The following is a 57,671-nucleotide window of genomic DNA, read 5'->3' on the forward strand; positions in this document are numbered from 1 at the left end:
CTGGCTTGCCGGACGAGATTATGTGCTACCGGAAGATATCCAGCTGCAAGCCTATCCGGTGCTGCGCCACCGCCTTATTCCCAGCTATCAGGCACTGGCCGACAATCTGGATAACGATATCCTGATCGCTCAACTGCTGGATCAGGTGCCATGCCCCTAGAACCCGGTCTGCATCCCGATATCGCCCTGTCGCTGCCACGGCTGCTCAATATCCGGCTATGGGCCAAGGCCAGGAAGCCACCTCACGCAGGCAGAAGCAGCAGCGAACGCGGCAAACCGGGCCGCTCTCCCGGACTCACGTTTCGGGAGCTGCGCGCCTATCAGGCTGGTGACGAGGTACGCCATATCGACTGGCGAGTGACCGCACGCCTCGGTCGTCCCTATACCCGCCTCTATAGCGAGGAGCTGGATCAGGCGCACTGGCTGCTGCTCGATCTCTCTCCCGCCATGTATTTCGGCTCCACACTGCAGCTCAAGGCGCGACTGGGGTGCGAGCTGGCTGCAGCCCTGATCTGGCAAGGGGAGAAGCTGCACAACACCCTGATTTGCCACGGGCTTATCCCAAATCACCAGAGCCAGCGCGGCAGCGTGCTGCCCCTGCTCGAATCCCTCTGCCATCACTATCAGCAAGGGCTGGCCCGCCGGGCGCTTTCTCACTCGCTGGGCGACACCTTGTCCGGCGTGAAGCTGCCTCACGGTGCCAAGCTGACGATCATCACCGATCACAGATCCTGCGAGTCGGCGCTCTGTCAGCAATTGCAACTGCTCTCCCGCCGCCACGATATTCACTATTGGCAGATCCGTGACCCCCTCGAGGCAGCCCTTCCCCCTGACGGCCAGCTGCCAGTGGCTATCGATCGGCCAGGGCAGCACTATCAGGGCTGGCTGGATGGGAGCCATGCCGGTTTCTCCCAGCGCTACCGGCATGCCGCCGAGCAGCAGCTGGCCCACGGCAAGCAGTTGCTGTTGCCATTGGTGCAGCGCCTCTATCTGCTCGATAACAGCCAGACGCTGCAACAGCAGTGGCAGGAGGGGCTATGTCATCAGGGATGATCTCGCCCGCCGAACTCGACAGCGCCAGTCCAGCCTCCGACGCCATCACTCCGCCGCTGGCCGCCCTGATGCGCGACATCCACCCGGGACCTGATCTGATTGAACAGAGTCTTGATCCCAGAGTGCAGGCGCTACTGTGGCTATTGATCACAGCGTTATTGCTGCTGCTGATCGTCTTGATTGCCCGGAGAGTGATACGTTACCGCCGCTGGTGTCATCAGCTGGAGGGAGATCCGGCGCTGCTGGTGGCACGCATACAGGAGGCCCTGCGTCATGAAGCACTGCAACGCTGGCCCGAGGCGCGCCAATTGCAGGGAGAGGCGTGGCTCGCCTTCGTCGATCGTCACGGCGGCAGCAATTTTAGCCAGTTTTCGTCTCACTGGAGCAGTTGGCTCTATGGCAGCCAGAACCCGACTCGCGAGCAGAGCGAACAACTGCGGCAACATTATCGCCGCTGGGGTCAGACCCTCTTCTTGCAACGCTCTCCCCGCTCGGGGCGTAAAACCGCACGGAGGCATTCATGATCCTGGCCTGGCCCTGGTTTGCGCTGGCGCTGGTACTGCCCTTGCTGGTGCGCTTCGGCTTGCCGCCCCTGCGCCGCGGCTATCTGGCTCACCCCGGGTTTGCGCTGCTGCGTCCTCAGGCCGGATTACCGCTCTGGCGCGCCATGCTGCTCTGGTGCGCCCTTATCCTCGCCCTCTGCCGCCCCCAGTGGTGGGGAGAACCGGTTATTCAATATGAAGGGAGTCGGGATCTGCTGCTGGCGGTGGATCTGTCAGACAGCATGCGCACCCCTGATATGCTCGATAACGGCGAGCAACAAGCACGGCTAACGGCGGTGCGCCAGCAGATCAAGACGCTGATCGCCAAACGGGCCGGAGACAGGGTGGGCCTCATTGTCTTTGCCGATCACGCCTACCTGCTCTCTCCCCTCACTCAGGAGATCCCGGCGCTGTTGACCTTGAGCGACGAGCTCGATTTTGATCTTGTCGGCCGAACCACCGCCCTTGGCGAAGCCATCCAGCTGGCACGTCAGCATGGAGATCCGGGTCGCCCCACCGCCCTGCTGCTGGTCACTGATGGCCGCAATACCGCAGGCAATGCCGACCCGCTGCAGGAGGCAAAACTCGCCGCAGCGCAGGGAATACGGATCTACACGCTGGGGGTCGGGGCCGATCCCGATACCTTTATTCAACCCTACGATGAGGCGGGCAGTGGTCAGGCCGATCCCAGCAGCGAACTGGACGAGCCGCTCCTGAAAGAGCTGGCACAGACAGGCCAAGGGCGTTACTTTCGGGCACGCACCCAGAGCGATCTCGATGCCATCAACGTGACCATCAATGCCCTTGAACCTGCCCCCATGCCGATTGCCCAGTACCAGCCGGTGATCGAGCTCTACCCCTGGCCGTTGGCACTGCTTTGTGGCTTGTTGCTTCTGCCGTCAGGGCACGGCAGGCTGGAGTTTCGCATGGTGCGTAGCTGGCTGACACGAGGCGCACGCAGATGGAGTTGATCTTGCTCCGCCCCCTGTGGCTGATCGCACTCATCCCCTGGCTCTGGCAAGGGTGGCGCCGTCGTCGCAAGCCCACGCTGCTCGCACCTGCGATGCAGGCTTATCTGCTGCCAGCATCCCACCCTCAACGCCCCTGGCTTTGGTTGGCGACACTGCCCGTCATTTTGGCTCTGAGCGGACCGGCACTGCGCGGCGAGCTGCAACAGCAGCCTGCAGCGCCGCTCGATATCTGGCTGCTGGACTTGTCACGCTCGATGACCGCCACCGACCTCAAACCGGATCGGGCGACCCGGGTCAGGTGGCAGTTGCAGCAACTGCTGAGCCGTGCTCAGGGCGAGCGCATCGCGCTGATCCTCTACGCAGGCGATGCCTACCTCGCCATGCCGCCCACCCGGGATCATCAAGCCCTTTCGCTGCTGCTGCCCGACTTGCGCCCCGATATCATGCCGCTGCAGGGCAGCAACCCGGCACGGGCGGTGGAACTTGCCATGAAGCAGCTGGCCCCTGGAGAACAAGCGCGTCTGCTGCTGATCACCGACGACCTCACCCGGAATCAGATGACCCAAATCGCCGCCCTGTGGCCCTGCCAGCAACGCCTTCTTTGCCGCGACACCCAGTCGGCACGCCTCGATATTCTGCTTGCCAGCAGTGGTCAACCGGCCCCCATGCCCGCCATTCCGGCCAATGAGTTGGGGTTTGCCGCCCGCATGCCCGCGCAGTTGCCCGCCCCCGATAGTCAGGCCATTGCCGCACTGGCCAATCGCCTCGGCGGTGAGCTGCAGTGGCTTGGCAGCAACACACCCCGCTTTGCTTCCCTCCCCACCACGACCTCGGCCCTCACCCCGGCACCACTGGATCTTGGCCCCTGGCTGCTGATCCCCTTGTTACCACTGGCCTTGCTGGCCAGAGTCGGCGCCCGGTTGATGATGGCGCTGATGGTGGGTGCTCAGCTGCTTGCGCCACAAGACCTGCAAGCGGCAGAGAGGGGAGACCTGCAAGCGATGCAGGCTTATCAAGAGGGGGATTTTCAGCGGGCAGCCCGCACCTTCAACGATCCAGTCTGGCGCGGCAACGCCTGGTATCGAGCTGGTGCCTACCGGCAAGCCATCTCAGCCTATCAGGAAGCGGCGAGTGCCACCGCCCACTACAACCGCGGCAATGCCCTGCTGCAGCTGGGGGAGTTTGCCGCGGCCAAGGAGGCCTATCTGGCGGCCCTGGCACTGGAACCCGGCCATGAAGATGCGCTCTATAACCTCTCTCTGTTACAGGGCACAGCGGCGGCCGCTCCCGATACCAGTAACAGCAAGCAGCCCGAACCATCGGCAGCTCAGCAGGCGACGGCAATGCCCTTGCCCTCCTCTCCCCCGGTGTTGCTACTGGAGCAGCGACTGCGTAAAGAGGCGCTGCGCCGGGATCTTATCAAGGTGGAGGAGCCCTGGTGACGCGGGCAGGATGGGGGTTGTTGCTCGCACTGGCGAGTCCACTTTGCTGGGCCTTACCCCCCCGGGCAGAGCTGCTGCCGGGGGCTGACCCCAGCGATTGGCTGCTGATCATCGAAGCGGATGGCGAGCGCCAGAGCAACGAGCTGGAGATCTCCCCCCTACTGCGCCAATTTGCAGTGGGCAGAGTGACCATGAGCCGGGTCACGACCCCGGTACAACAACTGACTCGCTGGCAGATCCCGCTGCACCAGAGCAATTCAACCGCAAATACCGAGGTGGTGATTGCCCCGCTCAAGCTGGGAAATGAGTTCACCCCCTCGCTCACCCTGCCATTGAGAGAGGTGAAAACAGCGGCACTACCGCAACCCGCAGCCCCCTCGCCCCTCGAGATGCAGGCCAGCCTTGATCATCAGGGCCCGCTCTATCCCGGCCAGCCGGTGATCTACCGGCTGACACTGTGGCTGCCCACCAGTATGCAAAACCCGGCGCTGAGCGAACTCAGCTCTGCTAGCTTCACCATCCGTCGCCTCGGTAGCGACGAGTGGATCGCCCCCGCTCAGGCTGGTCTACCAGGCCGGCTCACCCGCAGCTGGCTCGTTCAGGCAAAAGCGCCTGGGCTATGGCTCCTCGACTCACCCCGCTTGCAGGGGCAGCTCACGCAGCAGGGGAGCAAGCCGCAAAAACTCTCGGCCCGCGCGGCACCGCTCGAGGTGAGGGTTGACAAGGCCCCCGCCACGCCGGTGGCCACCCGGCTGACCCTGAGTCAACGGCTTGAACCGGCCTCCAAGGGGGAAGTGGGTGAACCGCTGATCCGGATCCTCACCCTGACCATGGAAAATGGTGACAGCGGCCAGATCCAGCTTGCCCCCCTGATGGCCCATCAACTGCCAAGCGGCATACAGGCACATCCCGATGGCGAGCAACAGCAGGAGCGTTACCGAGATGGCAAGCTGCTGTTTGAGCGACAGTGGCGCCAGACTCTGGTCGCGGAGCAGAGCGGCGACTACCAGCTGCCCCCCATTGATCTGCCCTGGTTTAATACCCAAAGTGGCCGGATTGAGCAGGCCAGCCTGCCCGCCATCACGCTGACGTTTCAGGCAACGACAAATCGGCAACCTGATCAGCAGACATCGCAGGTGGCACTGCGAGAGAGCCTTTGGTGGGTCGTGCTGGCCATAACGCTGCGTACGCTATGGCGCAACGGGCCCCGCTGGCGCGCCTTCTATCAACTGCAACGAGCCCTTGCCCGACACCAGCCGGATGCCAGTCGCAAGACGCTGATCCGGTGGGCGACCTTGCGCTGGCAGGTCTCCTATTATCAATTAGGCCAGTTGCCTGACGCTGGGCATAATCGGCTCGGCAACGCGCTAGCCGCACTCGAGCGAGCCTGTTTTTCACGACCCTCTTCTGGCCCCCCCATCGAGTGGCGCGCTCTGGCGCGTACCCTCAGGGCAGATGAAGCTGCCGGTATTGCGCACCTGATTTACCTGCTGGCGCACGGGAGTTACCGCTTCCGCCGCCACGCCCCCTGACAAGGATTGCTCTATGGCACTGCTGTTTTTTAGAAAAAAACGTGCTCAGCAGCATATTGGTGGAAATGATCCGGCCATTTCGCCGGTCTCTGATCCCATGGCTGACAAACAAACCAAATTTGAAGCACTGGTTCATGCGCTGCACGGCGATCTATACCGGTATGCCTACTGGCTGACCCGGGATCCCAACGTAGCGGAAGATCTGGTGCAAGAGACCTTTCTGCGAGCATGGAAGGCTATCGACACCCTGCAGGATGACAAGGCAGCCAAAGGGTGGCTGATCACCATCCTCAGACGGGAAAACGCCCGCCGCTTTGAACGCAAACAGCTGGAACTGATTGATCTCGACGATCACCCTCAACCCCAGCACGATGCGCTGCACAGCGAACAGGAGATGGAGAACGAGTGGTTGCACCGTCACATCGCCCGGTTGCCCGAGGAGTATCAGGAGCCACTGCTGCTGCAAGTCGTGGGAGGATTCAGTGGTGAGGAGATTGCCGAGATGCTCGGCCTCAACAAGAACACCGTTATGACCCGACTGTTTCGCGCCCGCAACCAGATCAAGGAGGCGATGGAGCAGAAGAACCAAGCAAGAGGACACGGACATGGATGAACTCGAATTTCGCCGCAACGCCATGATCCAGCCCAACGATCAACAACCGGACTTTCTCAAAACTGCTGAAGCAAGCCAGGCCAATCGGAACTACCTCGACGAGATGAAGCAGTTCGACAGAAGCCTCAAGCGCACCATGCAGGTAGAGGTTCCCGCCGGACTGGCCGAGCGGATCCTGCTCAGGCAAGCCATGCTGCAAGACAGTGACGCGCCAGATGATATGCCGCCATCCCGCCCCCTTGGCACGGCACCGGTCAAGATCCGGACATCGACATCCTGGCGCCAGATCGCCCTGGCTGCATCGGTCGCCTTCCTGCTGGGAATGAGCACCCGCTGGATCACGCTGCCAGAAACGGCTCCTGCGGCCCTCTCCCTCGCACAGGTGGCGATGGCTCATGTCTATGGTGAAGAACCCTTTATTGAAGGTGTCGATGAGCAGGTCAATCTGCATAGCATCAATGCCAAGATGGAGAAGTATGGCGCCACCTTAAGCGGGATGGATGGGCTTAAGGTGACCTATGTCAATCACTGCTCGTTTTATCAGGGACCGGCCTTGCACATGGTGATCCAGGGAAAGATGGGGCCAGTCACTCTCTTTTTAGTGCCCAAACATGTGCCATTAACCCTGCAACAGGACACCTTTGATGATGGCACCCTCAAAGGGGAGATAGTCCAGCTCAAAGGCGCCAATATGGTACTGATTGGCGAGATGAAAGAGCCACTTGCCCCTGTTGCCAACGCCCTGCAGTCACGTCTGCAGTGGGACATTTAACATCGCTGGTTAACAACCTCAGAGCCATCCTCAATAGCAGGCGGCGGTCACGAGACGCTGCCTGTTCCCTCCCTGTTTACTCCCCTTTGTCACTCATTTGCCTCAAGATTTCGAAAAATTGACAAAATTATTTTTGTGACGGAGATCGGCAATCCAGGTCAATATTCCGCCTTTAGACCCTGAAAATGATGAATTAAACAGCAAGTTAAAACAAATGATTAACACATCGATCACTTTTATGTATTCTGCTGTCACTGGTCTGATTTCTTACCTCCTACCAGATCCATAGAATCACGCCAGAATTGATTGGGAAGAAGCTGAAATAAAAACGGATTTTGTCGAGGTTTGCATTGAACGTGCAGCCAATATCGGCAAAAAAATCTGCCTACAAGAGAGAACACCATGACGACAACTATTTTCAAGAAGAGCCTGATTGCCGCCACCATCGCGCTGGCCACCGGTCAAGTCCATGCCGCGGCATTCCAGTTGAACGAGCACTCGGCCTCCGGTCTGGGTCGCGCCTATGCCGGTGAAGCGGCTATCGCCGACAACGCCTCCGTGCTGGCCCGTAACCCGGCTGCCATGACCACCTTCGACAAGATGGCGGTTTCTGTCTCCGGCACCTACATCAAGCCGGATGTCGATGTGAATGGCAGCGTTGCTACGCCTCTGGGTACAGTTCCTGCCAGCGAATCAGGTATTGCTCCGTCAGCATTCGTTCCTGCCGCTTATTTTATTCAGCCGCTGAATGACCAGTGGGCTTGGGGTATCGGCCTCTTCTCAAATTACGGGCTATCTACCGAGTACTCCAAAACCTTCCCGGCTGGTGCCGGTGCCGGTGATACTGAACTGATGACTCTCAATATCAACCCGAACATCGCCTATCGCATCAATGAGCACTTCAGTGTGGGTGCCGGTATCAACGCCGTTTACGGTGCTGCCGAACTCAACCGCTATGCTGGTCTGCTGGGTCCGCTGAACCCACCGAGCCAGGGTGGCCCGCTGGCAACAGATACTCGCTTGGCTCACCTGAAAGGCGATACCTGGGGCTTTGGCTGGAACGTTGGCACTCTGTACGAAGTCAATGAGAACCATCGCTTTGCTCTGACCTACCGTTCACAGGTCGATATGAGCTTTGATGGTGACTTCCAGGGGCTCACTTCAGGGAACCGCACTGTTGATGGCAATCTGAAACTGGATCTCCCTGCTCAGGCCGAGTTTGCCGGTTATCACCGTTTGAATCAGCAATTCGCCGTTCACTACTCTGTCAACTGGACTGACTGGAGTGCCTTCCAGGAGCTGAAAGCAACCAGCGGCCAATGCGCTGGCGGCGTATGTCTGCAAAAGGATGAGAAGTTTAAAGACTCTACTCGTTACTCAATCGGCGGTACCTGGTATATCAACCCGGCTTGGGAAGCGCGTATTGGCTTTGCTTATGACAACAGCCCAATCGAGCCCGAATACCGCAGCCTGAGCATCCCGGATTCTGACCGTGTCTGGTATAGCGCTGGCGCGACCTACCATATCAATACTGATATGAGCATTGACTTTGGTATGGCCTATCTGGACGGTAAAGAGGTTGATGTCAACGAAGGTCTGCGTAACCACTCAGACCCTCTGCGTTGGAAAGGCTCCTCCCACGGCAATGCCTTCCTGGCCTCTGCCCAGTTCAATATGAAGTTCTGATTAGAACGCCACCGAAAAGAGCGCCGACAGGCGCTCTTTTTTTATCCGAAAAAACAGTTTCAGCGCACAGCTGTAGCACACACGTGTTTATTTTTCTTTTTCAATCAAGCTATTAGACTACATCATCCCAGCATTAAATCTTGTTTTCTCCGGATAACCACCATGAGCGTTGCCTTACTGGTCATACCATATAAAATCCTGCCTCCATCCATATGACCTATTGAAACCTCGGGTAACAGCAAGGATTTTCCCATGCATTCCATCATCAAACCGTCCGCCATCGCCCTGCTGGTGATCGCGGGTCAAACCCATGCCGCCGGGTTCCAGCTGGCTGAACAATCCGCCACGGGCCTGGGACGCGCTTTTGCCGGTGAAGCCGCCATTGCGGATAACGCCAGCGTACTCTCCCGCAATGCCGCAGCCATGACCCGTTTCGATCAGATGGCGCTGTCTGGCGGAGCTATCTATGTCAGCCCTGACGTCAATATCGAAGGCCACACACGTTTGCCGACGCAAGCCGGCATCGTCACCTCCGATGCGAGTGCACACGATATCGCGGCCTCGGCCTGGGTGCCCAACGCCTATCTCATCATCCCGCTGAATGAGCAGTGGCGCCTCGGCTTCTCGGCCACCTCTTACTATGGTCTTGGCATCAAGATGCCGGATAACTACAGTGCCGGCCACTTTGGCAATGTTTCCGATATCAAGACCATGGATTTGGGAACCTCTCTTGCCTATCGCATCAATGAGATGTGGTCAATTGGCGCAGGGATCTCTGCTATTCAGGGCGAGGGCGAAGTCGGTGGCACCTTCCCCTCTCGCAATCTGATAGCAAAACATCTGCAAGGGGATGGCTGGGCATGGGGCTGGAATGTCGGCACCTTGCTGGAGTTGTCGGAGCAAACCCGGATTGGGCTCTCATACCGCCACGATGTCAATTTGACACTCTCGGGTGATGCCATTCTTGGCCTGCCCAACGGCAAGGAGCTAAAAGACACAGGTTCTCTGGATCTTCCGCTACCCGCAACGGCAGAGCTTGCTGCATTTCACCAGCTGACCGAAAAACTGGCGATCCATGGCAGCCTGAACTGGACCAACTGGAGCAAATTTGTCCAGCTGGAAGCCGATCTGGATACACTGCCCAACATGCATATCAAGGATGAACACTGGGAAGATAGCTGGCGCTATGCGATCGGGATGACCTATCAACTGACTCCCCAGTGGCAGCTGCGCTCGGGAGTTGCTTACGATGCGAGCCCGGTACCAGCGGATCGCCGTACTATCTCCATTCCTGATGCCGACCGGATCTGGTACAGCCTGGGGATGGGTTATCAGTTCACCCCCAACCTGACCATGGATCTGGGGTTAACCCTGATCGATGGCAAGAAGGTTGATGTTACTGAAAAAATGGAGTTGCAACCGGGCAACCCGCAGAGCACCTCCACCTTCCAGGGCACCTCCGAGGGAGATGCCTGGCTGGCTGGCGCCCAAATGAGTTATCTCTTCTAAGTTCCCTCCCTGCAGAAAAACACTATGCCAATTATTGCCTTACCGAACAGGGTCAAAACTGGCATAGTGTTCTGCAACACCATAAAATCAACCCAGTACCCATACTGGAGCAAGGCATGTATTCCTACGTAGCCAGACAGCCGATCCTCGACAGAGACCTCAATACCCATGCCTATGAGCTGCTCTTTCGCGATAGCCTGAATAATGTCTTCCCGAGCATCTCCTCACAACAAGCCACCTCCCGGTTGGTGGTCGAGCAGTTTCTGCAACAGAATATCGATCAGCTGTTGGGTGGCCGCCCCTGCTTTATCAATTTTCCCCACTCACTGTTACTGGAAGGACTGGCCGAGTGCCTGCCACCCGAAAAGGTGGTGATCGAAATTCTGGAGGATGCCCCTCCGGATGATGCCCTGCTGGAAAAGGTGAAGCAGTTGCACAAACTGGGCTATCAGCTGGCACTCGATGACTTCACCATGTCGCCGGATTGGGAGCGCTTCCTCCCGTTTATCCACATCATCAAGTTTGATCTGCGTGACACGCCCCTGTTGCAGATCAGGGTGTTCATCAAGCGCCATCAGGCGCTGGGACTCACCTATCTGGCAGAAAAAGTTGAGGACAAGGCTGAGTTCGAACGAGCCAAAAAGCTGGGGATCCAGCTGTTTCAGGGCTTTTTCTTCAGCCGCCCCGAGATGGTCAAACAAGCCACTATGGAGCCCGCCCAGGTCGTGGTCATGCAGTTGCTCAATGTGGTCAACGAGACAGAACCCGATATCAACAAGATCGAGCAACTGCTCAGCCAGGATATCTCTCTGTCACTCAAGTTGCTGCGCTATGTCAATCATCTCAAAGGCCATGCCAACCCCATCTCCTCGTTTCGCCAGGCTGCGATATACTTGGGCAATACCCAGCTAAAGCGTTTTGTTTCACTGGTGGCTGCGACCAGTGCAGGCAAGGGGAAAAGTGCCGAGCTCTACCAGATGTCGATGATCCGTGCCCGTTTCTGCGAGTTGCTGGCGCATACCCATGCGCCGACCCTGCAGGCTCAGCAAGCGTTTATCACCGGTCTCTTTTCGCTACTGGATGTGCTTATGGAGCAGCCGATGGACAAGCTGCTGGGGACTATCCCCCTGATCGAGGATATCCGGCTGGCGCTGCTCGAGCGCAAAGGCACTCTCGGTTTCTATCTCGCATTTTGTGAAGACTACGAGAATGCCAACTGGCCCAAAGTCACGGCCCGAACAGCCCGCCTGGGGTTGAATGAAGATAAGGTAAGCCACCTTTATCTCGCGGCAACGACCTGGGTGAACGAGCAACTGCAAGCGATGGATACCGGCGATTAAGGGATCTCTACCGCAATAGCGGTCGCCTCTCCGCCACCGATACAAAGAGACGCAATGCCTCGTCTCCCTCTCCGCAACCTCAATGCCGAGATCAGCGTCACCAGAATACGTGCTCCACTCGCGCCAAGCGGGTGACCCAATGCGCAGGCGCCACCATGAACATTCACCTTGTGATGGGGGATCCCGCACCCGCTCATGGCCAGCATGGTGACCATGGCAAAGGCTTCGTTGACTTCGAACAGGTCAACCTCATCCACTGACCAGTCGAGACGAGCCAGCAGTCTGGATATTGCGCCAACGGGAGCGGAAGTGAACTCGGCCGGCAATGCCGCATGGCTCTGATAACCGACGATCCGCGCCAGTACAGGTACCTGCCAAGCTTGCGCAGTGGCACCATCCATCAATATCAGCGCCGCCGCGCCGTCCGAGATGGAGCTCGAATTGGCCGCCGTAATGGTGCCATCTTTACCAAATGCAGGCTTCAGGGTCGGGATCTTCTCCGGCCTCCCTTTGCCCGGTTGTTCGTCTTCGGCCAGCAACAAGCGATCACCGCGATAGACACTTGCCAGCTCGGATGCAAACGCGCCGGCTTGCTGCGCAGCGCGGGCACGCTGCAACGACGCAAGGGCAAACTCATCCATGGCAATGCGGGTCAAACTGGCATGATCGGCGCTGCGCTGGGCGTGTATTCCCATCAACTGGCCATCATAGGCATCCTGCAATCCGTCGAGGAAAAGGTGATCAAACAGCTGTTGATGGCCCATCCGAAAACCATTGCGGGCATTATCCAGCAGATAGGGGGCCCTGCTCATGCTCTCCATCCCCCCAGCCACCACAACCTTGTTATCGCCCAGACGAAGGGAATCTGCCGCCAGCATCACCGCCTTCATGCCGGAGCCACACACCTTGTTGACCGTGGTAGCAGGCACACTCTCTGGCAATCCCGCTTTTAACATCGCCTGCCTTGCCGGCGCTTGTCCCACACCTGCCGAGAGCACATTGCCCATAAACACTTCATCGATCTGCTCGGGAACAAGCCCGCCCTGTACCAACGCAGCGGCAATGGCACAGGCCCCCAGCTCCGGGGCCGCCACCTCTGCCAGTGCCCCTTGAAACGCCCCCATTGGCGTACGTTTTGCCGCCACAATTGCAATATCCATTTGCCCGCCTCTTTTAGTTACCTGGTCATAACATAGGTTTTCTATGCCATGGGAACAAGAGTTGCAGTGCAGTTTACGTTTAGGTAAGGTGCCAGCAGGATTTAGCTCGCCAAGAAGTTTATATGAACAAAAACAAGGATGAAGCCCGGAGCTACAGCATCAGTGAACTGGCTCGGGAATTTGATATTACGACGCGTAGCATCCGTTTCTATGAGGATCAAGGGTTACTCAATCCCGCCAGAGAAGGGCAGACCCGCATCTACAGCAAGCAGGATCGGGTTCGTCTCAAGTTGACCCTGCGTGGTAAGCGGCTCGGTTTCAGTCTGGCCGAGATCCGGGAGTTGTTTGATCTTTATGATGCCGACAAGAGCAGCCGCACCCAGCTGCAAACCATGCTCGGGCTGGTTACCGAAAAGCGGGAGACGCTGCAGCAGCAGATGGAAGATATCAGGATGGTGCTGCTGGAGCTGGATGCCGCGGAGCGGCGCTGTCAACAGGCATTGCAGCAACTGGGTCGTTAAAGAAGGGGGCCGTGAGATCCCCTTCTCATGCTTCAGATAACAAAAAGCCACTCCTGAGAGTGGCTTTTCTGCTACCTGACGGTTCGTGATTAAACGCGAACGAAGTCCAGGTGAACCAGCTTGTAACGTACCGGGTGACGCTGGATAGCTTTCACTTTCACGTTAACTTCTTCGCCGTTGATAACCAGAGTCAGTACGGACTCATAGAATTCCGGCTTTTCTTGGGCCAGGATGAATTTCTTGTGGTCAACAGTGATGGACTGGGCTTCTTTGCCTGCACCGTAAACGATGGCAGGAACTTGGTCAGCTTGACGCAGGCGGCGGCTCGCACCTTTCCCCAGGTCAGAACGGACTTCAGCTTGGAATACGAAAGACATAGTATGTATCTCTTTTAAAGGAATGTATGGTGCAAACTGCGACCGGTCAGCACCTCGCAAAACGAGCGCGAATACTACCATGGGCCAATAGCGGATACAAGGCTCATCCCGCGCTTTAACGCCCCTGCTCAAGACGAGCAAATTGCTGTTGCCGCTGGGCCGGACTCAACGCATCAAACTGCGCAAGCGTCTCGGCGCGAGGACAGTAGAGCCCCTCCCCGGTTTTGACCCGGATACTGTTACCGAGGCCCGCCCTGTTTTCTGCGGCCAAGGCCAGCAGATAGCTGTAAGTATCTGCCCCCACCCTGCTGGATAGCTGATTGGCGATGCGCCACAGCGTCTCACCCGCCGCGACCCGATGGCACACTGAGCGCCCCTCGCCAACCGCCGGCGCAGAGAGTGTCAGTGTGGTGCTATCAGATGACACGCTGGCCGCCAGCAGACCATCACTGCGACTCCCCCTCTCGCCAACTGCGGCACCAAGCAACGCCAGCAATGGCTCTGCTTCGTAGCGGGGGGCGACCGCCAACTGAACCGGCATGGCACGAGGAACGTTGAACTCGGCGATAAAGGGCGCTATGAGTTGCGATGGCTCAAAAGGTGAAACACTGCCATGCTGCACGGTTGCAGCGACCTGGCCGGGGGCGACCCCGTAAGCCATCTCGTCGATGCGCCGCAATCTTGCCAGATAGGTTTTGGAGAGCTGCGCCTCCCCCTCGAACAGATCGAAAGGGGGGACCAGCCGAGCGGGAAAGAGGATCTGCCAGCGACCATGCTTCTGCTTTTGGGCCAGCGGCGGAAACTGATTGCCACGCCAGGCCACAAACATCGCTGGTGGCGTGCGCGCCAGCGGGTAATATTCCGGGTTCAACTGCACCCAGGTTTGTTCCGCAATGGGTTGATAACCGCTGATCACCACCTGCGCCACACTCAACCAGACCCCCAGCATCCTTGCCTCCCTGACTTGCGGTTTGAAGGGGCTACCTGACCGGCAACCCCTTCTTATCACGCGCTATCATGCTGTTAAAACAGTTAGATAGCAGCTTAGCACTGAGCGATGGCGTTAAGCACCCGTTTATCGGAGACCGGATAAGGGGTGCCCAGATTCTGGGCGAAGAACGACACCCGCAGCTCCTCGATCATCCAGCGGATATTGGCCACCTCGGTGGGCACCAGCTGGGATTTGGGGATCTTGGCCAGCAGCGCCTTGTACTCCGACTCCACACTGTGCACCTTGAGCATGTAGACCCGATCCCGGTTGGAATCGATGGCCAGCTTCTCCAGACGTCGCTCGATGGCCCGCAGGTAACGCAGCAAGTCAGGCAGCCGCTGCCAGCCGGTCTCGGTGACAAAGCCCTTGTGAATAAGGTTGCCGAGCTGCTGCTGGATATCTGACATGGCAAAGGCGGTGTCGAGCTGCATCTTGCCCTTGAGCCGCTTCTTGATCTCATGGGAGAGCGTCAGCACGGCTTCCACCTGCTTGGCCACCTCCACCACCGCATCGTTGAGCTCGGCGCGAACATACTCCTTGAGCGCCTCGAAACCGGCCTCATCCCAGGCCAACCCGCCATGTTGCTCGATCAGCTTGTCGCAGCCGCAGGCGATGCAGTCGTCAATCAGTTCCGCCACCTTACCAAAGGGGTTGAAATAGAGCCCCAGCTTGGCCTTGTTGGGCAGTTTCTCCTGCAGGTACTTGATGGGAGATGGCACGTTGAGCAGCACCAGCCGACGCTGACCGGCCCACATCAGCTGCTGCTGCACCACCGGGCTCTCCACCAGCTGGATGGCGACCGAATCCTTCTCGTCTACCAACGCCGGATAGGCCTTCACCTCGAACCCGCCCCGCTTCTGGCTGTACTCTTGCGGCAGCTCGCCAAAGCTCCACAGGGTAAGACCGGACTGCTCGATATCATCGTCCGCCACTTGTGACAGAGTCTCCTGCACCTTGCCGCGCAGCGACTCTTTTAAGGCCTCCAGATCTTTGCCTTCCGCCACCTTCTTGTGTTTATCGTCCACCACCCGGAAGGTGAGTTTCAGGTGATCGGGCACCGCAGCCCAGTCCCAGGATTCACGGGGCACGGTCACACCAGTCATTCGGCGCAGCTGGCGCTCCATCTCGTCCAAGAGCGGCCCCTGCTCGGGGTTGATGCTGGCGAGCAGCGCATCGGCGTAGTTCGGCGCTGGCACGAAGTTCTTGCGCATCGGCTTGGGCATCGACTTGATGAGAGCCACCAACAGCTCGTGACGCAGCCCGGGGATCAACCACTCGAATCCCTTCACCTCCACCTGATTCAGGAGCGGCAGCGGAATATGCAGGGTCACGCCATCCGCCGCCTCCCCCGGCTCGAACTGATAGGTCAACTTGAGCTTGAGGCGCCCCTGCTGCCAGAAGTTGGGGTAGTCGAGATCGCTGATGTGGGCCGCATCCCCCTTCATCAGCATCTCTTTCTCGAAGTTGAGCAGTTCGGGATCCCGCTTTTGCGCCTCTTTCCACCACTTGTCGAAGTGGCGGGAGGAGATCACCTCCTCCGGCAAACGAGCATCGTAGAAGCGGAACAAGTCCTCGTCATCCACCAGGATGTCGCGCCGACGGGATTTGTGCTCCAGCGCCTCCACCTCGGCCAAGAGCTTGCGGTTATCGCTGAAGAAACGGTGACGGGTCTCGAAATCTCCCTCCACCAGCGCGCGGCGGATAAACAGCTCGCGACACAGCGCCGGATCGATGCGGCTGAAGTTGATGGTGCGCTCATTGACCAGAGTCAGACCATAGAGGGTCACCTTCTCCTTGGCCATCACGGCGCCATTTTTCTTCGACCAGTGGGGGTCGCTGTGGTGCAACTTGATGAGATGGCCCGCCAGCGGCTCCACCCACTCGGGCTCAATCTTGGCGTTGATACGGGCGTAGAGGCGCGAGGTTTCCACCAATTCTGCGGCCATCACCCACTTGGGCGGCTTCTTGAACAGACCCGAGGCCGGGAAGAGGTGGAAACGGCCATTGCGAGCACCGAGGAACTCGGGCTTTTCCAAATCCTTGTTGCCGATATGACTCAAAAGGCCGGTCAACAGCGCGCAATGCACCGTCTTGAAATCTGCCGGTTCATGGTTGGCTTTAAAACCAAGCTCTTTCACCGTCTGACGCAGCTGGAAATGGATATCCTGCCATTCGCGCACCCGCAGGTAGGAGAGAAACTCCTTCTGGCACATGCGGCGGAACGGATTGCTGCCAAGGGTATCCTGCTGCTCTTTCAGGTAATTCCACAGATTGACGAAGGCAAGGAAGTCGGAATCCTTGTCCTCAAAGCGTCTGTGCTGCTCGTCGGCGGCCTGCTTCTTCTCCATGGGCCGCTCGCGGGGATCCTGAATGCTGAGGGCCGCGGTGATCACCATCACCTCGCTCAGGCAGCCGGTCTGCGCCGCGCTGATCACCATCTTCGCCAAACGCGGATCAAGGGGGATGCGCGAGAGCTGGCGACCGGTCTCGGTCAGCTGTAACTTGGCTTCGCGCTCGCCGGTGGCGGGCAGCTCGCGCACCGCCTCCAGCTCTTTCAAGAGAGTCAGGCCATCCTTGATATGGCGGGACTCCGGTGGCTCGACGAAGGGGAACGCCTCCATATTGCCAAGGCCGAGCGCCAGCATCTGCAGGATGACCGATGCTAGGTTGGTGCGCAGGATCTCGGGGTCGGTAAAAGCGGGACGGCCGTTGAAATCCTCCTCGGAGTAGAGGCGGATACAGATACCGTCCGCCACCCGGCCGCAACGACCTTTACGCTGGTTGGCACTGGCCTGGGAGACCGGCTCGATGGGCAGGCGCTGCACCTTGGTGCGCCAGGAGTAGCGGCTGATGCGGGCGGTGCCCGGATCGATGACGTAACGAATGCCAGGCACCGTCAGCGAGGTCTCCGCAACGTTGGTGGCGAGCACGATGCGCCGTCCGGCATGTTGCTGGAACACCTTGTTCTGCTCGGCGTTGGAGAGGCGGGCGTAGAGCGGCAGCACCTCGGTATCCCGCAGGTTGAGCTTGCGCAGGGCATCGGCGGTATCGCGGATCTCCCGCTCGCCGTTCATGAAGATAAGGATGTCTCCTAAACCTTCTCTAGCCAGCTCTTCCACCGCATCGAAAATCCCCTGCAGCTCATCGCGCTCTTCCAGCCCTTCACTTTTATCACTGGTGAGCGGGCGGTAGCGCACCTCTACCGGATAGGTGCGGCCAGAGACCTCTATCACCGGCGCCTTGTTGAAATGGCGGGAGAAGCGTTGCGGGTCGATAGTGGCCGAGGTGATGATCACCTTGAGATCCGGGCGCTTGGGCAGCAGTTGCTTGAGATAGCCCAGGATGAAGTCGATATTGAGGCTGCGCTCGTGGGCCTCATCGATGATGATGGTGTCGTACTGGGTGAGCATCCGGTCGTTCTGGATCTCCGCCAGCAGGATACCGTCGGTCATCAGCTTGATATGGGTCTGCTCGCTAACCTGATCGGTAAAGCGCACCTTGTAACCCACGTAGTGACCGAGTTCGGACTCCATCTCCTCGGCAATACGGGCCGCCACAGTGCGGGCCGCCAGACGACGCGGCTGGGTGTGGCCGATGAAGCCCTTCACCCCGCGCCCCAGCGCCAGACAGATCTTGGGGATCTGGGTGGTTTTGCCCGAGCCGGTTTCGCCGGCGATGATCACCACTTGATGCTCTTCAATGGCTTTGGCGATCTCCACCTGCTTCTGACTGACCGGCAAGTTGTCCGGATAGGTGACCTTGGGTACGCCCGCCAAACGGGACTGGTAACGCGCCTGCGCCGCATCCAGATCGGCGGCAATGGTCTCGAGTACCGCAGCCTGTTTGCCCTCGGGCAACTTCTTGGCACCGTGCAGACGGCTGGAGAGACGGCGGGCGTCGAGGTTCATGCAGGCAGAGAGACGGCGGCGCAGCGCCTCGATAGAGAGAGACAAGGTACGAATTCCTTAAAAGAGTGCCCGACAAGGGGGCCATATCGATAGCTGGGGGAGATCCTAAAGAGCACAGACAGCAGGTGCAAGCCTTAACATGAGACACTGGAGAGGCAAATTAGCCTCCATACCAGGCTACGGATGGGTGAACGCACCATCTCCCAAAACAATGAAGCAGGCCATTGGCCTGCTTCTGTTGCATGTTGCATCCGGTCAGCCCTTAGCCGTGATTGTGTACAAAACAGGTGGTCAACTGGGCATGGATAGCCTGCATCACATTATGGCGATTGATTACCCCGAGCAGCCTGCCCTCCTCCACCACCGGATAGATCTTGGGTTTCTGTCCCATCATCATCTCCGCCAGGGTGAGGATGCTGGTATCTGGCTCAACAGTCAGTACCTCCTTGCGCATCACATCCTTGACCTGAGCGACCTGCTCACAGTGATAAGCTTCCTTGAGCATCACTGCAATGCAATCCTGCTCGGAGATCCAGCCGATCAAGTGTCCCTGCCCATCCACCACTGGCCCTCCCAACTGATGACTGTTCAAAAATTTCTCGACCGCAGCCTGCACCATCATGTCTGCAGTGAAGGTTATAGGTCTGCTCTGCATATAATCCCTGGCTTTTAGCGATTCCATATCAATTCCCCTATCCATAGTCCAATCAGGCTGGCGTCTTGCGCGTCAGTACCGGCACCACGCACGGCTTGCTCCAAGCATAGCTGGCTCACTGCCGGATGGGTCAGCCTCTCCTCCCCCATCAACCGATTGCATATCTGTTTTCATTGGCCGGCATGGCCGCAGCCATCATCTGTGGCAGATAATCCGCCAACGTCGCCACCACGACAGGATCTACCCGACCCTGAGCCGCCAGTTGATGCATAAAAGCCAGAGCATCACGAGCAGGCAGCCCACGTCGATAAGGTCTGTCCTGCACCATGGCCTGGAAAATATCGGCCACCCGCAGGATGCGCGCTTCGAGCGCCATGGCGGATGCCGGCAGATGGAACGGATAGCCCTCCCCGTCAGGCTCCTCATGGTGATAGGCCGCCCAGCAGGCTATCTCCTCAAACCCTTCGATATGACGCAGGATCTGGTAGGTTTCGAAACTGTGGGTATTGATGATTGCCCGCTCCTCCGGCGTCAAGCCGGCAGGTTTGTCCAATATTTCATCAGGAACCCTCAACTTGCCGAGATCATGCAACAGCCCTGCAATTTCGAGCATGTCACAATGGACACTACTAACCCCCAGCCGCTCGGCCAGGGCACGCGAAAGACGGCTCACTCCGAGGGAGTGCGTCATAGTGAATGGACTTTTGGCATCAACGATACCCGAGAAGATCCTGGCCAACGCTTTTAGCTCACCATTATCGGTGATGCAGGACTCCCGCTGCCTCAGCATCTCGTGCATGTAATCATTGATGGCTCGCGCCTCCAGTTGCAACCAGAACGCCTCCGAGCGGGAGGCTTGGAGAAAACCATCCAACAGATCGGTGGCAAAGAATTCGTCACGGCAATCCTGCAGGCGAGCACGGATCTCGTGTGTATGCATTAACAATGAGCCATCGCCATAGAATGGGGCAGCCAGCGCATCGCAACGATCCACCAGAAAGATAAGGTTGGCCTGACGAGCAACCTGGGGGTCCACATCGGCCATCTCGCGCAAGAGATGCCAGTGGGTATGATGATAACGGATAGGCAGTGCCAACGGGGCCAGCAAGCGGAAATCCTTGAGCAGCTGATATCCTACCTCGCAGTGACGCTGGGAGGACTCCCAATCGAACTCACTAACCAGATGGTGATGGGTGATGGTCGAGGAGACACCAATATCGTGCAGCACGCCGAGCTCAAACAACAAACAACATTCAGCTGTATCCAGCCCCAATACCCGACCACACTCGGCCGCCATGATCCCGACCCGTTTACCATGGGCCACATCGCCAATTCCTACCAGATCCAGTGACGCAGACAAGGCATAAACGACCTGTCTGAGATCCACCTGAAGCGAGCACGAACCGGCTTCCTGCGCTCTGTTCATGATCCCTGTCCCATGCTGTTTTGTGATGATGCAAGGGTGTCGTTTTACTCCTTGCTACTGATAAATCTAGTCATTAATCCCATGGTTTACCTCATCACGGTTTTGCAAAAAGCAGTGCAAAGAGGCTTATAGAGCCCTTGTATCCCTACTACCGCTCAACCGGGCCTCTTTCACGCGAACAAGACCTGCTGCTCGATGGGATTGCCGGGATACACCCAACCGGCGTAGAAGGATAAAAGCGGTCATCGCACAGCATGTGCGAGCAGTCGCGACACCATAAGGTTCCGCACACTGGTGTTAAACAAAGCTCGTTATTGCAGCTAAATGCAGTCGCGCGGTGCTTCGGATGGCTGAAGAGGTTTCAGATATGAAAAGCAGGCGAGAGGTTATGCTGTCTTCATCAATCTGGTTTTCTGTCTTGGTGACCAGCGAGAACAAATAGAGATCGTGCATGTTGATATCACATCTTTGAGCTGTACAACCAGGCATTAATTTTCTGCAGTTATCCATAGATAAAAACAATAATATTCCACGCTCCACAAACCGAAAAATATAATTCCTGATTGGCAAGATAGTTAAAATAAGGCTTGACAGCGTATTCATACCTGAACTTTATCATGCTTCAGTATTTTTCGTGAAATGGCGTTGGGCTACTGTAGCTTGCCACGACTATTTCATACTAACAGTAACCCTTACAGCAATGGCCTCACCAATATAATTAATAACCAGCACCGACAATAAATATCAATAATCAAACAGCAAACTCATTTACTTTCAGTTGTTTTTCTAATCTAAATCCCGATTTGGCTGGATTGAATATATAACCAGACCCAGAGACATTTGTCAGGCATGAGCAATCTTCATCTGCTTTCCTCAAGAACTTTCTAATATTTGACAATGAAACCGAAACGGTATTGTCGCAGACAATACGATTAGTCCATACACTATGTAAAATTTCATCTTTTGAGATCAATCGCCCTACGTTATTTATCAAATAAATCAATACATCCCTGTCTTTTTTACCCAGCCTAGACTGTACCAACAATCCCCCCAATGCTTTGTATTCGACAATACCATTTTGAAGATCAAAGGTAACTCCCTTATCTCTATTTACCATTTTTATATACATATCATTTCACCTCGACCAATACAGATTCACATATGCCTGATAACTAAGCAGCAATAATCCTATGTTTTAATCAAAATGTAGTGATGCTAAAATAATAAATTTATAAAAATAAAAAATCCTTTCTTTTCAATTAGTTACACCAACACCATCTCATCTGTCATAGTAATTTCATTGTTCATTCATCACTCCGAATGCTCAGTAACAGGCAACCTTTTCAAAGGCCATCTCCTGTATTATTCAATACTCAAAACCATGAAATAACGACTTAATTAATCTTATATCACTGATATATAAAAAGAGTTCATGAGTATCCTCACATGACATAAAGAATACAATGCTGGTTAAATATAATGCTGATTCGACGCAAATTTACATGAAAAGATATGATTTAATAGGGAGTTAATTTAGATCTATCTATTATCCGATAGCTATGTAGCTATTTGCCAGATCATCGCAGAGAGTTGTCACCAGCTTTGATAACTGTATTTTTACGTTACCGCCTCTGATTATCTCAGGAACCGACATTAGATATGTCTACCAGTCACTTGATAGCTTTATTTACCATAACGTATCAAGCCAGATTTAAACTAGACATGATTTAATATTTATTGTCAAGCTGGCATATATTTAACAGCATTATCAACAACCACTAACAAGTTAATATAACACCAAGAAATTTACCACAACAATAAATATTCAGATGACAATCAAAGCAACTTCTCACATCCTGCTTATTTTTCTTTATAAACATCTCCATCTGTTGTAAAACTACGCAACAAATAAACGGTTAAGATTTGTGTCAAGGTTTATAGTGAGACACCTCACTTAAAATTTTTATAATTAATGGATTAGATAAACTAATTAATACTGAAACTATGATGAGCGATGTCTCACTATTGAGAACGAATAATATACAGGGTGCTTGAATAAGAGTATTGCAACTATAGTAATGTTACTTATAGAATCACTAAAAGTAAGGCTATCGTAGATAGAGGTCTAAGGATTAGCTTTCACTGGATGAGAGCCTTGTTTATAACGTAAAATTTAATCATTGGTGGTTTTGCATGCTGGACTACAACCCCGTCTCAGGTGACGTCACATGGAACTCAGAAGTGATTGCTCGATTAAGCAAAAGCGAGACACTGATTTTTACCGCTTTACTAAAAAAATTAAATCAGTTTTCCAGTAAAGAGGAACTGATTGAAGAAGGGTGGCCTAACAAGTTCGTCTCTCCCAATTCATTGGCAGTTGCTATAAAAAACATCAGAAAAGTACTACAAGAAACTGACGGGGCTTTTAAGATAGAAACCGTTCACCGGAGAGGTTATATACTTCATGGCGCAGCAGACAAGATCCAATCTAGCATGATTGCTCTGCAACCTCCTTGTGACTCGTCAAAAAATAAAAATGAGATAAATACAGAGAATAAAACAACCGAATCAAGTTCAGATGAAGTAGATGAGGCCATTATTGATATGGCCAAAATTAACGCAAAGATCATAGCGCAAGAAAATCATGCCAGTTATTTTAAAAAAATATTTGTCAAAACACTATTCTCGCTGTATTGCGTAGCGATCCTGTCATTAGGTATCATATATTTCTTTTCTTCAGGTGAACTTTACTGCTATCAGTTAAGTGAAAAAACAAAGATATGTGGCGTTTTTGAGCTAAATAAAAGCAAGCAAAAGTCAATATCTGACAATATACAAAAGAAATCTGGTCTTTATCTTTATGGATATGACAACAATGATCAAGACATTAAAGTTCATAGCGTTGACTAGTTTCATAGTCCTCCATACTTATATTATTATTCCGGTTATCAATGGTATGGGGTGCAATTATAACTCAGAGGCAAATGATGTAAAGATGAAATATATAAGCACATGTCGATTCGGCATTGTAGAAACAATCGCATGGAACAAGATTAGTGGAGAGAAAAAACTTTTTAAAGGAATCTTGGCAAAAAAGAAAGACGATTTGTTTTTTTTTGTAGTTTATTCAAAAGAACTATCCAAACCTATTTTCGATTTTGATGATGGTCTAAATGTAAGGTTTACCGATGCTCATATATACTCGGCGAAGCAAATTCATGCGGGGCAATACGATTGGGTTCTTCTAAGAAACCCATCGTATCGTGTTTACAAGGTAAATATGGCTGGCAAGTTGGGATTTTGGTAATGCTATTCTTGCTAGCCAATGATATTAAGTAGCATAGCTTTTAATTTTATATCGATTGACGCCTTCTTTATCGGCTTAGAGCCAATCTTTTATGTAGCTTAACATGGCCTCTTCTTTCATTGGTTTTGAGAAATAGTACCCTTGCACATATTTTACCCCCAAGTTTTTCAACACCCAAAGCTCGTCTTCTTCTTCAACACCCTCAGCGATAACGTACATACCCGCTTCGTTCGCATAAGTTAATATGGAGTTCAAAAGGCGCTGCATGGATAGTGAGTTATTAATGCCAGACACTAGATTCCTATCAATCTTGATTGCATCAAAAGCCCCCATACTTAGTGTAGAAAAAAAGGCATAGCCAGTACCAAAGTCATCAAGGTAAACTTCTACTCCGAGTTCTTTTATTTGGCCAACCGCATTAATGAACACTGCCTGCTCAACGATTGGTACCGACTCAGTAACTTCTAAATTTAATGAACCTCGTGGCAATTTACATTCTATGATCACCTTTTCCATTAAGTTTCTAATTATCCCACAATTGAAGATGATCTGAGAGGGAGATATGTTGACTGTAACGGGATAACCTGACTTTAGAATAAAATTTACTGCGCATTGTACCATAAGTTCAAACAGTGCATTCATATGGCCATATTCTTCAGCCCACTGAATTATATCAACCGTGCTAAAATTAGGATGTCGCAGTAATGCTTCAAATGACTTTATTCTCCCCTGCTCAATATCGTGTAGCGGCTGGAATACCGCATAACATTCCCCCAACATTAACTCTATATTAAATGTTCTTTGCAAATAAAATGTCTCATGATTTTTTCGGTAGTCCATCTTTTCTTCAAAATACACTGGCGCACGATCATGGGAGCATTTGGCTGCATACATGGCCATATCCGCTTTATCAAGCAACTCTTCTACTGTAACTGCTTGATGAGGATAAGCGCTAACTCCAATAGAAATACCAATTGAAAATGTGCGCTCTCCTATTGCGATGGGCTGCGTTATTTTTTCGATTAGTTCCTGATAACGCTGCAGGGCTACACTTTTCTCACCAGGAATAACAAAAGCAAACTCATCACCACCAAGGCGTGCGACAGGGCTATTCATACCTAAGATTGATGACATTCTTGCTGAAGATATCTTTAATACAAGGTCACCTGCAGCGTGTCCCATAAAATCATTAATTTCTTTAAATTTATCAAGGTCTGCATATGCGACCAGAAACTCTTCATTGGTGTTACATTTTTCACTTAATACGCTCCTGAATCCCTCTCTGTTAAGCAAGCCAGTCAAAGGGTCTATTAGTTTACTTTTTCTAAGCTCATCTACCGTTTTCTGCAGCGCATGTATAATGTGTGTTTCTTTCTTCCGCATTATCAAGATAATGCTGGTACTAATGCATATACTGTAAAATAAAATAAAATCATAAAGAGATAAATCCAAAGCTACATTTACAGCAGCGCAAAAAGCTGAGACCAACGCCGCAATAACAATTCTCACATAGGGTCTGGATTTAATAAAAAGACAAATAAATGATGCCATCAAGATTAATGCAAACGTTTCCTTTGATAAGGTATGAAAAAACTCATTTACTATAAAAAAAACAATTGATGACAGTGACACCAATAAACAAAAGTTCATCATCTTCAGGTTTTTGTTGTCAGGAATGAATTGCTCTGACAAAAAAAGATATGATGTAAAAAAGGTAAATGCCATTAGGTTTGCGGAAAACAGCTGATATACCAATTTTTCTGAGGAACTAGGGAAAACCAGGACAGATACACTTGCAATAAGAGTACATAAGGCTCCACCAAAATGGAGCCATAAAAATGATAGCACTTCATTGTCTTTTGAAAGAAAAGATATTGATGATTGCCAAAAATTCAACACAAATAGAAAGCCAATGATAAATACAGTGTTATTGACAGCATACATTATCAATGATGACCAATAAGACCCCATTCCCATAGGATAATTTTGGCTACTAAAATAGAGTAAGTTGAACCCTATTACTGTCATGAAAATTGATATTAGTGATATTGTCTTATCTATGCAGCGACCAAATGCCCATAGAAAAAATACCAGATAAGCATTAGGTGCCCAGATAATGCTGTATTCAGAATGATGATGCCCATCATTTTTCAATGTATGGAATACATCTTGATAAATCATATTACAGAGTGTTAATGTACACAATGCAATAACAAGTGTAGTATTCTTGATGGCACTCATAACATGACCTTATAGGAGACATCATCCAGATTTTTTGCTAAATGAGCAGTTGAAATATAATCGCCCATCAATGCAAAAAATGGTGTCCGACAAGCTATATCCAGATCTGTCTGACTTTGCACTCTATCTAATATGAGTTGCATTGCCAGTTTTTCTTTAACATAGAAGCAGGTATCAATAAAGTGATTAACTTCCGCCAAATTAGACGGAGGCGGTCCTAATCTGACATATTTAAATAGTTCTTTAACCACCTGGAAATCTCTGGGTTCGTTATCTTTCCAGTTATACCCTCCCAGACAAACCATATGGCCACTATCGACTATTTTAAATAGTGACTTTTGCCACTCCTTATCATTTTTATGATATGGTAAATTCAAGTCAAGAATCAACTCTATCTTTTGAGAGCGCAGACTATCCATCAATGCTATTAGCTGGCTAGATATTTTTGATAATACTCGTGGTTCAGCCTTAAAAAATAACTGACATGGCCGACGTCCAGCTTGATGATATGCCTTGCAACACTCTTCAAGAAGTGACATTTGTACACAGGTGATCATCAAAAGCAAATCGTGATCACAGGAATGATAGAATGAAGCCGCCTCCATACTGAGTGGTCTAAAATAGAAACCAGCCATTCTTTTTTTAGGGTCTTTGCTATAAATATCCTGTACAAATAATCGAGTGTAGCTATTCCACCACTCAATATCATCCTCACCGATGTTCCAACTGTTATCCTGTTCCATTTCATCCCCAATCTGACCGGTCTATGATGTTTCAAATTTGGCAGATTGAGATTTTAAGTTGAGCCATCAAAAAGATGATGATTAATAAAATAATAAAAACCACTCACCAAGACAGATGATGGCAACATAACGCATTGATTTAATGCTATTTTATGGATAACCATACAAATGATTGAATCTCCAAGAATGATCTTTTTACAACGTGAAGTTTAATTCTTCAGGCTCTATTTTTTGAGCCACATATATTAAAACTCGGCAACCGTCCTCTGATAGCTTTCATATTTGTACTTCTGCATGGGGTTGGTTTTATAACCATTCCAAGCTCAACGAGCTGTAGTATATGGATATTACTCTTGTTGTTCAGTAGTGATGGCGTGAATAACCGACAGTGCAAAATTGAGGGGATAATGGTGATCACATCACCACTATCCCCGGTTAGTTCCATTCAATCGGTATCGTTCCGGGAAACAAGGCCTCCTCAACGACGTATGCACGCTACCTGGCTAGGCTGTGTGTCACCGAATCCACCAACGAGACCTGTGTGCATATAGACGGCGGCATGTGCACTAACAGCAAGAGGGTCGTACGTCTCACTCGTCCAATAGTCATCGAAAGAGCCACCACACTTGTTAGCCAGTGGCCATCCATGAACATGACACAAGGCATAATTCTCACCAGAAGAAGGAGATATCTCGACAAACAATGCCTGCAATTCAGCTACCGTCGGTAGACGGCGTCCGATGCTATTGCAGTAGTTGTCGGCATCCAGCCAATTCATGGTGGCCGGATCCGGCTTGAGGAATCTCGTTATCATCAATTCTGTAAAGCTGACCGTTGCCGCTTTTTGCACGGTATCGCTATTTTTCGCATATAGCGTCACCTCCACATCCTCAACCACGCTGTTGCGCAGTGACACGATCACCTCACCAACGTCATTGGTAGTGGTCGTCCATGGCGACTCGTTATCGAACGTGGCGGTGCCCTTGTCAGCACTGAACTGCACAGTGATCGGCACATTTGCCAGAACCGACCCAGCAAGGTCTTTGAATTTGGCCACTATTGTGTTCAAGGCCTTATTATTGGCGGGCTGATTATTGGTCCCCACGGCTAATGTATCTAGCACCGGAAAGAGTGCGAAGTTGGCATCACTGGTCATGCCCGTGTCACCAGAATTGGCTTCAGCCCTTGCCGTCACGGCGACCGTCTCAGCCCGGGTGTTGATGAGGGTCACTGTTGCCAGACCATTACTGTCGGTCACACTTGTCGCTGCGCCCAAGGTTGCCGTGGTGCTGCCATGCGACCATACCACGCTAGCGCCCTGCATGGGGTTCCCCTCGATATCATGCACAGTCGCAGTCAGCAGGTCAGCGCTGACGTTATCCGCAGGCTGATTGTCAGTGGTGGTCACCAGCTGGGCCACTCTCGCGGTGGCAGGGTTGGCGGCCAGAGTCACCTGCAGTGATGGAGGAAGAGTGGTCAAGGGAGCGCCATCCAGCTGTGGCGTCAGGGTGACAACGCCAGACTTGGTCCCCGTCAGGATGTACTCATAGATGCCATTGCCCCGGTCGTTTTCCATCAGGGAGATAACATCTGTATCCACACCGCTATAACCTAGCTCCACCCGATCACTGATGCCGATTACCGGTGTTTGATTGTCGTCTTTGAGGGTCAGCGTCAAAACTGCGTTATCAACCCCATCCGCCACTATGGTGGACTTGTCGACACTGAATGTGGATTTGGCGGGGTCTGGCCGCCCCTGCACCACCGCAGAGAGCGAACTGCTTGTCTCGACTCCCTCGGACGGATCGGTCACCGCCGGATTGGTGGCCGGGATGACCGCAAAGCGAAGCTGTTTGCCACGCTCGGCATCGGTCAACAGATAGCGATCACCTCTGGCGAGTTCGATGTCACTATTATTCAGCCAGCGCAATACACTGCCCTGTTCCTCGTCGGTATCTAGGTCATTAAAGGTATATGTTCCCAGCAGGGTATCCCCCACCAAGGGCGCCGCCGGGCCAGTCAGTGTCACGCCAGATGCCACTGGCGCACGCCCCTGCACCGACAGGGTGTGGGCACTTTCAGCCATTGCTCCTGTCGTTTGCCACAGCACCATACACAGTGCCAGATATGACAAATAACGAGATATCACCTTCATTCAAACACTCTCCGGTTTACGACAGCACCATCACCTGCTGTAACTAGCCAGCCTCGCCATTTTTACAGGCCAAGCTGATTAAAATGGTGGGCGCCCGCGGGCGCCCTGTATTACCGATTGATGTGCCCACCTCACCTTCCCTGGCAAGGCAGGACAACCCGTTATCCATCCGATAACCATCAACCTCTTGCTGCGGGCGATGGTCCGGATATCATGCCCATCCAGCCGGGGCTGGTGATGGCTTTACTTCTTGGTGACATCAACCCGTAGCTTGCGCTTCTGATCATCCTTGCTTGGGGTGTAGGTTTCACTGACAGCCCCAGGAATGTTGATGTAGTTGCCACCTGCACCATCCTCAATTTGCCATGTGTAGTTGTAATCACTCGCCACCCCAACCCCACCGGCACTGGTAGTGACCTTGGCCCTGAGTTCGGTCGAGACAATCGGATTGCCAGCAAGCGCAGCGTCAGTGGCCGCAATGACGATCTCGACGGCATCCACCTCATTGGGATCAACCACATCAACAGAACCATCGCCATCAGGAGAACCCCCCGCCGCCGCAACTTCATTCCCCTGATAAGGGTCTGTCGTGGTTGCATCGGTTTGCGGAATAACTCCTGCTGTGATTTGGGTACCAAGATCTGCCAAAGTCAGGGTATAACTATCATCGGTTACCCCCATATCAATGCCATCGCGATACCACTTGTACTCACTCGGTGCTTGAGCATCCATATCCGGATCATCAAAACCTTGTTCTTCAATTTTGAGGCTGTCACCTACATCCACTCGACCGTTGTTGTTGACATCGACATAGTTGAATGACACTCCAGTCAACATTGGGGGTCGCCCCTTCACAGTATCGGTTGGAGCCGATGTCAGCGCGCTGGCGCCACTGGCTACCCCCCACATTACCATTGCGATCGATACCGCGATTTTTTGCTTTCTCATCACTTGCTCTCTTCCTTTTGGCTACAAAAAATGACTTACATGGCGTCGATAAACGCCACTCCGGATGCTCACAGCGCCGCAACAATGACGCGCACCCGTTTCTTCTGATCCTCTCGCACGGGTAAATAGGTCACACTGGTCGCCCCAGCGATATCCACAAAACGTCCAGTACCGACCTCCTCCTCGATCTGCCACTGCCAGGTCAGTCCTGTGCGGCACGCGCTCGAGCCGCAGTCAGGCACGGCCGTCAGTACAGACCCCACCTCAGGAAAGCCGTTAACTAGCCCGGTAATCGTCACTCCCATCAAGCTCGCGAGGTAATTCACACTGCTAGCCGGCCCCGTGTTGCCGCTCTTGTCGGTAGCCGTGGCAGTAATGGTGCCACTCCCCTGCACCGTCGGGGCTTCCAGGCTGTAGTTGCCATCCACGTCCGCGGTCGTGGTGCTGGTCGTGCCATCCGGCCAGGTAATGGTCACCGTGCTGTCCGGTTCAGCCTTGCCACTGACCTCCGGCTTGTTGTCGCTATTGCGATCCGTCGCAACCAAGGTCGGAGCCCCAGGTGCCGTTGAGTCGGTGTAGTTCACGCTGGTAGCCGGCCCCGTGTTGCCGCGCTTGTCTGTAGCCGTGGCGGTGATGGTGCCACTCCCCTGCGCCGTCGGGGCTTCCAGGCTGTAGTTGCCATCCTCATCTGCAGTCGTGGTGCTGGTCGTGCCATCCGGCCAGGTAATGGTCACCGTGCTGCCCGGTTCCGCTTTACCAGTGGCCTCTGGCTTGTCGTCACCATTGCTGTCGGTCACTGTCAACGTCGGGGCCCCCGGCACAGTTGCATCATCAATAAACTCAAACTCCATGCTGTCACGCGCCACATGCCCACTCGGGAAGGTGACCTCTACATCCAGGCGATACCGAGTGCCGGGGTTGGGTTGCCCAGGCGCAACCAGCTCACGCCCCGTCAGTACCTGTGCAGGCCCCTGAAATGTCAGGCGATAGCGGTACTGGTAACCATCGCGGTCCGCTTCTACATCCCCCTCAATACTCTCAATCGGGATCCCATTTCGCGCTTTGGCAGGCTTCTGACGGGGATCAACCACCCCCCAGTCAACGTGGTAGTGAGCACCGGGGCGAAGTTGAACAAAGTGTTCTGCCAACTGAATAGCGGGTTGCAGCCCAGAGTCTTCCGAGACGACAACAACCCCTTCCGCGATGGCTTCATGGCCATCAATGTCGGTGACGATGGCAACGATCGGATATTGATTGGATTGGCCAATGCGATAGATGGGCAAGACCGGAAGTGTAAGGGAACGTTTGTCCTGCCCAACCGTATCGACAGGGCCAAGTCCACTGAGCCCCAGGATCTCGCCAAACCACTGGATGGAGGCTATCTGGCGGGAATGCTGAATGTTGAGCGTCAAGGTCAGGGCTTGCCCCTCTCCCGCAGAATACTGGTCGTTGAGAGAGGCCTTGAGGAGTACCTTGTCGCGATACTCGAGCACCATGTCATTGTTACGCTCAACCAGATCGTGGCGCATACCTGCCAGCGACTTGTCGACACGGGACGGATTCAGCATGTCCGAGAGCGTGGCCCCCAGCTTCCACTCCAGCCCCAGCGTAAAACGGGTGTCATGTTGCCTGCCGCTCGCTTCAACTTGCTCGACATCCATCTTGAGTAACGGGAAGGGGTTATAGTGCAGACCGGCAGTGATGGCATGCGGATCGCGCTCAAGCTGATCTGCGCCCAGCAAGTCAACCCGCTCCCCCAAATACTGCTCGGCAGTGAGCGATGCGCTCCATTGCGGATAGGCCGGCAGATAGGCCTCAAGACGCACATCCATACCGCGTGCTGCGCGCTCTTCCATACCCTCAAACCGTGGGGAGTCACGCCAACTGCTCAGTGGTGTATAAAAGTTGGCACCCAACTTGAGATAGTCACGCCACGCCTCAGCCCCGACTCCCGCACGCCAGTGCCGGTTGGTCAGGTCATAATCAGCAAACAGGTTGTAGCCCAGCATCCAGCGGTCTAGGAAATGACGCTGGCCCACCCCCAGGTTGGCAATGGTGCGCGCCTGCCCATTTCGGCGTAGACCAAACTGGGTAAACAGCAGGGTCTGCTGCTCTTCCGCAAGCGGCAACAAGAGATCCGCCTCGGCAGTGACCATATTGAAATCGTCATCCAGTGTCACCCGGGTTCTGGCTGTGCCCATCGTCCCCAGCAAGGATGCTGCATAGGCATTGGCCTCCTCTTCAAAATGGGTGACCAGTTGCTGACGCCAATACTGCTTCTCTTGTTCTGACCCATGATGCGGTGCAGTCGCATCCTGTGTAACGCTCTGCGCGGAAGGTGGTAGATGCCGCAGACTTCGTTTAAACCCCTTAACCAATTCACTGTGGTTTTCCTGATCTGCCGGCATCTCTGACTCGGCAGGCGAAAACAGCTGCCCCAAGCGGGCAGCCTGCTCGGCAACCTTCTGCTCGACATCCACAGGGGTTGGCGCAGGCGCCGTCAAATGCAGTGGATTGGCGCCTGACAGCGCAGGTAAAACGGACGCACGCGGTAAATTGATAGTGTCACCTACCGGCAAATGAGGGACGTTTAGCGCCAGGTTGCCATTTAATGCCAACAGTTGGTGAGGTGTTGTGCCAAACTGGCGTGAGACAGAACCAAGCGTATATCCCTTTGCTATCTGATAGCGCATAAGTTCAGGTTGCTTGGCTGCGGGCATGGAGAGTTGCCCAGCCGCATAAGCCACAGGAAATAATGCCTGCTGTCCTAAAAAGAGATAAGTCCAGACGCTTTGATGGACTTTACTTGGTGTGAAACTCATAAATAGACCCTTGAGTATATCTTTAGCGGCAGGACTATATATGAGGGGCTGCATTTGAGATCTATATATTAAATTTTAAAGTCACAATAAATAAATAATAAATGTAATTAATTTAAATAACCCACCTTGGTATCAGCTTGATACATATAGCATTTCTCTTTATATCAGCCATAAATACAAACAAAACAGACCTCATTGAGCCCTATTGCATCAGGCATGCTCATTTAACTGGAATTCAGAAAATGTGACAAGCATCACAATTAAATCTATTTATAATACAGCTTGAGTTCAGGTTTGCTGCGATGTCAGTCCATGAGCACCCCTGTTCCCCTAATACATTTTAAAGTTCAAAAAACATCCACCAACAAAGAATCTTAATTTTTATCAGCATCCTACTTCACCTTGGTATATTTCTGTGTCACCACCGCTCGAACATTGATCCACTCTGGCAAACGTTTCCGATTAAACAGTACATCAGCTGTGATTTACTCGCGGAACAGAAACTTCATAAGCAAAGCACGAGTAATTTGCGTGCCTCCTATGAAAAGAGAGTGCATCGCCATAAATAGAAAAGAGGTCGACACCTCTTCATATTAAAATAATAAATTAATGTTATGCCAATTGGTTATTTTCTTTCTTCATTTACGACATCAGTGCTAAAAAAAACAGTACCACTCCTCCATAAAATTCAATTAAGGCTAAAAAAAAGCCATTTTTGTGAGTCAGGTAGCGCTATTGATTTTTTTTAGTCACACCAGTGGAATCGTTTACACTACTGTTGCGCCAACCACATTAATTAATCGGCATTTTATTGTTCTGTCTGCCGTCAGCATTAATTACTCCCCTCTTTCAGAGGCCAAAGGTAGAGAAATGGAAAAGATCTGCAAGATAAGTGGTCGACGCACGGAAATGCTCGTTAACCTGACGCAAGGAGCTGAAATTATCTATTGGGGCAACAAGTTAACATTGACGCCCCCGGAGCGCTGCCTATCCCTTGATCGGCCAGTGCCTTTTGGCCGACTGGATTGCGATGTCCCGTTAACTTTGTTTCCGGACTCCGGTTCGGGCGTCTTTAGCTCCCCTGCATTGGAAGGGCATAGAAATGGTCAGGATTGGTCTCCGGTCTTCACTATTCAGTCTGTCGAGCACGACGAACATTCCCTACGCCTTGTCAGTCATGATCCTGTCGCTCGCCTGTGTCTCTTGACTGAACTCACCATAGATCCTCTTTCTGACATTGTCGCCGTGCGCCATACCCTGAACAATGAAAGCGAGGAGCCCTTCACGGTAAACAGGCTCGCGACAACATTGCCATTACCCATGCGCGCCATTGAGTGTTTGTCATTCTACGGGCGTTGGGTTAATGAGTTCCAACAGCATCGACATATCCTGATGCACGGTGGATTCCAGCAAGAGAACCGCCGTGGTCGTACGTCTCACGAACACTACCCGGCGCTCATCATCGGCACCAAAGGATTTGATGAACAGCACGGAGAAGTATGGGGAGCTCATCTGGCCTGGAGCGGTAATCATCGAATGCGAGTTGATGTAAAGGCTGATGGTCGTCGTTTCTTGCAGGCCGAAGCACTCTACTACCCGGGGGAAATTTGCCTGCAAAAAGATGAACGCATCACGACCCCCTGGCTCTATGCAACCTATTGTGCTGATGGCCTGAATGGCATGAGCCATCAATTTCACCAGTTTGTGCGTGAGCACATCCTGACCTTTCCGCAGCGACGCAACTATCAGACATGCCGACCGGTACATCTCAACACATGGGAAGGTATCTACTTTGAGCATGATCCAGACTACATCATGTGTATGGCCACTGAGGCAGCCAAGATGGGTGTGGAGCGCTTCATCATTGATGATGGCTGGTTCAAGGGCCGCTGCAATGATAGGGCGGCACTGGGTGACTGGTACCTGGATAAGCAGAAATATCCTGATGGTTTGCAGCCGGTTATCGAACATGTCAAAGCCATGGGCATGGAATTTGGCATCTGGGTTGAACCAGAAATGATCAGCAAAGATTCTGATCTATATCGCCAACACCCCGACTGGCTGATGGAACTCGATGGCTATGAGCAACCAACAGGTCGCAACCAATATCTGATCGACCTGCAGAATCCTGATGCCTTTGCCTACTTGTTGGAACGTCTTGATGACCTGCTGAGCCGCTATGATATTGCCTATCTCAAGTGGGACATGAACCGTGAAACGGTCCAGCCTGCTCACCACGGACAAGCTTGCCAAACACGCCAGGTACAAAATGTCTATCGACTGATGGACGAGCTTAAAACAAGGCATCCACATATCGAGATTGAATCATGTGCTGCCGGTGGTGGCCGTATCGATTATGAGATCCTAAAGCGAGTGCAACGTTTCTGGCCATCTGATAACAATGACGCACTCAAACGTCAGGAGATCCAGAGCGGGTTTAGCTATTTTTTCCCGCCTGAAGTGATGGGCTCTCATATTGGCGCTCGACATTGCCATGCCACTCGCAGAGTATCCGACATCGACTTCCGCGGGATCACAGCCTTGTTTGGACATATGGGAATAGAGCTCGATCCGGTCAAAGAGTCGGACGAAGAGAAAGCTGGCTTTGCAAAATACATCGCATTGCATAAGCAGTATAGAAACCTGCTTCATAGCGGAATCACCTACCGTATTGAAAGCGACGATCAACAAGCTCAAAAAATCCATGCTGTCATAACTCCTGATGCCAAGCATGCATTAGTGATGGTTGCACAGCTAGATATGCCTACATATGCCCACAGCGGCACTTTACGGATACCGGGATTAATCGCGCAAACACAATATCGCGTCAACGTCATCGCGCATCCGAATAACTTTCATAATGGCCTGGTTAATAAGCAACCCGTCTGGAGCCTTGCTGGTATCGTATCAAGCGGCGAATGGCTGCGCCAAGTAGGTCTGGCAATGCCAATTCTTGATCCAACTACGGCCATCTTGATCGATATATCAGCGTTATAAATTGACAGTTTAATTATCTCGATTCACAAATAATCAGAGCGAAACGGCCATTGAATTATGGCCGTCCTCGATGTCATCGACATGATTAAAAACCGGCCAAGATAACCCTTTGGGTTTTCATTATATTTAGACTAAATCTTCATTATTTCACGTTATTGTATTAATCAAGAAAAATCACACATGACACTCACAATAAGGATGAAACTTTATGAGTATAAGCAATGTCGCCAAACTTTCCTATGGTATAGGAGCCCTTGGTAAAGATTTGGCATGTTCGATAATTTACATTTATTTAATGTATTACTATACCGATGTCGTTGGCCTTGAAGCTGCATTCGTAGGCACTTTATTTTTAGTCGCCAGAATTTGGGATACGTTCAACGACCCCATCATGGGTATGATTGTTGATAATACTCGCAGTCGCTATGGTAAGTTCAGACCATGGATCGTTATTGGTACCCTGATAAATTCAGTCGTGATGGTAGCTGTTTTCTTCACCCATGAGTTTGAAGGAACCGCACTATACATTTATACAGCTATCAGTTATATCCTCTGGGGAATGACATATACAATCATGGATATTCCCTACTGGTCGTTCATTCCCGCGCTAACCAGCAATAAGAAAGAGCGAGAGCAGATTGTGGTGATCCCTCGCCTGTTTGCAAGCTTTGCCTGGTTTGTTATGGGAGCCTTTGGCATGAAAGCTATCGATATTTTGGGTGATGGCGATAGTGGTGCCGGCTTCGCCAAGGTATCGATGATTATTGCGCTAATATTCATTTTGAGTGCTTTGCTGACCGTATGGAAAGTAAAAGAAGATAGCGCTATTGCGACCAAGGTGTCTGAGAAGATCAACTTTAAAGATGTAAAAGCGATTATCTTCCAAAATGATCAACTAAAGGCTTTGATAGGTATTGTGTTGTGCTTTAACTTGGCAATGCAGTTAGCCGGTAGTTTTGCTATCTACTACTTCACTTATGCGATGGGCGATAAAGATATGTTCGCCGTCTTCATGGGATTTGCGGGCTCTGCCGAGATCATCGGACTGGTGTTATTCCCACTGATCGTCAGCAAACTATCTCGCCCCATGATTTGGCGCCTTGCTTGTGTTTTCCCACTGATGAGTTATGTCATCTTGCTGCTTACCGGTCATTTTATGCCAGAGAATACACTACTGATCGGAATGGCAGGAGCCGCAATGAAGTTGGGCTCAGGCTTTGCCTTGGCGATGTCAACTCTTATGTTGGCAGATGTGGTTGATTACGGTGAATACAAGATGGGCATGCGCAGTGAAAGTGTCGTCTTCTCGGTGCAAACCATGCTGGTGAAAGCTGCCAGTGCATTTGCCGGCTTCCTGACTGGTATTGGGCTAACAATAGTTGGCTATGTCCCAAATACTTTGCAAAGCGAAGGCACTGTGCTGGGAATGCAGGTCTTGATGTTAGGCATTCCGAGTCTGCTAATTTTTCTGAGCTATCTGATTTATAAATCAAGTTATAAGCTCAATGGTAAATTTCACGATGAGATACTGGCCGCACTGGGTCGAGTTTGAATATAGAGAAAAACAAGTTGCAAGAAATAAGTGAGTTCGTCATTTAGGTTCTCACTGATAGTCGCATCATTTTCACATTAATAGCTCTAGGTTACCTGGTGAAATAGGTCGTGCCTTTTATTCTCTTAACGATGCAAAGAAAATCCATTTAATATTGACAAGTAAGGAAAATACATGAAACTAAAAAAATCAAACTGCTTCAGTCTGCTTTTATTAGCGATGCTGCCTTTGTCTTCTCAGGCTGCATTTGAAAATTTCACAACTATGGGATATGCCAAGTGGGGCAATATAAACACGAATAACGATGAACGTAATGGGGGTAAAGGAGAACTGGATGCTGTACTACGAGCCCAGGAGGGGTATGGCAACTATCGTCTTGGTAATGAGATGAACTGGTGGGAGTTGGGTTTCAAGGCTGACTTGCGGCGGCAAGAGGAGGCTTACTTCGATTTCACATATTATATTGGCAGTGGCGACAAGTGGAGCGATGTCGGTACATTACAGGTCTGGTCTTCTGCTCATAATATATTGCCAAGTTTGCCTGGCGCGGTAGTCTGGGCCGGGGAGCGCTTCTATCAGCGCCATGAAGTTCACATGATCGATGTCAAGTATTGGGATGTCTCTAACAAGGGCTTTGGTATTGAAAATATTGACGTTAGCGGCACCAAGCTTCATCTCGCCTATTTCACCCCGGAGAGCAGTTATAATGCCCTTGGTGAAAATGGGGCCTACCATGACGAGATCCGTTCGTTACACCACTTTGATGTTCGACTATCCGATATAAATATAAGCAGTGGTGCACATATAACGCTCGGTTTGAACTATGTATTCGCCCAGAATGATCATTTCGAACAGTTTGATAACAAAGGTTATCCAAATCAGGAGATCACGGATAGCGGTGCAATGCTGAGCATGCTATACCAGCAGAAGTGGGTTCTAGGTAGTAATACGTTCGCTATGCAGTATGGTATCGATGGATTGGCTGGCGGTTTGATGAGTGCCGAGGGTGCATCAGCAGTAAAATATGCGATTGGAGTCGACCATGATGGCAGTAGTTTCCGCGTTATAAACCATGGCGATCTCATTTTTAATGACAAGTGGAGTGCTCTTTATTCAATAGCTTATCAAAGCCTGGAGCTTGATAATGAGTACGGCAGTGACTGGTTCAGTGCTGGTATGCGTCCGCAATATAGTTGGAATGACTTTACAGCAACGGCTCTTGAAATTGGTTACGAGCGCGTCAAGGCTCAAAATGGTTCAGGTGTGAACAACTTCTCCAAGGTAACGTTGGCACAAATGTTCCAAGCTGGCCGCTCTGTCTGGGCTCGACCAACCCTGCGTTTATTTGCCACCTATGCCGAACTGGATAATGAGTGGAGTCGTCAAGGTGATGTGTATGGCAAACCTGTTAAGTTGACTGGCGATAAAGCCGGTAGTCAAAACGAAGCGACTTTCGGCTTTAATATCGAAGTATGGTGGTAAATATATTTACTAAAAAATGTCGCCATACTAAATACCAGTGTTAAATTATCTATGCACAATGCCAGTCAGTTATATATGACTGGCATTGTTATTAGTTGGCTGCATGTGACACGATATATACCTGAGTCGTGTTTACAATGATTAATTACGAAAACTCTGTGCCTCTAGGCTATATCTCATATTGATGTTATTGATAGGCATGGTTGCACGATAGTGACAGTTCTATATAAATATCTTTAATAAAGAGTATGATAAATATTTCTCTGTGATGAAGCCAGCAATATTTTTTGGTAACCTCCGATAAAAATATAGCAAAACCGTTCTGATGAGGTTAAGTAATCAACACTTCCCTAAGGGAAACATCATGGCTCACTTTTTACAAACTTGATTTTTATGAGATAGCTTCTACACCAGAAAATAACGAGTTTGTTATCTCCATCAGATGAGATATCCAGCTTGGTGAACTCGAATCTTCTCCATGAATCTAACCTAGTGTAGAAAGTATGTTTATAACACGCCATAAAATAGAAGCGCCGGATGATACCCGGCGCTTCATCATGATGGTCTGGCAGGCTTCACTTAATAAAGGGTGCAGCCCCAACGGTAACGACTCTCGAGCAGTTGATACTCGGGACGCACGCTCTGGCTCCAGGAGTCATCCCCGCCCACCCCCATGTGGGCGCCATCGAGGCAGACCCACAGCCCCTCTTCGGCCACCAGATCGCTCTGGTGACGGGCGGCGGCCAGCTGTTGCTGACTGAAGCGGCTGGCACTGAAATGGAAGCTGCCGTTCACCGTCGTGCTGCCCAGCTGCAACTGGCGGGTATCGCAGCGCAAGCCGTTGTCGCTCGGGAAGATGTAAGGGGTGTGCATCGCCTCCAGCGGCAGGCTCCAGCGCCCCAGATCGGCGCCCAGCAGGCGATCCGGATAGTTCTCGTGCGGCCCACGCCCCAGCCATTCAGCTCGCGCCGGGACCTCGGCCAGATGGAGCAGCAGGCCAATCCGCGGCAGCGACGGCAGCACCTGCGCCAGCTCGGTCTCTATCTCCAGGCTCATGGCGCCATCGTCGGTAAAGTGATGATGCCAGTGACTCACCAGCAGCAGCTCATCGCGGTGGAAGTAGCCATGGCTGACCCGGATATCCCCTCCGGCGACCGCGATCCCCAGACAGCGGTGCTGCCACTGACCGAGGCCACAGCCCTGCCAGCGAGCAATCCAGGAGTTGGGGTCGGCGTGATCCGCTTCGCTGGTACCGATGTCGTTGTCGAGCGGCGCGCGGTAGAAGTGATCCATGATCGGCGCCAGCAACTGCTCCTGCCCCGATTTTTGCCAACTGGTGATGCGGCCGCTCTGCTTGTCGAGCCACCACTGGCTGTTTGCGGCGGTGATCCACCAGCCATCCGGCTGCTCGCTCAGGGTGGCGGCAGCGGCGGGAGCAGGCAGGGCAAGGGGGGTCGGCAGAGTGAACTGCTGACGGGCGACTTTGTGATCCGCCTGCGACCAGAGGGTGTCCTGTGGCTGAACGATGGCCAGATCGAGCCAGGCCAGTGAGCCTGCCGCAAAGGGAGGCAGCGTCCCGCTCAGGGTCAACTCGACCACTCCCTGTGGCGCCAGCTCAAGGGAGATCTCCCCCTGCTGCTGCACATGACCGTTCTCGCACAGCTGCCAGCGAAGCCGCTCGTTGTCGGTTTCCCGAAACAGGTATTCGCTCTCGATCCGTACCCGCAGCGGGGTGTGCTCGAGCAGGGTGAAGCGGAACGGCTGCTGGGCACGTTTTGCCTCGAACAGGGTGGGATGGGGGGTGCGATCCGGGAACAGCAGACCGTTGCAGCAGAACTGGCGATCGTTTTGCACATCACCGAAGTCGCCGCCGTAGCCCCAGTAGTGGCGACCATCGGCGGTGTATTTGTCGAGCCCCTGATCGACCCAATCCCAGACAAACCCACCTTGCAGGCGTGGATGATCGCGAAACGCCTGCCAGTAGTGGGCGTAACCCCCCAGACTGTTGCCCATGGCGTGGGCATATTCGCAGAGGATCAACGGCCGGGTCTCTTCCGGCAGGCCGATCCACTTGGCCAGCGCCCACTTGGGCACCGCCGGGAAGGGCTGATCCTGATGGGTTCTGGCATACATGGGGCAGATGATGTCGGTGGCCGGGGTATCGGCCCCGCCCCCCTCGTACTGCACCGGACGGCTCGGATCGCTGCGCTTGATCCAGCCATACATGACATCGTGGGCCGGGCCGTAACCCGACTCGTTGCCCAGCGACCAGATGATGATGGAGGGGTGGTTGAAATCCCGCGCCACCATGCGGGTCGCCCGCTCCAGAAAGGCGTTGCTCCAGGCGGGATCCCGCGCCAGCCGCCCCATCGGAGTCATGCCGTGGGTCTCCAGATTCGCCTCGTCCACCACATAGAGACCGAGCCGATCGCAGAGGCGATAGAAGTCGGGGTGGTTGGGATAGTGGGAGCAGCGCACCGCATTGAAGTTGTGGCGCTTCATCAGCAGCAGATCCCGCTCCATGGTGGCGCGATCGATGGCATAGCCTTTGGCGGGGTGATGCTCGTGACGGTTGGCACCGCGCACAAGCAGCGGCTGACCGTTGACCCGCAGCAGGCCGCCACGGATCTCCACCACCCGAAAGCCCACATCGCACGCTTCGCTCTCGATGGCCTGACCCTGCTCATCAAGCAGGGTCAGGGTCAGGCGATAGAGATGGGGCGTCTCGGCGCTCCACTTGCGCGGCGCTGCCACGTCGAGCCACAGCTCGGCGTGATCGTCGTATGCTCCTTTTTCATCAATGACTTGGGTGCCGATCGGCTGGCGCAGGGTCGCAACCCGCTCGCCACCGTCATAAAGATTGGCCTCCACCGACAGACCGGCCCCATTGGCCACCTGCAGTGCAATCTTGAGACGACCATCCCGATAGCAGGCGTCCAGCTCGGGGGCCACCCGCATATCCATCAGATGGCGGGACGGTTTGTGCAGCAGGCTGACGGAGCGGAAGATCCCCGACAGCCACCACATATCCTGATCTTCCAGATAGGAGCCGTCGGACCAGCGCAGTACCAGCACCGCCAACCGGTTGCGACCGGTGTGCAGATAAGGAGTCAGATCGAACTCGGCGGGCAGGCGGCTGTCCTGGGAGTAACCGACCCAGCGGCCGTTGCAAAAGAGGTGGAAGGCGCTGCTCACCCCGTCGAAGATGATCCGGCTCTGGCCGCTTGCCAGCCAGTCGGCGGGCAGTTCGAACTCGCGGGAGTAGCAGCCAGTAGGATTCTCTGCTGGCACTCGCGGTGGATCGCAAGGAAAGGGGTACTTGATATTGGTGTAGATGGGGTCATCGGTGAGCGGCCGCGTAGCCGGATAGGCGGCATCCAGCTGCCAGTTACCCGGCACTGTAATGGGGCAAGCATCCGCCAGATCCTGCGCCAGCCAGCTCTCGGGCACCCGCTCGGGGGCGGCAAAGAAGGAGAAGCGCCACTCGCCATCGAGCAAGAGACGGGAGGAAGAGGCCAGATCACCCCTGGCATCCGCTTCGCTGCGCCAGCTGAACATGGGGGTATGGGTGGGTAAACGATTAACACTGGTCACAGCCTGTGTTTGCCAATCGGCACGACAAATGATTTGGTGTAACGCCATACTGTTATTCATCTTTTATAACCTTTTTCAAATCTCTGATTACAAAATGGTCGGTTAGTAACTAGCGGCTTTTTTTAAAACCATCGTTCTACCCTTTAACAGCCCAAGTGGTCCCATTCCCGAGAGGGTAAAGACAGAAATAAAGGTGAAAGTTGCGGCAATAATGCCCAATACCAAGTAGGTTTCACGAAAGCCCATCACCTCATACATAGATCCAGCCCACACAGACATAAACATGGTTGCTAGCTGCTTGAAGAACTGATAGCCAATCAACCAGATAGTCGCACTAAAGCGAACATCAAATTCACTAGTGATGTACTTGAATGTACCGACCAACAGGAATGGAACTTCCAACATATGTAGAGTTTTCAGCAAAATGACATGGCTAACTGTCTCGGCGAATGAGGAGCCGATGATTCGAATAGACATGATGGTCCCAGCGATTAGCAGGGCATTTTTTCCGCCAATTCGATTCACAATCAGTGGGGCAAAAAACATGATGCTGGCGTTCAGTAACTCCCCCATCGTAGTGACATAACCAAAGTAACGAGTACCTTCTTCTTTTGTATCAAAGAATGCGGTAAAAAAATTCGCGAATTGCTGATCAAATACGTCATAGGTACATGCCACCCCGACGACATAGAGGGTGAAGAACCAGAATTTTGGTTGTTTTAACAATCCCATTGCCAGTTTTACGCTAAACCCTTTCTGATTGGCGCCAATACTATCTAGCACTTCACTGGTGCTACCACGACCAGGGTTGATAAAATAGAATAAAACCGCCATTACAACAGCAAAAGCAGACCCCATCCAGAACACGAACTCATTGTTGATGGTAAACATGATCCCTACAATAGAGGCACAAAGGGCCCAGCCTATTGCGCCAAACATCCTTGCTCGGCCAAACTCGAACTGACTGGAGCGACTCATCTTCTCAACATAAGCCTCTATGGCTGGAGCCCCGCCTGCAAATACAAAACCGATGTACATGCCCCCTACGATAGAACCGAGATAGATGTTCAATTTCAGCAATGGTGCCAATACATAAAGAAAGAAGGGCGCGAAGAATACCAGTAGTCCAATGATTATCCAGAGCAAATGCTTTTTCAGCCCTAACTTGTCAGAAATCAGCCCAAATACTGGCTGAAATAGAAGTGCAAATAAAGAAATAGTGCCGAAGACAATTCCAGTTTCAGCCTTGCTGATATCATTGACATCATGCAGCCAAATCGGGAAAAATGGAAAATAAGCTCCCATTATAAAAAAGTAAAGAAAAAATATGGCACCGAACATTACCATATTCCTATTCAATCCAAACAATCTTTCTATACTCATCAAATATCCATCCATTGTCCATAATAAACCATTGACTTGAGAGAATGTCCTCAGACTGCCCTCGCCTCATGACAAGATTACGAACTAATTACGATGCATATTGTGACGTAACACACACCGATGTAAACGATTACACCAGCACCATATGGAAGTATATAAAAAAGAGACCCCACTAGCACAATCAAATAATAAATTTCTGATTATAAAAATAATAAAATATGGAAAATTAAAGCAGCTTCATTAATAGAATCGAAATTATGTAGATGGAGGTTATAGAGATAGCGACCTGATCTCATCAGGTCATTAAGCAGACCATGGTGATAACTGCTCCCCCTACGATGGTGGCCAAGATGATTAGACCACTACAAACCCGTTGGTGATGGGGGGGCAGGGACGCTCCCATGATGCAGACTTGATAGAGGGTAGTGGTGATCAGATCACCGAGTCCTCAGTTAGTTTCATTCAAGCTGCATCAATTTGGGCAACAATGCTCCCTTTAAACATATAACTGGACAGTGCCTTCAGTTACCCGCGCGCGCCGCCAGTACCCGCTCCACCGTATCGACGATGGCCTGGGTCTGGGGATCGATCTCGATATTGGTCTGCCAGCCAGCCTTGACCCAACCCAGGTTGGTGCGGGCCAGGGTCTCGGGGATCAGGTGGACGCAAAACTCCCGCTCGCGCACCTCACCTATGGTCAGACTGATGCCGTCGATGCCGATATACCCCTTGGTCAGCACATATTTCATCAGCTCGGGAGCAAGGCGATACCACACCTGACGGTTGTTGGGTGTATCGATCACCGAGGTAACCTCTGCCATGCCGATGATATGGCCAGACATGGCATGACCGCCGATCTCGTCGCCAAAGCGGGCAGCCCGCTCCACGTTGACCTTGTCCCCCACCTGCAGCTTGCCGAGGTTGGTGAGACGCAAGGTCTCCTGCATCAGATCGAAGCTGACCAGCTCACCCTCTACCCGGGTAACGGTCAAGCAGCAGCCGTTGTGGGCGACCGAGGCGCCGAGGACCAGCCCTTCCCCCCACGCCGGGCTTGGCATGCGGATAACATGGGTACGGAAGTTGGGTTGCTCCTCGATGGCCACCAGTTCGGCGGTCCCCTGCACTATGCCAGTGAACATCTCTCGTCTCCTGCTACGGCAAAAAGGGCAGGTTAACCTCGGGCAGAGGGTGAGACAAGGGTACAGGCTGACAAGCTTGCGTCCGATCGCTATAGTGACGCCGTTCACATCCGGGTAAACAAGGAAAAAGAAATGCAGGTATATCAATGTTGTGAAGCGATCCGTATCGCCTATAACCAGATTGGCTCCGGTGAGCAGGGCTATGTGCCAAACGCCATCGCCGCCACCATCCGCGCCCTCAACGCGGTCGCCGTCGATGAGCGGGTACCCGCCGAGCTGCGCGAGCAGGCTGCCTATGCCGCTGCCAACCTGCTGATCAGCGATCACCAAGACGCCTGATCGACCACATTCAAAGCCAAACGTTTCACCCTGTATCGTTTTCAGGCTAGAATGCCTCCCCCACCCTTTGCACTTTCGTCCGAAAGTGCAAAGGCTCTTCCCGATTTCCGCTCTTTTTTACTCTTATCTGATCCACTCGGAGGTGTCAGTGCAACGTTATTGGTCCGAGGCGAAGCAGCTCGTCCGTCTAGCCAGCCCCATTCTGGTCGCCCAGGTGGCCCAGGTCGCCATGAACTTCGTCGATACCGTGATGGCGGGTCAGGTGAGTGCGGTCGATCTGGCTGCCGTGTCGGTGGCGTCCAGCTTCTGGCTACCGGTGATCCTGCTGGTGCAGGGGATCATCATGGCGCTCACCCCCATCGTCTCCCAGCTCAATGGCGCCCGTAAACGGGAGGCAATCCGTCCGGCCGTTCATCAGGGCTTCTGGCTGGCACTGATCGTCACCCCGCTGGCGATGATCGCCCTCTATTACAGCCCGCTGGCGTTGCAGTTTATGGATGTGGAATCGGTGATGGCTGCCAAGACCACTGGTTATCTGCACGCCATCCTGTGGGGCCTGCCTGCCTTCGTGATGTTCCAGGTGCTGCGCAACTTCAGTGAGGGGCTCTCCCACACCATGCCTACCATGGTGATCGGCTTTGTCGGGCTGGCGGTCAATATTCCCGCCAACTACATCTTCATTCACGGCCACTTCGGCATGCCGAAACTGGGCGGTGTGGGTTGTGGCGTGGCTACTGCCATCGTGCTGTGGGCCATGCTGCTGGCGATGATCCTCTATGTGAAGCTCTCCCGTCACTTCACCGAGATCCGGCTTTTCTCCCAGCTGGCTCGCCCCAACGGCAGCCGGATCTGGCGACTGTTTCGCTTGGGCTTCCCCATCGCCATGGCGATCTTCTGCGAAGTGACCCTGTTTACCGTGGTAGCCCTGATGCTGGCTCCTTTCGGTGCCGAGACGGTGGCGAGCCACCAGATTGCGCTCAACTTCTCCAGCCTGGTCTTTATGCTACCCCTCTCCATCGGGGTGGGTGTCACCATCCGGGTTGGCCACAGCATAGGTGAAGGGCAGCCCCATCACGCTCGGGTAGCGGCTCGCACCGGCTTGATGCTGGGGATGGCCATTGCCGCGGCCACTGCCGCCATGACGGTGCTACTGCGCGAGCAGATCGCCTCGATCTATACCGATGATCAGCAGGTGATCGTCCTGGCGGCCATTTTGCTGTTCTTCGCCGCCATTTATCAAATCTCCGACTCGGTGCAGGTGGTCGCGGCCGCCGCACTACGCGGTTACAAGGATACCCAGGCGATTTTCTACGTCACCATCGTCGCCTACTGGGGACTGGGGCTGCCCACCGGCATGATCCTGGGTCTGACCGACTGGCTGGTGCCGCGGATGGGGCCGCAGGGCTTCTGGATCGGCTTTATCGTCGGCCTCACCAGTGCGGCCCTGATGCTGGGGGCGAGATTGCGCTACATCTATGGCCGTTTTGCCACTCCGGAAGCCTGCACTACCCTGTCGCGATCTCAGTAACAGGGCTTGGCGAGCGACAACTCGCCTGCAAAATCAACAGGCTGCGCAAGAACTGGGCAAACAGTCTCCTTTGTGCATATGGCCTGTTGACAGCCTTGGGGGGCATGGGTAGTATGCCGACCACGTCAGCAGCGCTGGCGTAGTGAAGTAAGAGAAAGTGGGTTTATAGCTCAGTTGGTTAGAGCACTACCTTGACATGGTAGGGGTCGTTGGTTCGAATCCAATTAAACCCACCACTTTTTCTGTGATGCGTCCTTAGCTCAGCTGGTTAGAGCACCACCTTGACATGGTGGGGGTCGGTGGTTCGAATCCACTAGGACGCACCATCACAGATTGCTGTTATGCGTCCTTAGCTCAGCTGGTTAGAGCATCACCTTGACATGGTGGGGGTCGGTGGTTCGAATCCACTAGGACGCACCATTCAGTTTGAAAGAAATGCAGATGTGGGTTTATAGCTCAGTTGGTTAGAGCACTACCTTGACATGGTAGGGGTCGTTGGTTCGAATCCAATTAAACCCACCACTTCTGCATAAAGAAATAAAAGTCGCATTGCGCACCCTGCGTCCTTAGCTCAGCTGGTTAGAGCATCACCTTGACATGGTGGGGGTCGGTGGTTCGAATCCACTAGGACGCACCAGATTAAAAAAGCCCGCTAATCGAGCGGGCTTTTTGCATTCTGCCATGCCGCCACTCCCCTGCCCCGCCACTCCGTTCAGCACAATTCGGCAATGGCGCAGAACCTTGTTCCCATAAAAAACCCGTGTCGTCTGATAAACGACACGGGCCGGATAGATGTCGCCAGCGCCTCAGCTCTGCACGGCAATCTCGTACTTCTTTATCTTGCGATAGAGGGTAGCAATCCCAATCCCCAGCGCCTGTGCGGCCAGTTTCTTGTTGCCGAGCCGCTGCAGGGTCTCTTCTATCATCTGTTTCTCCATGCTCTCAAGGCCGCTCTCACCAGGGACGGGTTCAGGCAGTTTCTCCGGCGTGGCGGCGAGCGGCGCTGTGGCAGGCACATTGAACGCCGCATCCAGATTGGTCACCGGGATCGACTGGGCGGAGACGTGATGGGGCTCCTGATTGCGGATGATGTTGGGGGGCAGCAGGCTGGCGTCAATCACCTCGCCCGCCTGGCTGACGTTGACCAGATATTCGATGAGGTTGCTGAGCTCGCGCACGTTGCCCGGCCAGCGATACCCCTTGAGCAGCGCCATCACCTCGGGTGCCAGACCGGGATAGACGATGCCGATGCGGCTGGTGTGCAGGTTGAGGAAGTAGTGGGTCAGCAGCTCCACGTCCCCTTCCCGCTCCCGCAGTGGCGGCAGGTTGAGGGGGATGACGTTGATGCGGTAGTAGAGATCCTCGCGAAACTTCCCTTCGGCGATGTATTGATCGAGATGCTGGTGAGTGGCGGCGATGATGCGGATATCCACCGGCACCGGTCGGCTGGCACCGATGGGGGTCACCTCCCGCAGCTCCAGCACTCGCAGCAGCTTGGCCTGCATGGTGAGCGGCATGTCGCCAATCTCGTCGAGGAACAGGGTGCCCTGATGGGCCGCCTGAATAAGGCCCTGCTTGCCGCCGCTGGAGGCGCCAGTAAAGGAGCCCTTCACATAGCCAAACAGCTCGCTCTCCAGCAGTTGTTCGGGAATGGCGGCACAGTTGATGGCAATAAAAGGCTTGTCCTGACGCGGACTGAGGCGATGGACGGCGCGGGCCACCACTTCTTTACCGGTGCCGCTCTCGCCACAAATCAGCACGCTGGAGGGACTCTGGGCGATGCGGTGCAGCAGTCGTTTGAGGGTGCGCATCGGCTTGCTCTCGCCGATCAGCTGATCGATCCGCACATCCGGATCCGGCTCCTGAACCTGACCGGAGTGGGACTGGTGAAACGCCATCAGAAAGAGCTGCTGGCCCTGCACATGATGTAGCTGGCCGATGATCAGCTCCTGACGACCTTCAAAAGTGATGATGTGCTGAAGATGACCACTCAGCCCCTGCTGGGAGAAGGTGAGCGGGCGGATCCCCACTTCGCGCCCCTGCAGCTGTTCCTGCTGGCAACCCAGATGATGGAGTGCCGCCTCGTTGGCGTAGAGCAGTTGACTCTTGTCATCGAGCAGCAGGCAACCCTGATCCATATTGGTCATCAGATTGAGGAACACCTTGTTGACCCCGTCCGACAGCCCGCGTGAATCGAGCAACTTGGCCACAAAGATAGTGGAGATGTGGCGCACATAGTCGCACACATCCTGCAGATTGTTGTTGAGGCGCGCCTGCTGCTCGTCGCTGAAGGCCACCAGACTGATCACCCCTATGCAGCGCTCGTCCACCATGATGGGCACCCCGAGGAAGGCGCGCTCACGGCAGCTCTCCTTGCAGGTACAGCCGTCACACACGGGATCATCGCTGGTGTGGGTAACGATCTTCTCCCGCTGATTATCAATCACATAGCGCAGCAGGCGGGAATCCCCCTCCAGCTGACGTCCGAAGAACTTGCCATAGGGCCCGGTACCAGCCACCCGAACCATATCGGCATCCACAATCTCGACCTCAAGCTGCAGCACACTCGCGAGCATCTTGGCAAAGCGCAAGATGGTCGGCTGGATCTGCATCAACAGACACTGGTTGCTCACGGATCTCATCCATCATTCCTTTTTGTTCTTGTTATCCTCCCCCTAAAGGGAGTCATGCTGGCCAGATACTAAGGGATATCAGGGGGAACTACTTCGGGGGGGATCACGAAAAGGGAAAATGATCCGTATCCTCCGTGACTTCAGAGGCACAGATAAAATTCAATAAAAACATAAAGATGAAAACACATGCAGCAAGATAAACCACTCGGAACAGCCAAGCCTGCTGATCTGCGGAATCCATCGACAAATCATGCTGAAGGTGGGGAAAACAGCCACTGAAATGGCATTTGGCTCACGCGCCACGTACCTGTTTCAAGACTTGACACTCATGGTCGAAATCCGCTTTATCTTGCGGCTGAATGTAACTTTGCCAGCGGGCAAACAGCTCGGCCGTCGGATATCGATGCAGACGAATACCGGTGCGATAGAGTTTGGGAAAGAGCGGGTCTGGCTGGGATCTCACGACCAGACCGCGCAGCTTCTCGCCAGAGGGAATGGCAATCACCAACTCATCCCCCTCTTTCAGCCGTATGGCCCCCAGAATACCGATGCCGCCGATGGCTATGTCGCGCACTACCACATAGGGTACCGGATTGAGCAACTCCAGAAACCAGTTGCGACGGCTGCATTCTGCCTTGTAACCACCACCACTGAGGATAAAACGGCGGTGTCTGCGCCAGTCATAACCGGTAGGCAATGCCGGGTCATAGCGCGATTTTGCCTGCCCCACAGGATCAGATTGCTCACTTGTGCTCATCCGGTTTCCCTCACTGGCATTGGTTGAACAGTGTCAGTCAGCTCTTTTTCATACTATAGCTGTCACCCTTAGGCTCGGGGCTCAGGGGCCGGATACGGGGACGACAGATGTATCACGGAGGTGTAGCCCGCCGCGAAAAATGAAAAATGTTTTCGCTAAAAACGAAAACCAGCCGCAACGGTAGTTTTATCAAACTTGGTGAACAGGTTTCGCAGACTTTGATAAGAGGTATCTAGGCGTTAAACGAAGAGATTTAAATGGCCACATCGCGTGGCCATTGTCTTTCTCAGCGGGTGAGGTCTTCTATCTTGACCACCTTGCCGTTGATGATGGTCACGGCCTGGGGGATGGCGTTCGCGCCTTGCTGATATGTCCAGCGCTCCCCGATCTTGGGGGCATCTAGCAGGCGCTCGTCGATAATGTCCTCTTTCATCAGCGGCTGGCCGCAGCTCTTGAGCACATTGAACGATGAGTCGCCATCACTGATTAAAGCGTTCTTGCAGCGCATGGCGCCTGCATTTGCTGTCAGGGGCAGCAAGGCGACCAAGCCGAGTAACATCCAGTGTTTCATTTGTCCTCCACTAAAAACTCACTTGAGCCCTCCACTCTACACCTCCAGCTCAAAGGTGGGTAGATCCGGCGCCTCTCCTGCCAGCTCCCCTCCCCTGTAAAACGCCTTCTTGCCGATGGCTACCCCGGTACCCCGTACTGTGACCGTTCCACCCGCCAACGCGGTAAGAGTGGTGGTCGTGGTACCTACTGCGGTCACGGTACCAACCAGCAAGGGATCAGCGCCAGGTACCAACTCAAGGAATCGCTTAAACAGGTTCATACAAATCGCTCCACACTGAGTTGCTGGCGCACCGTCATGGCCCTGTTCTGCAACGCAGCAGAGACCCTGACGCCCCGGTTGTAACCCTTCCAACCGTCCACGGCGAGCAGCGCACCTGGCAGGATCAAGCCGGTATCAGCTGACAACGGCAGTTCAATGGTCTGGGTACGTTTGGGCATGGTCTTGGCCAGCCCCACCACACCCTGGGCACGGGCGGCCGTCACATCACACACCAACGGGTGGGTGATGGTCGGCGCTTGTTGCTCGCCAGCCGTCCCCTGGCGCACCACCCGCGCACTGATGCCCTGATGGCCACCACTTACCCAGATCCCGTTGGCGGCATGACCCGGCTGGAAGTCACTGCCCAAGGTGGTAATGATGGCGCGGGGGATCGCCACATCGGCCACAGCAGTATCAAGCTGCCATGGCACTGTGGGATAACGCGGTTTGATGACCAGATGGCGGTCGCGCTGGTGTGGCAGCACAAAGCCACCGGCCGCCTCGGCCAAGTACCTGACCACCTCGATCGGGGTCTGGTTATCCAGGCTAAAGAACCCGGCAGGCACCAACCAGTCAGCCGCTTGCCAATCCAGCGTCCAACCCACCGGCAATACGGCAGCAGCCAGCTGGGCCATGGTCGCGGCAGCAGGCTCGCTTACCGCCTGCGCCAATACATGGGTCGGTGACAAGTAAGCGGTGCGAGAGCGTCCCGTCAGCGTTGCCGACTCGCGGCCAAAGCTCTGGCTCGATTGCCAGCCATCGCACACACAGTCCCATTGCTGACCGTTGATATGAATGCTGACCTCTTCCTCATCGGTCAGCGCAGCCGCCGCGATACGGGGGATCTGGGCGCTGAACTGCCATGCCCAGGAGTCGGTATCGAGCTCGATACTTACCGCCGTGGCAGGGATATCGAGCCCATCGCGTACCCGCACGATCTTCGCTGTATTGCTCACCAGATAAACCCTCCTGGTTGGAATAACGATTGCGGCATCACTGCCGTGCCAAACAAACTCCAGCTCGGCCTCGCCCCGCTTGCGCCCGAACTCCAGGCGCAGGGTGCGCTTGTCTGGGCGCTCCGGGATGATCGGCGGCTTCGGATCCGGGCTGGTGCCTGGCCCCGGCTGCATCGCCTCCTCCCAGCCATCGCGCCACCCCTTCCAGAGCGGCAGGCCAAGGCGCAAGCGGCGGCCATAGAGCAGCAGGCCAACGGCAGCGCCATGGCTCCACTGGTCGGCCTGCCATTCCTGGTCAAGGCGCGGTGGGTTGCGATAACCGCTGGCCTGCCACATACCGGCCTTTTCCCCCTCGACCCAGAGGGAGCGATTGACGGCATGGCCGGGGGCCAGGTGCTCCACCTGCTGGCCATGATCGTGACCGGTGGCCAGTCCCTCCTGGTACTGACTGCTGGCCAGCTCATAGCGCTGGGGCATGATGGCGCTCTGCTCCACCTGCTCACTGTTGGCGGGTTCGGCCTCCTGCCAGCTGACGGCGCCCACGGTGCGGGCCAGTTCTGGCCGCTCCCAGGTGCTGGCTACCCGGCTGCTCACCAGCCCGGCCCGCTCCCACTGGCTTTCCTGGGCGGCGCTCGGGCCACGGAATACGTTGATATCGTACTCCCCAGCTAGCACCGGCACCGGCTGCTGATTACTGGCCGCCATACCGCACTCAATGACGAATGCGCCCACCATGGCGCAATCTGGGGCGGTGGTACTGGCGAGACTCCCCTCCAGCACCACGGCGCCGCCCAGCGCGGCTATGGGGCGCTCTGGCTGGCTGGCCCAGCTGGCTGGCAGGGTCAGCAGGTCGGGGGAGACGGCCAGGCGCGGCGGCATGGAGGCGCCAACCAAGATCGCCTCATAGCGCACCACCTCGGCCTGGTTCAGCTCCAGCTGTCCGGTGGTACTGCGGGCCTTGCGTAGTTCTAAGCTCGCATCCTTTCTGGCCATATAGCCCCCGGTTACGGTTCGGTGATTGTGGCGTTATTGATGCGGATCAGGGCACCGGCAAAAAACTCGCTCGCCGGTATCTCCAGATCGGCGCCACTGCCTGGCACCCCCACATCGAGATCCGCCACAAAGGCGCCATCCCGGTCAGTAATGCGCCCCCAGGTGGGGGCGCCGCTGGCGGTGGCCATCTGCTCGGCCAGGGGTTTCAGTGTCAGCACCCCGCCGCTGACCGTCTTGGCACAGGGATGGGTGAACTTGAGCACCACCAGAGCCAGCTGGTCGGTGATGGCCGCCCCCGGCGCCGGTCTGGTGCCGGTGTAGACGGTCAGGGTGGCATTGGGGCCGCTGCCGGTGTCGATGGCAGTCGCCAGCAGCTGGGCGCGGCTGGTGCGCAGCGTGTCCACATAGGTGAGCATGGCTAGTTCCTCTTGAGCGGGGCCAGCATGGGGAAGGGCGCAGGGGCCACACCCCCGCCAGGCGGGTAGGGTTTCGGTGCCTGGTAGTCGGCAGCCACGGCGTTATAGTCGGCGGGGCCATAGGCAGGGTCATCCTGGGCGACCACCATATAACGGCGATTCAGCCACAGCAGATCGAACCGATATACCCCATCCGATGCGCGGCTGTAGGTCTCGCCAACCAGTTCGCCATCCTGGGTAAAGCAGAGCACCCGCCGCCGCACCCCCACCCCGCTGATGGTCACCGTGCTTTCAATAAACCCCTGCTCCACATTGCGCACCCCATCGCGGATCCAGAATGTGTCCCGCCCCTTGCAGAGCGCGATATGGATCTGTTGCTGGAGGTTGACCGGCCCCGCATACATAGGCGGGGTGCCGCGCCAGGCCACATCTTGCGGCTGAAACACAGCTCTAGGCTCCGGGTTGGCGGGTACACATTTCACCGGATGAACCTTCATGGTCATGTCAGAAAAATGGTCATAGCCCCGATATAGGATCACCCGGCTGATGGTGGTATCGGCGCCCCATACCCCTGGGGCATACCACCCCTGATGGATCATCACTTTGGTCGGCGGTTGGGTTGTTACAGTTGGAATGCTGAGTATTTGAATGCCATTTAGCCAGACCTGATATTCACCCGGTTTGAAAATAACCAGCACCCTGTTTTGCTTGGTGAGGTCAGTACCTGGTGTCAGTGGATAATACCCGCGCTCAATCCGACCGCCATTGGCGTAATCCCGGACAAACGAGCCATTCGCATTGGCTCCGGGATCTTGCAAGTGCAAGGTGACACTATTGGCCATCCCCTGGTGCCAAAAGTCAGTACCTGGCACTCTACCGGCATCGTCACATACGCCACCGGTGCCGAAACTCAAGGTGAGATAACGGGTCAGCCCACTGCCAAGGTTGCCGGTGTTGAACTCCATCTCCAGCGCATCAAACCCAATCGCCTTGCTAATCAGGTTAACGCCAGATATCGCGGTGCGATTGGGTGCCAGTACCAGCTTGCCGTTGGTGATGGCAACTGAACCGGCTGGGCCTGAATATTGGATATCCCAATCATTAAGCTGGGTCGGTGATGACCAGTCATAGACCACTCGTTCATCATAACTCGCCATGACCTACCTCCATGGCCCGGTCAGATCAAAACCGATCAACGCCAGGGTGTTACTAAAGGGATCTTCACTTGGCTGGACGTTGATGAAGCGGCACAGCTTGCCGGGTATGGCTGGCAAGTTACCGAAGTTTTTGCGATCCCAACTTGGCAAGGTGCCATACGGGCAAATAATGCCGGGCAGATAGCCACGCAAATGGTTGCCGTTCTCCACCACCATGACCGGATCAGTGCTGATATAAAAGCCGTTATCCGGGCCATTCGGGATGCTCAAGCCGTTGCCAAATCGGCCAAACAACCCTTTTAGCCACCAGGTTGTGGAGCCGAACAACTGATGGTAGGGGCGAGCAATAGCCCGATGAGAGGAGGAGTCAAACAGCCCGCCGTTGTTGTAGTAGTTTGAGTTTTGGCTGCCCGCGCCATAATCCCACCGCCTGGCCGTATCGTTGGCGGCGGTTACAGGATAGTGAACCAGCAAGGCATGGTAGCGATCACCGGGCCTTAGACTGCGCATATAGCCGAACAGATAGAGCGCAGGGCGGCTATATGAACCGTAGTAGGGCAGGAAATAGAACAGCTGGGGATCCCCTATCAGATCCCAGCGACCCGATGAGTAGCGCTTGGTGGCTGGCCAGCGGTGTTCGTAAATGGTGGTGTAGGTGTTGATATCCACCACATCCTCCACCATTGCTACCTTGGCCAGATACCCCACAGGGGATGTGCTGCTAGACCATCCGCTGAATGCGGTGTTGTCGATGCGCAGGCTGACATTGCCAGACTCGCTGACGTTGGTGGGGCGCACGATAAACACCTTGCCGTCACCGCTTTCATGGGTGATCGTCCAGCCCAGCGGCGCCACCTTCATGGTCATGGCCGCGCCGGAACCGGCAGCGCCTGGGTTGCCACCGTCAATCTCAAACCACACCTGAGTGGTGCTGACCTGCATCACCCGATGCTCGCCGTTGTAGGCGGCAGGCGATACCCCATCGACCTGGATAACTGAATCTTGCAGATAGGCATGGCCGCCGCTAAAGGTAGCCACCGCCCACCCCTTGGCAGCATCAAACGACAGGGAGTTAATCGTCAGGGTGCCAAAGCCGGTGACCAGTACCGCCTTGAGCAGCGCAGCCAGGGCGCCGTCTGCGGTATCGCCCAGGCTCGGGGCGCCTTGCATTTCGCTTGCAAACCATTTGACCTTGTATTCAGCCATGTTGCCGTTCTCCATTGCGGGGCATTTTGCCCCACAGAAATAAAGGGCGGGGCACGGTGCCCCACCCGGTTAGCGGTTAACGTTGCCGCGCAGTTGCAGCTCAAAACGGTCGCTCTCGCTGGCCGCCACCGATTGCAGCACGGTACGGATAGCCCAGATCGGGAAGTTGGCCGCCTTGGTGTTGAACCGCAGCACGTTGCCGTTCGCCCACCCTGCTCCCCAACCGCGCTTGTCCAGCCGAAAATAGGGCTGGCCGTTGTTGGGGTTGATGGGGGCAAAGTCGGTATTCACATCCCCCAGCGCGATCTGGCCCACATGCTCCCCGACCAGCACAAAGCTGGTGCTGGTCTGGAAGATGATGGCCCAGCGCTCCTCCAGGGTGGCGCGGTTGGTGACCACGATGGGGAAATCGGTGTCGTTGTACTGCGCCGTGCTCTGGTCGCCGTCTACAAAGTCCTGCCATTTGTTCGTCCAAACCTTCTGGTCAAACAGGTTGGTGTAACGCGCCCACAAGTCGCCCATGATCAGCGCGGACGACACCAGAGTGTCGGCGGCGTCATAGGCGTGAGACAGGGGGCGGGCCAGCACCAAGCGGCCAGAGATCTCCACATCGGTGACCAGACTCATATCCTCAATCCGGTGAACCACCGCCAGCGGCTCCACATAGCCGGTCAGGTTCAACGGGGTGGCCAAGGTGACCACCCCGCTATCCAGATTGACGCTGTAGAGCGCAGGGTCGAGCCGCTTACCGTTCTTGTCCTCCACATGGCAGTACGCCAGCCGCTGGCGCCCGGTGTTGAACTGTTGGCCAGCCGTCACCCCCATCGGGTAGGCACCGCGCTTGGTGCTATGCACCACCACGATGTTTCCCTTGCGGATAAACGGCACCCGGCCATCAGACGGCAGCCGCACCGGATCCAGCCCGATAATGTCGGCATCGAGCGGCAGATAGCTGAACACCACGCAGTTGAAGCGAATGGAGTCAGCCACCACGCTGATCGGCTTCCAAATCTTGCCATCCTCCCCCACCTGTTCGGCGTCATACCATGGCTGGGTCTCGTTGCCCGCTGCCGTGACCTTGCGGCCAAAGCGCACGGTCACGATGCCGGTCTGGTAGTTCACCTTGCCATCCATGTCGGTGGTGGTGAAAAAGCCGTCCCCGTCTGCCGTGGCCTCGATACGGCGCCCGCTGGCGGTGTTGGCGCTGATGTAGAGGCTGCCCGGGGCCAAGGGTGCGCCTGGGGTGCGGAACGTCACCGCATCCACCGATTGGGCACTGAATGAGGTGGCCAGACTCTGGAGCGATGGCTGGGCCGGTTGCCCGGCTGCCCAGTCGGCCAGCACCGCCAACCCGTTGGAATAGTCGATGGTGCCCGCTTGGATGCCTGCCCCCGTCTCGGGATCCGGGTCGCGGTAGAGCAGCCCTTGCCGGTCAACGTAGGTAGAGCCCCCCAGGGTGAAGCGCATCGACCCCTCCAGAATCGCCTCGGCAAAGCCTGGGGTAACGTCTATGCGCAGCGCCTGGGCGGTCAGAGTGGCATTCTGGGCCTCGGCGCTGTTGTTGTTGCGGTAGGTCACATCCACCCAGCCCTGCTCGCCGTCTGGGAACGTATAGGCGGTGTTGTGGTACTCGATACCGGTCATCGTCCAGCGCTGCACCGCGATCTGGTTGTTGCCTTCCCAGCGGGTGCCCACGGTCACCCAGGCGTATTTCGGCTTGGGCAGGGGGCTGGATCCATCCGGCATAAAGTGCAGGGTGCCCGCCGCATAGTCGATGGCACCCAGCACCACACCGCTGGCATCGATCAGCTTGCCCAGCCCGTCATCGCGCAGGGTGATGATGGGATCGCGGGTCTGGATCACCAGCTCCTGATCGTCCACATCGAACTTGTGATAGAGGGCGTTGAACTTCACCCGCACCGATCCCGGTGTGAGGTTGTGGGCGCCGCCGCCGTCCTTGCCGTCCAGGGTGATGGAGAGGTGCCCCACCTGG

Annotated in this window: 43 protein-coding genes, 5 tRNA genes and 1 pseudogene (2 of these 49 cut by a window edge); 25 read left to right on the forward strand and 24 right to left on the reverse strand. The window is 54.1% G+C overall.

Translation table 11 applies throughout. From position 1 onward, the window contains the following. The 11 genes from G5168_RS13275 to G5168_RS13325 all read left to right on the forward strand — a co-directional run. Positions 1-160, forward strand: partial view of an AAA family ATPase gene (locus G5168_RS13275; RefSeq protein ID WP_064341237.1) — the end only. 791 nt of this gene lie to the left of the window's left edge; the window shows 160 of its 951 coding nt (coding positions 792-951); the start codon falls outside the window, past its left edge; the stop codon is at positions 158-160. Continuing rightward, a complete protein-coding gene (locus G5168_RS13280; RefSeq protein ID WP_227342816.1) occupies positions 151-1,053 on the forward strand; it encodes a DUF58 domain-containing protein in 903 nt (300 codons plus the stop codon). The genes G5168_RS13275 and G5168_RS13280 overlap by 10 nt, the downstream gene beginning before the upstream one ends. After that, a complete protein-coding gene (locus G5168_RS13285; RefSeq protein ID WP_227342814.1) occupies positions 1,038-1,577 on the forward strand; it encodes a DUF4381 domain-containing protein in 540 nt (179 codons plus the stop codon). Before G5168_RS13280 ends, G5168_RS13285 begins: the two co-directional genes overlap by 16 nt. Continuing rightward, positions 1,574-2,566, forward strand: coding sequence for a VWA domain-containing protein (locus tag G5168_RS13290; protein ID WP_204479202.1), 993 nt, complete (start codon positions 1,574-1,576; stop codon positions 2,564-2,566). Before G5168_RS13285 ends, G5168_RS13290 begins: the two co-directional genes overlap by 4 nt. Beyond that, positions 2,557-4,008 carry a VWA domain-containing protein gene (locus G5168_RS13295; RefSeq protein ID WP_227342812.1) on the forward strand — a complete coding sequence of 484 codons (1,452 nt, stop codon included), beginning with the start codon at positions 2,557-2,559 and terminating at the stop codon, positions 4,006-4,008. Before G5168_RS13290 ends, G5168_RS13295 begins: the two co-directional genes overlap by 10 nt. Positions 4,009-4,028: 20 nt before the next feature. Then, complete coding sequence (locus tag G5168_RS13300) at positions 4,029-5,540, forward strand: BatD family protein (protein ID WP_204481353.1); 1,512 nt, start codon at positions 4,029-4,031, stop codon at positions 5,538-5,540. 13 nt (positions 5,541-5,553) lie between these two features. Beyond that, on the forward strand, positions 5,554-6,153 hold the full coding sequence (locus tag G5168_RS13305; protein WP_204479196.1) for a sigma-70 family RNA polymerase sigma factor: 600 nt from the start codon (positions 5,554-5,556) through the stop codon (positions 6,151-6,153). Further along, entirely contained in the window at positions 6,146-6,925 is a 780-nt protein-coding gene (locus G5168_RS13310) for a DUF3379 domain-containing protein (RefSeq protein WP_227342808.1), read from the forward strand. Before G5168_RS13305 ends, G5168_RS13310 begins: the two co-directional genes overlap by 8 nt. A 402-nt stretch (positions 6,926-7,327) precedes the next feature. After that, positions 7,328-8,611, forward strand: coding sequence for an outer membrane protein transport protein (locus tag G5168_RS13315; RefSeq protein ID WP_227342806.1), 1,284 nt, complete (start codon positions 7,328-7,330; stop codon positions 8,609-8,611). Positions 8,612-8,863: 252 nt separating this feature from the next. Then, positions 8,864-10,120, forward strand: a complete 1,257-nt coding sequence (locus tag G5168_RS13320; protein WP_227342804.1) for an OmpP1/FadL family transporter — start codon at positions 8,864-8,866, stop codon at positions 10,118-10,120. A gap of 116 nt (positions 10,121-10,236) precedes the next feature. After that, entirely contained in the window at positions 10,237-11,460 is a 1,224-nt protein-coding gene (locus G5168_RS13325; protein WP_216953530.1) for an EAL and HDOD domain-containing protein, read from the forward strand. On the opposite strand, the gene G5168_RS13330 is transcribed toward G5168_RS13325, so the two are convergent. After that, positions 11,457-12,620, reverse strand: coding sequence for an acetyl-CoA C-acyltransferase (locus tag G5168_RS13330; RefSeq protein ID WP_227342802.1), 1,164 nt, complete (start codon positions 12,618-12,620; stop codon positions 11,457-11,459). The genes G5168_RS13325 and G5168_RS13330 overlap by 4 nt on opposite strands. Positions 12,621-12,742: 122 nt before the next feature. Between G5168_RS13330 and G5168_RS13335 the strand changes: the two genes are divergently transcribed. After that, positions 12,743-13,141, forward strand: coding sequence for a MerR family transcriptional regulator (locus G5168_RS13335; protein WP_216953528.1), 399 nt, complete (start codon positions 12,743-12,745; stop codon positions 13,139-13,141). Between the two features lie 89 nt (positions 13,142-13,230). On the opposite strand, the gene rplY is transcribed toward G5168_RS13335, so the two are convergent. From rplY to G5168_RS13360, 5 genes are all read right to left on the reverse strand, one after another. Beyond that, the gene (gene rplY / locus G5168_RS13340; protein ID WP_005345280.1) at positions 13,231-13,518 is read right to left on the reverse strand and encodes a 50S ribosomal protein L25; all 288 of its coding nucleotides are present in this window, start codon (positions 13,516-13,518) and stop codon (positions 13,231-13,233) included. A 115-nt stretch (positions 13,519-13,633) separates the two neighbouring features. Further along, positions 13,634-14,467 (reverse strand): hypothetical protein, encoded by an 834-nt coding sequence (locus G5168_RS13345; protein ID WP_421223400.1) that lies wholly within the window; start codon positions 14,465-14,467, stop codon positions 13,634-13,636. Positions 14,468-14,562: 95 nt separating this feature from the next. Next, positions 14,563-18,462, reverse strand: coding sequence for an ATP-dependent RNA helicase HrpA (gene hrpA / locus G5168_RS13350; protein ID WP_421223398.1), 3,900 nt, complete (start codon positions 18,460-18,462; stop codon positions 14,563-14,565). 217 nt (positions 18,463-18,679) lie between these two features. Continuing rightward, positions 18,680-19,099, reverse strand: coding sequence for a CBS domain-containing protein (locus G5168_RS13355; RefSeq protein WP_227342797.1), 420 nt, complete (start codon positions 19,097-19,099; stop codon positions 18,680-18,682). Between the two features lie 121 nt (positions 19,100-19,220). Continuing rightward, a complete protein-coding gene (locus tag G5168_RS13360; protein ID WP_421230898.1) occupies positions 19,221-20,498 on the reverse strand; it encodes an HD domain-containing phosphohydrolase in 1,278 nt (425 codons plus the stop codon). Positions 20,499-20,718: 220 nt separating this feature from the next. Between G5168_RS13360 and G5168_RS13365 the strand changes: the two are divergent. Continuing rightward, a pseudogene (locus G5168_RS13365) lies at positions 20,719-20,990 on the forward strand (hypothetical protein); the annotation flags it as partial. A gap of 259 nt (positions 20,991-21,249) precedes the next feature. On the opposite strand, the gene G5168_RS13370 reads toward G5168_RS13365, so the two are convergent. After that, a complete protein-coding gene (locus G5168_RS13370; RefSeq protein ID WP_216953524.1) occupies positions 21,250-21,627 on the reverse strand; it encodes a winged helix-turn-helix domain-containing protein in 378 nt (125 codons plus the stop codon). Between the two features lie 1,064 nt (positions 21,628-22,691). Between G5168_RS13370 and G5168_RS13375 the strand changes: the two genes are divergently transcribed. Then, positions 22,692-23,408, forward strand: coding sequence for a winged helix-turn-helix domain-containing protein (locus G5168_RS13375; RefSeq protein WP_227342793.1), 717 nt, complete (start codon positions 22,692-22,694; stop codon positions 23,406-23,408). Between the two features lie 85 nt (positions 23,409-23,493). Further along, a complete protein-coding gene (locus tag G5168_RS13380; RefSeq protein WP_216953522.1) occupies positions 23,494-23,805 on the forward strand; it encodes a hypothetical protein in 312 nt (103 codons plus the stop codon). Between the two features lie 75 nt (positions 23,806-23,880). Here G5168_RS13380 and G5168_RS13385 read toward each other — a convergent pair whose 3' ends face one another. The 5 genes from G5168_RS13385 to G5168_RS13405 all read right to left on the reverse strand — a co-directional run bounded on the left by G5168_RS13385 (position 23,881) and on the right by G5168_RS13405 (position 32,714). Further along, the gene (locus G5168_RS13385; protein ID WP_421230899.1) at positions 23,881-26,046 is read right to left on the reverse strand and encodes a putative bifunctional diguanylate cyclase/phosphodiesterase; all 2,166 of its coding nucleotides are present in this window, start codon (positions 26,044-26,046) and stop codon (positions 23,881-23,883) included. Beyond that, the gene (locus tag G5168_RS13390) at positions 26,043-26,789 is read right to left on the reverse strand and encodes a hypothetical protein (RefSeq protein WP_216953520.1); all 747 of its coding nucleotides are present in this window, start codon (positions 26,787-26,789) and stop codon (positions 26,043-26,045) included. Before G5168_RS13390 ends, G5168_RS13385 begins: the two co-directional genes overlap by 4 nt. A 478-nt stretch (positions 26,790-27,267) precedes the next feature. Further along, a complete protein-coding gene (locus G5168_RS13395; RefSeq protein ID WP_421252314.1) occupies positions 27,268-28,944 on the reverse strand; it encodes an Ig-like domain-containing protein in 1,677 nt (558 codons plus the stop codon). 243 nt (positions 28,945-29,187) lie between these two features. Further along, on the reverse strand, positions 29,188-29,892 hold the full coding sequence (locus tag G5168_RS13400; protein WP_421252315.1) for a ZirU family protein: 705 nt from the start codon (positions 29,890-29,892) through the stop codon (positions 29,188-29,190). A 68-nt stretch (positions 29,893-29,960) separates the two neighbouring features. Continuing rightward, a complete protein-coding gene (locus tag G5168_RS13405) occupies positions 29,961-32,714 on the reverse strand; it encodes an inverse autotransporter beta domain-containing protein (RefSeq protein ID WP_421252316.1) in 2,754 nt (917 codons plus the stop codon). An 870-nt stretch (positions 32,715-33,584) separates the two neighbouring features. Between G5168_RS13405 and G5168_RS13410 the strand changes: the two genes are divergently transcribed. From G5168_RS13410 to G5168_RS13420, 3 genes are all read left to right on the forward strand, one after another. Then, positions 33,585-35,711 carry an alpha-galactosidase gene (locus tag G5168_RS13410; protein ID WP_227342784.1) on the forward strand — a complete coding sequence of 709 codons (2,127 nt, stop codon included), beginning with the start codon at positions 33,585-33,587 and terminating at the stop codon, positions 35,709-35,711. Between the two features lie 208 nt (positions 35,712-35,919). Further along, a complete protein-coding gene (melB, locus tag G5168_RS13415) occupies positions 35,920-37,263 on the forward strand; it encodes a melibiose:sodium transporter MelB (protein ID WP_227342782.1) in 1,344 nt (447 codons plus the stop codon). 174 nt (positions 37,264-37,437) lie between these two features. Then, entirely contained in the window at positions 37,438-38,745 is a 1,308-nt protein-coding gene (locus G5168_RS13420; protein ID WP_421252317.1) for a carbohydrate porin, read from the forward strand. Between the two features lie 579 nt (positions 38,746-39,324). Here G5168_RS13420 and G5168_RS13425 read toward each other — a convergent pair. From G5168_RS13425 to G5168_RS13435, 3 genes are all read right to left on the reverse strand, one after another. After that, positions 39,325-42,387 carry a beta-galactosidase gene (locus tag G5168_RS13425; protein ID WP_421252318.1) on the reverse strand — a complete coding sequence of 1,021 codons (3,063 nt, stop codon included), beginning with the start codon at positions 42,385-42,387 and terminating at the stop codon, positions 39,325-39,327. Positions 42,388-42,441: 54 nt separating this feature from the next. After that, on the reverse strand, positions 42,442-43,722 hold the full coding sequence (locus tag G5168_RS13430; protein ID WP_421230904.1) for an MFS transporter: 1,281 nt from the start codon (positions 43,720-43,722) through the stop codon (positions 42,442-42,444). Between the two features lie 521 nt (positions 43,723-44,243). Beyond that, on the reverse strand, positions 44,244-44,861 hold the full coding sequence (locus G5168_RS13435; RefSeq protein ID WP_139478531.1) for a riboflavin synthase subunit alpha: 618 nt from the start codon (positions 44,859-44,861) through the stop codon (positions 44,244-44,246). A gap of 132 nt (positions 44,862-44,993) precedes the next feature. On the opposite strand from G5168_RS13435, the gene G5168_RS13440 reads away from it, so the two are divergent. The 7 genes from G5168_RS13440 to G5168_RS13470 all read left to right on the forward strand — a co-directional run bounded on the left by G5168_RS13440 (position 44,994) and on the right by G5168_RS13470 (position 47,365). After that, on the forward strand, positions 44,994-45,200 hold the full coding sequence (locus G5168_RS13440) for a YaeP family protein (RefSeq protein ID WP_421230905.1): 207 nt from the start codon (positions 44,994-44,996) through the stop codon (positions 45,198-45,200). A gap of 148 nt (positions 45,201-45,348) precedes the next feature. Continuing rightward, positions 45,349-46,728: an MATE family efflux transporter gene (locus G5168_RS13445; protein ID WP_266135060.1), complete on the forward strand. Its 1,380-nt coding sequence runs from the start codon at positions 45,349-45,351 to the stop codon at positions 46,726-46,728. A gap of 159 nt (positions 46,729-46,887) precedes the next feature. Further along, positions 46,888-46,964: transfer RNA gene (locus G5168_RS13450), tRNA-Val, on the forward strand. Between the two features lie 13 nt (positions 46,965-46,977). Then, positions 46,978-47,054 (forward strand) — tRNA-Val (locus G5168_RS13455). A gap of 17 nt (positions 47,055-47,071) precedes the next feature. After that, positions 47,072-47,148 (forward strand) — tRNA-Val (locus tag G5168_RS13460). A gap of 25 nt (positions 47,149-47,173) precedes the next feature. After that, a tRNA-Val gene (locus G5168_RS13465) sits at positions 47,174-47,250 on the forward strand. A 38-nt stretch (positions 47,251-47,288) separates the two neighbouring features. Next, positions 47,289-47,365 (forward strand) — tRNA-Val (locus G5168_RS13470). A 169-nt stretch (positions 47,366-47,534) separates the two neighbouring features. On the opposite strand, the gene G5168_RS13475 is transcribed toward G5168_RS13470, so the two are convergent. The 9 genes from G5168_RS13475 to G5168_RS13515 form a co-directional block, all read right to left on the reverse strand. Next, positions 47,535-49,370 carry a sigma 54-interacting transcriptional regulator gene (locus G5168_RS13475; protein ID WP_227096458.1) on the reverse strand — a complete coding sequence of 612 codons (1,836 nt, stop codon included), beginning with the start codon at positions 49,368-49,370 and terminating at the stop codon, positions 47,535-47,537. 283 nt (positions 49,371-49,653) lie between these two features. After that, positions 49,654-50,118: a hypothetical protein gene (locus G5168_RS13480; RefSeq protein WP_076491525.1), complete on the reverse strand. Its 465-nt coding sequence runs from the start codon at positions 50,116-50,118 to the stop codon at positions 49,654-49,656. Positions 50,119-50,404: 286 nt separating this feature from the next. Continuing rightward, the gene (locus G5168_RS13485; protein WP_244775124.1) at positions 50,405-50,689 is read right to left on the reverse strand and encodes a DUF2845 domain-containing protein; all 285 of its coding nucleotides are present in this window, start codon (positions 50,687-50,689) and stop codon (positions 50,405-50,407) included. 36 nt (positions 50,690-50,725) lie between these two features. Then, a complete protein-coding gene (locus tag G5168_RS13490; protein WP_215783570.1) occupies positions 50,726-50,950 on the reverse strand; it encodes a hypothetical protein in 225 nt (74 codons plus the stop codon). Beyond that, positions 50,947-52,899, reverse strand: coding sequence for a hypothetical protein (locus tag G5168_RS13495; RefSeq protein WP_421252319.1), 1,953 nt, complete (start codon positions 52,897-52,899; stop codon positions 50,947-50,949). Before G5168_RS13495 ends, G5168_RS13490 begins: the two co-directional genes overlap by 4 nt. An 11-nt stretch (positions 52,900-52,910) precedes the next feature. Next, positions 52,911-53,315, reverse strand: coding sequence for a hypothetical protein (locus tag G5168_RS13500; protein ID WP_202003376.1), 405 nt, complete (start codon positions 53,313-53,315; stop codon positions 52,911-52,913). Between the two features lie 2 nt (positions 53,316-53,317). Next, the gene (locus G5168_RS13505) at positions 53,318-54,472 is read right to left on the reverse strand and encodes a hypothetical protein (RefSeq protein WP_421252320.1); all 1,155 of its coding nucleotides are present in this window, start codon (positions 54,470-54,472) and stop codon (positions 53,318-53,320) included. Positions 54,473-54,475: 3 nt separating this feature from the next. Beyond that, positions 54,476-55,678 carry a hypothetical protein gene (locus G5168_RS13510; RefSeq protein ID WP_421252321.1) on the reverse strand — a complete coding sequence of 401 codons (1,203 nt, stop codon included), beginning with the start codon at positions 55,676-55,678 and terminating at the stop codon, positions 54,476-54,478. 69 nt (positions 55,679-55,747) lie between these two features. After that, positions 55,748-57,671, reverse strand: the 3' portion of a protein-coding gene (locus G5168_RS13515) for a curculin (mannose-binding) lectin protein (protein WP_421252322.1). Its footprint extends 1,694 nt past the window's final position; only the last 1,924 of its 3,618 coding nucleotides appear in the window; its start codon lies beyond the right edge, outside the window; the stop codon is at positions 55,748-55,750.

It is taken from the genome of Aeromonas sp. 600724, from assembly GCF_049175135.1.
Taxonomy (GTDB): domain Bacteria; phylum Pseudomonadota; class Gammaproteobacteria; order Enterobacterales; family Aeromonadaceae; genus Aeromonas; species Aeromonas veronii_A.

Bases quoted from the DNA above. Each gene is read 5' to 3' on its own strand.
- G5168_RS13280 (WP_227342816.1), top strand. From the start codon at position 151: ATGCCCCTAGAACCCGGTCTGCATCCCGATATCGCCCTGTCGCTGCCA.
- G5168_RS13285 (WP_227342814.1), top strand. From the start codon at position 1,038: ATGTCATCAGGGATGATCTCGCCCGCCGAACTCGACAGCGCCAGTCCA.
- G5168_RS13290 (WP_204479202.1), top strand. From the start codon at position 1,574: ATGATCCTGGCCTGGCCCTGGTTTGCGCTGGCGCTGGTACTGCCCTTG.
- G5168_RS13295 (WP_227342812.1), top strand. From the start codon at position 2,557: ATGGAGTTGATCTTGCTCCGCCCCCTGTGGCTGATCGCACTCATCCCC.
- G5168_RS13305 (WP_204479196.1), top strand. From the start codon at position 5,554: ATGGCACTGCTGTTTTTTAGAAAAAAACGTGCTCAGCAGCATATTGGT.
- G5168_RS13310 (WP_227342808.1), top strand. From the start codon at position 6,146: ATGGATGAACTCGAATTTCGCCGCAACGCCATGATCCAGCCCAACGAT.
- G5168_RS13315 (WP_227342806.1), top strand. From the start codon at position 7,328: ATGACGACAACTATTTTCAAGAAGAGCCTGATTGCCGCCACCATCGCG.
- G5168_RS13320 (WP_227342804.1), top strand. From the start codon at position 8,864: ATGCATTCCATCATCAAACCGTCCGCCATCGCCCTGCTGGTGATCGCG.
- G5168_RS13325 (WP_216953530.1), top strand. From the start codon at position 10,237: ATGTATTCCTACGTAGCCAGACAGCCGATCCTCGACAGAGACCTCAAT.
- G5168_RS13330 (WP_227342802.1), bottom strand. From the start codon at position 12,620: ATGGATATTGCAATTGTGGCGGCAAAACGTACGCCAATGGGGGCGTTT.
- G5168_RS13335 (WP_216953528.1), top strand. From the start codon at position 12,743: ATGAACAAAAACAAGGATGAAGCCCGGAGCTACAGCATCAGTGAACTG.
- rplY (WP_005345280.1), bottom strand. From the start codon at position 13,518: ATGTCTTTCGTATTCCAAGCTGAAGTCCGTTCTGACCTGGGGAAAGGT.
- G5168_RS13345 (WP_421223400.1), bottom strand. From the start codon at position 14,467: ATGCTGGGGGTCTGGTTGAGTGTGGCGCAGGTGGTGATCAGCGGTTAT.
- G5168_RS13355 (WP_227342797.1), bottom strand. From the start codon at position 19,099: ATGGAATCGCTAAAAGCCAGGGATTATATGCAGAGCAGACCTATAACC.
- G5168_RS13360 (WP_421230898.1), bottom strand. From the start codon at position 20,498: ATGAACAGAGCGCAGGAAGCCGGTTCGTGCTCGCTTCAGGTGGATCTC.
- G5168_RS13370 (WP_216953524.1), bottom strand. From the start codon at position 21,627: ATGTATATAAAAATGGTAAATAGAGATAAGGGAGTTACCTTTGATCTT.
- G5168_RS13375 (WP_227342793.1), top strand. From the start codon at position 22,692: ATGCTGGACTACAACCCCGTCTCAGGTGACGTCACATGGAACTCAGAA.
- G5168_RS13380 (WP_216953522.1), top strand. From the start codon at position 23,494: ATGAAATATATAAGCACATGTCGATTCGGCATTGTAGAAACAATCGCA.
- G5168_RS13385 (WP_421230899.1), bottom strand. From the start codon at position 26,046: ATGAGTGCCATCAAGAATACTACACTTGTTATTGCATTGTGTACATTA.
- G5168_RS13390 (WP_216953520.1), bottom strand. From the start codon at position 26,789: ATGGAACAGGATAACAGTTGGAACATCGGTGAGGATGATATTGAGTGG.
- G5168_RS13395 (WP_421252314.1), bottom strand. From the start codon at position 28,944: ATGAAGGTGATATCTCGTTATTTGTCATATCTGGCACTGTGTATGGTG.
- G5168_RS13400 (WP_421252315.1), bottom strand. From the start codon at position 29,892: ATGAGAAAGCAAAAAATCGCGGTATCGATCGCAATGGTAATGTGGGGG.
- G5168_RS13405 (WP_421252316.1), bottom strand. From the start codon at position 32,714: ATGAGTTTCACACCAAGTAAAGTCCATCAAAGCGTCTGGACTTATCTC.
- G5168_RS13410 (WP_227342784.1), top strand. From the start codon at position 33,585: ATGGAAAAGATCTGCAAGATAAGTGGTCGACGCACGGAAATGCTCGTT.
- melB (WP_227342782.1), top strand. From the start codon at position 35,920: ATGAGTATAAGCAATGTCGCCAAACTTTCCTATGGTATAGGAGCCCTT.
- G5168_RS13420 (WP_421252317.1), top strand. From the start codon at position 37,438: ATGAAACTAAAAAAATCAAACTGCTTCAGTCTGCTTTTATTAGCGATG.
- G5168_RS13425 (WP_421252318.1), bottom strand. From the start codon at position 42,387: ATGGCGTTACACCAAATCATTTGTCGTGCCGATTGGCAAACACAGGCT.
- G5168_RS13430 (WP_421230904.1), bottom strand. From the start codon at position 43,722: ATGAGTATAGAAAGATTGTTTGGATTGAATAGGAATATGGTAATGTTC.
- G5168_RS13435 (WP_139478531.1), bottom strand. From the start codon at position 44,861: ATGTTCACTGGCATAGTGCAGGGGACCGCCGAACTGGTGGCCATCGAG.
- G5168_RS13440 (WP_421230905.1), top strand. From the start codon at position 44,994: ATGCAGGTATATCAATGTTGTGAAGCGATCCGTATCGCCTATAACCAG.
- G5168_RS13475 (WP_227096458.1), bottom strand. From the start codon at position 49,370: ATGAGATCCGTGAGCAACCAGTGTCTGTTGATGCAGATCCAGCCGACC.
- G5168_RS13480 (WP_076491525.1), bottom strand. From the start codon at position 50,118: ATGAGCACAAGTGAGCAATCTGATCCTGTGGGGCAGGCAAAATCGCGC.
- G5168_RS13485 (WP_244775124.1), bottom strand. From the start codon at position 50,689: ATGAAACACTGGATGTTACTCGGCTTGGTCGCCTTGCTGCCCCTGACA.
- G5168_RS13490 (WP_215783570.1), bottom strand. From the start codon at position 50,950: ATGAACCTGTTTAAGCGATTCCTTGAGTTGGTACCTGGCGCTGATCCC.
- G5168_RS13495 (WP_421252319.1), bottom strand. From the start codon at position 52,899: ATGGCCAGAAAGGATGCGAGCTTAGAACTACGCAAGGCCCGCAGTACC.
- G5168_RS13500 (WP_202003376.1), bottom strand. From the start codon at position 53,315: ATGCTCACCTATGTGGACACGCTGCGCACCAGCCGCGCCCAGCTGCTG.
- G5168_RS13505 (WP_421252320.1), bottom strand. From the start codon at position 54,472: ATGGCGAGTTATGATGAACGAGTGGTCTATGACTGGTCATCACCGACC.
- G5168_RS13510 (WP_421252321.1), bottom strand. From the start codon at position 55,678: ATGGCTGAATACAAGGTCAAATGGTTTGCAAGCGAAATGCAAGGCGCC.